Consider the following 57,671-nt stretch of genomic DNA (forward strand, 5'->3'; position numbering starts at 1 on the left):
ACGCGATCCTCGAAACCCTCGCCAGCTACTGCAAACGAATCAACGACTCACGACACTAGAGGTTTCCTGGCCGCCGTAACTCTTTTCGCGTCAGCGGTGGCGCCGGTGGTGAATGCTCCCGCAGCACAAGCAGCACCCTCTGGTGTGTCACCAGCATCAGCTTTGGCGCGACAGTCTGGAATGACATTAGCTACAGCTTATGTCTCACCTAGTGTTTGCGATGGACGCGCCTACACGTACGTTGCAAAAAACTACTACCGGGGAGTTCAGGTCCTACCGCTTCGATGTGGGACTTCGACTTGGGGTCTTCGCCACCTCGTGGAACGGGGGCGTTGGGATTCAACCTTTGATTCAAAGGTGGCTGAAGCCGTATCTAGGGGTGATGACGGCGGCGTGTATGGATACCGCCTATGGAAAAATCAGTGCCCCAGGACTGTTGACTTCCGGGTCATTTACAACTGGGGGGCCTATAACGGTGATGGTGTTAGACCGCAAGGGGTCGTGACTGCCTACTGGGTGTCCACAGCGGCGACACAGTCCGCCCCAGCTGACGACTCACGGGCCGAGGTCCAGACCTGCTGATTGCCGGGTAGGTTGCTGAGGGGTTGTGACTTGTCGCCACCCTCAGTCGGGAAGGGCCCTTCCGCTATGGCTAGAGGAAAAGCCCTCTCACTATATGAGACTCGCCTTGAAAAGAGGAGTCGTAGTAGATCGGGTAGTGGTGTGGATTATTTCGAGGAGAAGGCTCAGCTTGTCACGGATTCCCTATCGCGCTTTGTGCTTCCACGGGGTCCCCGAGGAGGCGGGGGGAGGATTGAGGTAGTTGCAGTTCGTCAGGATTCCCCCGAAGATGATCTTGGAAACAATGCGATAGTTCTATTTAAAATTGTGGACCCAAAGGGGGTCTTGGGTGGCATGGGATGGGAAAAAGGGTTTAGAATGCCAGGGGGTGAAATTGATGAGGGTAAAATGTCGGCAGTGTCGCAGGGGCTGTTCTGGAGTCTACTGGAATGGTGGGAAGTGACGTACGAAAATATTGATTTCGAGGAGGGGCGACCCCCACTCGTCAAGATTCCGTATAAGAATCGTTGACTCATCACCTGCTTCTAGGTCGGCGCCTCGTGTTCTCGGGTCCGGGGCGGGGCCTGAGGGCCCGCACCGTCGCCGATGTCGCCGCCATGCTGCAGTCCCCGGGGCGGGTACGACCGACTCGACCCCGCGACCTGCGACGTTCCTGTTCCCGACTACTCCGCGCACCTGGGCGCCTCGCCGACGCCGGAGCCGAGATCGTCGACGTCACCATCCCTCGACCGGAGGTCTACATGCCGGTCGAGTACGCGTACTTCCTCGCGGAGGCCAGCGCCTATCACCAGCAGCGCATCCGGGAGCAGGCCGAGGACTTCGAGGAGGACGTGCGGGTTCTGCTCGAGGTCGGGGAGCTGCTGCCGGCGACCGACTACATCCGGGCGATGCGGGTACGCACGCTTCTCCAACAGGATTGGCGCGACATGTTCGCCACCGGCCTCGATGTCGTGCTGGCCTCGACCGTTCCGAACGTCGCCGCGCGGGTCGGTCAGACCACCTTCGACGAGCACGGCGTCTCCGAGGGGATCATCGACTCCTACGTGCGCACCAGCGCCCCCGGCAACCTCACCGGCCTGCCTGCCCTGTCCGTGCCCTGCGGTTTCAAGGGCGGACTGCCCATCGGTGCCCAGATCATCGGGCGGCCGTTCGACGAGATCACCGTCCTGCGCGCCGGGGCCGTCGCCGAGGCGACATACGAGCACGCGGGAGCGATGCCTGAGCTGTCCTCGGCGTGAGCCCCGGTCAGGGTCATCGCCCGCCCACCGCGCCACCGCGGCAGGGGAGTGCGACCCTTGACCCGCATCTCTGCCGTGTGAACAGCTCACCGACCATCCCCCTTCCAGGGTCACCGAACGAACACCCGCTCCGTATCCGGGTCCTGGCCGGAATCGTTGTCGCGTGTCGGAGGTCCTCACCGGCAGCCCGGCCGCTTTTCGCACCTGAGATATGACGCCCGTGCAGTCGTCATCCGCCGCCCAGACGGAAAGGTTGTCGGGGCGTATCCGCCCCGCTACGGCGAACCGCATCGTCGTGTCACCAGCGGGGTGGTCACGAGCCCCGACCCGGGCCCGCGGGCGACGGGCGCAGGATGGCACCCCGTCCCCCGGGTCGAGGGGGGATTTACTCGCAGCCTTCACCACCGCGGGCGCCGAGGCCGGGGCTGTCTTCGACGACCCGCCTTGTCCCTCGGACGCCTCGTCGAGGGTGGCCTGGCGGACGGCGCGGCGACGTCGATATGTCGTCGAGGGGGTGTCAGGCCCTGAAGGAGGGCTGAGTACCTACCCAGGGGTAGTGGGCGGCGAGGTCTTGACGTGATGCGGGATGGTCCCTTTACTCGGCTGATCCGCTGGACCGATCGCAAAGGAGCGAACCATGAGCGGGAACCGCGTCGTCGTCTACAAGGGCCCGGGCCGCGTGGCCGTCGAGACCATCGACTATCCCACGTTGGAGATCCCGGAGGAGGTCGCCAGCGCCTTCGGCATCAAGCGGGCGGCCCCGCACGCGGCGATCCTCAAGCTCGTCACCACCAACATCTGTGCTCCGACCAGCACATGGTCCGCGGTCGCACCACCGCCCCGGAGGGGCAGACCCTCGGACACGAGATCACCGGTGAGGTCGTCGAGGTCGGCGAGGACGTCCTCTTCGTCAAGGAGGGCGACATCTGCTCGGTGCCGTTCGACATCGCCTGCGGGCGGTGCCGCATCTGCAACGAGGGCAAGACGGGAATCTGCCTCAACGTCAACCCGGCCCGCGCCGGCGCTGCGTACGGGTACGTCGACATGGGCGGGTGGATCGGCGGTCAGGCGGAGTACGTGATGATCCCGTTCGCCGACTTCAACCTGCTCCCGTTCCCCGACCGCGACCAGGCCCTGGACAAGATCCTCGATCTCACGATGCTCTCGGACATCTTCCCCACCGGTTATCACGGGGCCTACACCGCCGGCGTGCGCACCGGCTCGACCGTCTACGTCGCAGGGGCCGGACCGGTCGGGCTGGCCGCCGCGTACTCCGCGCAGCTGCTCGGGGCGGCCACGGTCATCGTCGGTGACATGGTGGCCGACCGGTTGGCGCAGGCCCGCAGCTTCGGCTGCGAGACCGTCGACCTCTCGACCGACGGGTCGCTCGAGGAGAAGATCGAGCAGATCCTCGGGGAGCCGCTCGTCGACGCCGCCGTCGACGCGGTGGGCTTTGAGGCACGCGGCCACGGCAAGGACGCCGGCGAGGCCCCGGCCACGGTGCTCAACGACATCATGACGATCGCGCGCGCCGGCGCCGGCCTCGGCATCCCAGGCCTGTACGTCACCGGCGACCCGGGGCCGTCGACGAGGCCGCCAAGCATGGTCGACTCGGGGTCGACCTCGGCCTGGGCTGGGCCAAGTCGCATCGCTTCGCCACCGGCCAGTGCCCGGTTAAGCAGTACAACCGCCGGTTGATGAACATGATCCTCGCCGACAAGGCGCACATCGCGAAGGCCGTCAACGCGGTCACCATCTCCCTCGATGACGCCCCTCGCGGGTATGAGGAGTTCGACGGCGGCGCGGCGAAGAAGGACGTCATCGACCCGCACGGCATGGTGGCCGCGTGAGTGGCTGAGGTTCGGTCGGTCGAACCCGACCTGGCCCGGATGACGTGGGCCGGGTCGGGTCGGGTCGGTCCGGACGGGCGTCGAGCCGGGTCGACCGCGTGATTCGGGGCGCCCGAGCGCGCCGCCGCACCCGCCTGGAGTGCGCTCCACATGTCGGTGGATCTGTTTCTGATCGGGCAACATCCTTTACTCAGGGGCAAACAGGGCGAAGTACACGGGGGAGTCTGGGGTCCACGAACCACGGGGCTCAGGACTCTCCTTCACGACTTCGACCACGACCCGGAGGTCTTCGTTGCCACAGCACCGTCCTCGCCTGTCCATTCGTCACCGGCTGTTCGTCCTCGGGTTGGTGCCCCTCCTCGCCCTGCTCACCATCGGGGGGATGAACCTGGGTGAGCGACTGACGGATCGACAGTCCGCCCGGCAACTCGTCGGACTCGTGGACCTCGCGACACGCGTCACCGACGTCGCCCACGCCCTGCAGATCGAACGAGGCATGACCGGCACGTAGGTCACGTCCAAGGGCGCCAAGATGGCCGACACGCTCCCGAAGGCCCGCGCCGACACCGACACCGCGGTGACGGCGTTGCAGGCCCACCTCGCGGGTGATCGGCAGTTCCCATCGGAGGTCCAGGCGGCGATCGGCGAGGCGACGACGGCCGCGCGGGCCCTGCCCGACCAGCGCGGCAGCGTCGACCGTCTGGAGAAGCCCGCCCCCGAGTACGTGACGGCGTACACGACCATCGTCCGCGAACTGCTCGAGGTCCTCGTGCCGACCGCGGCCGCCGCCACGGACGCCGAGACGACCCGTGAACTGGCCGCGGTGTCCGCGTTGGCACAGGCCAAGGAGGCCTCGGGCATCATCCGGGCACGGCTCGCGACGGCCTTCACCACGGACACCTTCGCGCCGGGGCAGAAGGAGCTCGTCGTCGGCTCGATCAATTGTCGTCAGGCCTTCTTCGACGTCTACCGAGGCCTGGCGAGGAGCGAGAACACGGCCGCGCTCGAGACCCTCCTCGCCGACGATGTCGCCACCAAGGTCACCGACATCGAAACGAAGGCGGTCGCCACGACGGGCAGGTTCGGCCAGGAGCCTGCCGCCTGGTTCGCGACGGCGACCGCGTTCATGACGCCGAGCGCGACCTGGAACGGCAGGGGCTGGCCGCGGTCCAGCAGGACGCGCGCGACCTCGCCGCCGCGTCGACGCGGGCCGTGATCCTCACCCTCGCGCTCGTCCTCTTCGTCGGCGCCCTCACCATCGGTCTGCTCGTGTGGACCGTCCGGACGATCATGGGGTCACTGGCGCGCATCGAGGTCGTGCTCCACGGGCTGCACGACGGACACCTCGACGAGCGCGTCGAACTGCACGGCGACGATGAGATCACCGCGATGGGTGCCTCCCTCAACACGGCCCTGGATGCGGTGGAACCCGCGATGACGCAGGTCAGGGTGGTGGCGCTGCGCCTGGAGGAGTCCTCGGCCGAACTCGATCGGGTCGCCTCGTCACTGCGCGACGCCGCCGGTGACTCCTCGACGCGGGCGCAGGACCCGTCGACCTCGGCCGACGACGTCTCGCATGGCGTCGACTCGCTGGCCACGGCCGGCAACGAGCTGAGGGTGGCGATCCGCGAGATCTCCACCTTGGCGACCAGCGCCCAGAGCATCGTGCAGGACGCCGTCGACAGCGCCCACGCCGCGGCGGGGACGGTATCCGAGCTGGAACGCTCCAATGAGCGCATCGGTGAGGTGTTGAAGTCCGTGGCGGCCATCTCGGAGCAGACCAACCTCCTCGCCCTCAACGCCACCATCGAGGCGGCACGGGCGGGGGAGGCCGGCAAGGGGTTCGCCGTCGTCGCCGGCGAGGTCAAGGAGCTTGCGCGGGAGACGACGCAGGCCACCGAGGACATCGCCCACCGCATCGACCGACTCCGCGAGGACACTCGCACGGCCACCGCCCGCGTCGACGACATCGCCGTTCGAGTGGCCGAGATGAGCGCGGTGCAGAGCGCCATCGCGTCGGCCGTCGAGGAGCAGACCGCCACGACGGCGGAGATCGGGGATCACGTGAGCCGGGCTGCGAGCAGCACCCACACGATCGCCGAACGGATCTCCGGGGTGGCGTCCTCCGCCCAGCGCACCGACGAGGCCGCGACCCGGACCCAGGCCTTCGCCCACGACCTGGCCGAGGTCTCCCGGGAGCTCACGGCCACCGTCGGACGGTTCCGCGTTCGCGCCTGAGGGCGGAGGCGCCCCCGAGCATGACAGTGGGCCGCACACCATCGGGTGCGCGGCCCACTGTGGGGTCAGGCCTCAGAGCCTGACGAGATGGCGATCGATCAGCCGATGACGGTGATGTTCGACGCCTGCGGGCCCTTCTGGCCCTGCGTGGTCTCGAACTCGACCTTGGCGCCCTCGTCGAGGGAGCGGTAGCCGGAGGAGTTGATCGCGGAGAAGTGCGCGAAGACGTCGGCGGAGCCGTCGTCGGGGGCGATGAAGCCGAAGCCCTTTTCGGCGTTGAACCACTTCACGGTGCCAGTAGCCATGGGAATCTCACTTTCTGAAGGTGATGGCCGCCCGGTCGGACGGCCACGAAATGCTGAAGATGCGTGCACGGCTCAGAAGAGGAGATCAACCAATACAGGTCACTACCGACAAGCTTTGCGCTACCACGTTCAACAACGTGACCCACACTACGTGAGATCCGCACCACCGCACACCACGGGGGTGCCCCAGACGAGAGGAGACGACGGTCTCCCTCTACTCGCAGGCCTCTGACCTGCGGACATGGTGCACACGGAATCGTCTGCCGGAGTCGTCTCGGTCCCCGGACGCCGGGGCGTGCGGACGGCCTGGACCCCACCCGCCCCGGACGGAGGCCGGTCGTCAGGCGATCTCGTACGTCAGGGCGGCAGGGTTGACGAGGGTGTCGTGCACGGGGCACGTGCGCTCGATGAACTCGACGAACGCCGCGATCTCCTCGGGGGTGTTGTCGGCGTCGATGTGATAGCGGGTCGAGATGCGGGAGAAGCCGATCTTGGCGTCGGGATTGCGGCCGAGGAAGCCGTCGGGGTCGAGGACGCCGTCGATCTCGACGCGGATCCCCTTGAGGTCGATGTTCTTCACCCGCGCGAACGCCGACGCGACGATGCACTGACAGGCGCCGAGGGAGGACAGGATGCCCTCGACCGGGTTCATCCCCGTGTTCGTGCCACCGAGCTCCGGGGGCTCGTCGAAGGTGACGCTCATCCCCCGCACCGTCGCCTGCATCTGCAACCCCGTCACCCGCGTCACCGTCGCCGAGAACGTCGTGTCGGCCATCTTCGCTGCTCCTCTCACCGCGGGAGTCCTGTCGACGGACTCCTCGTCTCGACCGTGGTCCGCACGTCGGCGTCGGTGAGGAGGTTCCGGGCAGGCGCGACGCAGAGCACAGCGAAGCGCCTGCGGACGGCACGCCGTCGTCGGCGACCGCCGAGACGTGAGGGCGGGGCCGGGCCCCGGGTCCCGCCGCGAAACCCGGTGGCGCGATGGTGCGCCACGCGGGCGGCGGTCGACCGGGACTCGTCAGAGGCGGACGAGGCGCACGGGGGTGGACTCGGGGCGCTGGACGGAGAACACGAAGACCGACCCGGGCTCGGCGGCGGCCGTGGAGATCTCGCGCTCGTTCTCCGTGGGCCCGCCGTAGCGGCGGAACGTCGAGGTGAAGACGTTGTTGCCGGCGATCGCGAACGCCGAGAGCGCCTCTGCCTGGCTGGTCGCCGCGACGACGAGGCGGGCGCGGGTGGACTCGGACTCGCCGAGCGCGTCGGCGACGGACGGGTGCACCTTGGCGGTGACGGCGTAGACGGACGTGGCGGTCATGGCGATTCCTTCGATCGGGGGGTGCGGGGTCGAGCGCGGCCCGTTGCCGCCCCCACTCATCGACAGCACCACCGTGACAGGCAAGCCCTTCGCCGTGCAGGATTCGCGCAACGTGGGGGCGCCGGGCCCCGCCCGTCGACGACGCGGGCGAATCGAGGTCCGTCCGCGGTCGGCACCTTCGAGGCGCACCCCGGCCGACCGGCCGTCGCGGCACCCAGAACGCAACGCTCGGGGTGGCTAGCTCGATCTTGCTGATCTGCTAGAGAAGGCGAGAGGCGACGATCGACTCGGCGTGAGGGGGTGTCGGTGGGGCTCGATACCCTCGCCGGCATGCGCGTCGCGAGCTTCAACGTCAACGGGATTCGGGCCACCCGGAAACGGGGTTTCGAGCGGTGGCTCGCCGACCGCGACTGCGACGTCGTCGCTCTTCAGGAGGTGCGCTGTCCCGCGGCGATGCTGCCGGAGGGCGTGTTCGGTGACTACCACCTCGCCTACGACCAGGGGTCGGTCGCCGGTCGCAACGGTGTCGCGATCCTCACCCGGCGCGCGCCGGCGGCGGTCCGCGGGTGGGGTGCGGGGGTCCTCGTCCGGGCTCCGGGGGAGACGCATCTCGATCCCAGGGACAACGACGTCGCCTGGCCCCTGGCCCGCGACCTGCGGCACTACGCCAGCGAGGGTCGGTACGTCGAGGTCGACCTCGCGGAGGCGCCGGTGCGTGTCGCCTCCCTCTACCTGCCCAAGGGCGGCCTGCCGGCCGAGCTCCAGAAGCCGGGTGGCCGTGAGGAACCGGACGGCGGCGCCAAGTACGCCCGCAAGATGCGGTTCCTCGCCGGGCTGTCCCGGCATATCCGCACGGCCCGTCGGTCGGCCGCGGCGGCCGGGCGTGACTACCTGCTCCTCGGCGACCTCAACGTCGCCCACACCCGCCAGGACGTGCGCAACTGGCGCAGCAACCTGAACTCCGAGGGGTTCCTCCCCGAGGAGCGGGAGTGGTTCTCCTCGATCCTGTCGCCCCGCTCGTTCGTCGACGTCGTCAGGCAGCTGCACCCCGACGCCGACGGCCCGTACTCGTGGTGGAGCTGGCGCGGGCAGGCGTTCACCAAGGACACCGGATGGCGCATCGACTACCACCTCGCCACCCCGACCCTCGCCCGCGCCGCGGTCCACGCGAGCGTCGATCGGGAGGAGACCTACGAGGCGCGGCTCTCCGACCACGCCCCGGTCGTCGTCGACTACGACCTGCCCCCGGCGCCCGACGGCGCTCCGGAGCCCTGCGAGAGGATGACGCCATGACCGTCATCAAGATCAACGCCATCACCGTGCCGGCCGACTCCGGCGACGAACTCGCCCACCGCTTCGCCGCCCGCGCCGGAGCCGTCGACGGGCAGCCCGGCTTCGAGGGCTTCGAACTCCTCAAGCCCACCGACGCGGACAGGCACGTCTGGCTCGTCGTCACCCGGTGGAAGGACGAGGAGTCCTTCCAGGCGTGGGTGAACTCCGACAACTTCGCCGAGGGCCACGCCCGCACCGCCGGCGCCGCGCAGGGTGGCCAGGGCCAGGGCCAGGGCCAGGGCCAGGGCCAGGGCCAGGGCCAGGGCCAGGGCCACGGCCACAGCCACGACGCCGCGGGCGCTCAGGCCGACGCGCACGGTGGGGCCGGTGGCGAGGCACGCCGCAAGCCCGTGGGTCTCAGCGCCGAACTCTGGAACTACGAGGTCGCCGGGGGCAGCGCGGGCCGGGGCGCCTGAGGGTCCCGCGCGCCACGTCGGTCCCGCGGTGCAAGCGCGAGCGCCCGCGCACGGCCGCGACGGCGGACGCCCGTGAGAGTCGACGCAGCGACCTCGCGTCACCCGCCGTCACGGTCGGTGGTCACGCCGAGCCACCGGGACGCCACGGCGATCGGTCGGAGTCGGTCGCGTCCACCATGAGGACGGCGTGGTCGCGGGCGGCCTCGACCGCGGCGGCCCGACCCCGCCCAACAGACGTTGCCCGTGGTGCAGAGCATCTTCCAGACCCAGTTCAGCAACAATTACAACGTCGCCTTCGGGTCCTACCTCATGGCCATGGCGCCCGCGATCATCGTCTACCTCTTCACCCAACGCTGGGTCATGGAGGGCGTCACGCAGGGCGCCGTCAAGGGGTGAGTCCTCCCATCACAACGAAAGGTCTTGCGTGAGCTCCGTCGAACACGTCACGCCCGCAGTCACCGAGGACGCCCCCTGGTGGCGGCAGGCGGTGGTGTACCAGGTCTACCCGCGCGCGTTCGCCGACTCGAACGGGGACGGGATCGGTGACCTGCGCGGCGTCACCTCGAGGATCGAGCATCTCGCCCGTCTCGGGGTGGACGCCGTGTGGCTGAGCCCCTTCTATCCCTCGCCCTTGGAGGACGGCGGTTACGACGTCGCCGACTACCGGGACGTCGACCCGCGCCTCGGCACCCTCACCGACTTCGACGAGATGGTGGGTGCGCTGCACGCTCACGGGATCAAGGTCGTCGTCGACATCGTGCCGAACCACACGTCGGCCGCCCACCCGTGGTTCGTCGAGGCGCTCGCCGCCGGACGCGGCAGCGCCGCGCGCGAGCGGTACATCTTCCGCGAGGGGAGTGGGGTCGACGGGTCGCAACCACCGACCGACTGGGAGTCCCACTTCGGCGGCTCCGCGTGGGAGCGCGTCGCGGACGGCCAGTGGTACCTCCACAACTTCGCCGTCGGGCAGCCCGACCTCAACTGGCACAGCGAGGAGGTCCGCGCCGACTTCATCGAGACGATCCGGTTCTGGTCCGACCGGGGCGCCGACGGGTTCCGCGTCGACGTCGCCCACTACCTCACGAAGGACCTCGGTGAGGTCCTGCCGAGCAAGGCCGAGCTCGAGGCCCTGCCCTGGGACGGTACGCACCCGCTCGCCGACCGTGATGACGTCCATGAGGTCTACGCGACCTGGCGGGCCGTGTTCGACGAGTACGACCCGCCCCGCACGGCCGTCGCCGAGGCCTGGGTGGACGCCGATCGGCTGCCGCTCTACGCGAGCGCCGAGGGGCTCGGGCAGGCGTTCAACTTCGACCTCCTCGAGGCCGATTTCGACGCGACTCAGTTCCGGGACGTCGTCACCCACAACCTCGACCTCGCCGCCCGGTCCGGCTCGTCGAGCACGTGGGTGTTGTCCAACCACGACGTCGTCCGGCATCCCACGAGATACGGTCTCGCCGTCCCCGGCCGCACCGACGACGGTCGTCCCCTGGTCAAGCACGGGGCGACCTGGCTGCTCAGCGGCGGCACCGAGCCGCTGGACCGGGAGGGGGGTGCCCGTCGCGCCCGCGCCGCGACCCTCTTCGCGCTCGCCCTGCCGGGATCGATGTACCTCTACCAGGGCGAGGAGCTCGGGCTTCACGAGGTCGTCGAGATCCCCGACGACCGGCGCGAGGACCCCACCTTCTTCCGCAACCCCGGCGTGGACGTGGGTCGTGACGGCTGCCGGGTGCCGCTGCCGTGGACGCCGGACGGGTCCTCGTTGGGGTTCGGATCCGGGCCCGCCGGGCTGCCGCAGCCGGGCTGGATGGCCGACTACGCGGTGTCCCGACTCGAGGAGGACCCCACCTCGATCCTCCACCTGTACCAGGACGCGATCGCGCTGCGCCGCCGATTGCTCCGTGGGGAAGAGCTGACCTGGCGGGCCACCGGCCGCGACGACGTCGTGCGCTTCGCCCGGCACGAGGGATGGGAGGTCGTCACGACCTTCGGCCGTGAGGGGTACGACCTCGACGGCGCCGAGGTGCTCCTGTCCTCCATGCCGGTGCCCGACGGTGTGCTGCCCGGTGAGGCGACGGCCTGGGTGCGCCCGAGCTGACCTCACCCGAGGGTGTCCGAGGGGCCTCGGCGCCACGAGCATGCGGGGCGGTGACGCGGTGCGCCGGGAATCGCCCTCGGACACCCCGGACCCCGCCCGTGCTCCTCCTCTCGGGGGTGCACCGGGCGCCTTTGCGGTGCGCCATCGCAGAAGGGGGGCACCGGCACCGGCGTCGGTGCCCTCGCGCGACCCTCGACGACGAAGCTCGTAGCGTAGAGGGGAGCGCGATCGCCGATCGCCGCGACGACACCCGCACCGACCCAGGAGGAACGCATGCCGCTCGACATGACCGACCACGGCCCCCAGCCCTACGTCATCGACATCGAAGAGGCGACCCTGTCCAACGACACCTACCGCACGACGCTGTGGACGGGGAAGAACCTGCAGCTCACGGTCATGGCGATCGCGCCCGGTGACGACATCGGCCTCGAGGTCCACGAGGACCACGACCAGTTCCTCCGCGTCGAGGAGGGCCGCGGCAAGGTGCAGATGGGTCCCGCGGAGGACGACCTCAGCTTCGAGCAGATCGCCGAGGACGACGACGCGATCTTCATCCCCGCCGGCTCCTGGCACAACGTCACCAACGTGGGCGACGAGCCGCTCAAGCTCTACTCGATCTACGCACCGCCGGAGCACGAGCACGGCACCGTCCACCCCACCAAGGCCGACGACCCCGAGCACGGCGCCTGACCCCCTCGATCGACCTCTCTCGGCCCGTCTAGCCATTCGGCAAGACGGGCCGAGACGTCACGAGGGAAGCCTTTGCAGGCTCGACGCCGGCATTCTCTCAACGTCTCTAGCATCCTCACGAGACGGCGGGAGAAAGCTCACGACAGCAGGGCGCGAAGGTCGTCGGCGGTGAGGGCCGAGCCGAACGCCTCGCCCTCGTCGACGACCTTGGCGAAGAGGTCACGCTTGCGTTGCTGCAGGTCGCGCACCTTCTCCTCGATGGAGTCGGCGGCGACGAGGCGGTAGACCATGACGGGCTTGTCCTGCCCGATGCGGTGGGTGCGGTCGATGGCCTGGGCCTCCGCGGCAGGGTTCCACCACGGGTCGAGGACGTAGACGTAGTCCGCCTCGGTGAGGGTGATCCCGAAACCGCCCGCCTTGAGCGAGATGCAGAATGCCGTGGCGTCGCCGGAGCGGAAACGTTGCAGTCGTTCCTGCCGATCGCGGGTGCTGCCGTCGAGGTACTCGCTGGCGATGCCCGCCCGCTCGAGGGCCTCGCGCACCTGCTTGAGGTAGCGGGTGAACTGGCTGAAGATCAGCGCCCGGTGACCCTCGCTCGCGAGCTCGGTGAGGTGCTCGACGACGAGTTCGACCTTGCTCGGCTCGATGCGGGTGTACTCCTCGGAGAGCATCGCGGGGGAGAGGGCCATCTGCCGCAGGGTCGTCAGCGCGGAGAGCACCGCGACCTGGTTGTTGGGCAGATCCTCGAGCAGCCCCATCACGCGCAGGCGCTCGCGCTGCAGATGCCGGTCGTACACCCGCCGGTGCGCCGGGTTCATCGGGACGACGAGCGTCTGTTCCTGCTTGGGCGGCAGGTCGGAGGCCACGGCCTCCTTGGTGCGCCGCAGGACGAACGGGGTGATCGCGCGCCGCAGGCTCGCGAGCCGCACCCGGTCGCCGCCGACCTCGATGGGCGTGCGGTAGTCGACCGAGAAGTCCTGCGGCAGCGGGTAGAGCATCGGCGCGGTGAGCGAGAGCAGCGACCACAGGTCCATGAGCGAGTTCTCGAGCGGCGTGCCCGTCATCGCGAGGGTGAAGTCCCGGTCCATGCGCCGCACGACCTGGTACGTCTTCGCCCGGTGGTTCTTGACGAACTGTGCCTCGTCGAGGATGAGCGCCCGCCACGCGATGTCGGTGTAGGACTCCTCCCCGAGGCGTAGGAGGGTGTAACTCGTGAGCACGACGTCGGCGTCGCCGACGATCGAGCGCAGCGAGTCGCCGCCCGCGCGCAGACGTCGGGACTCCGTCTCGTTGATCGTCGTGACCCGCAGCTGCGGGGCGAACTGCTCGAGCTGCTCCGCCCACGCCCCGACGACGCTCGTCGGCGCGACGACGAGGACCGGCCCGGTGAGGTCGCCCTGCTGCCGCGCGCGTTCGAGGAGCGCGAGGACCTGCACCGTCTTGCCCAGACCCATGTCGTCGGCGAGGATCCCGCCGAGCCCGGCATCCCACAACGTCGCCGCCCACCGCAACCCTTCGGCCTGGTAGGGCCGCAGCTCGGCCCGGAGTCCGGAGGGCACGACCGCCGCGGCGGCGACCGCGTCGGGGGTGAGGGCTGCCCGCAGGGCGTCGACCCGTTCGGCGAACCGCGCGGCCTGGCGCTCGACGACGCCGAGCGCGGCGAGCTGGTCGAAGAGGCCGACGTGGTAGATCGAGACGCGCATCTTGCCGGTCTCGCGGTCGACGAGCGCGCGGGACTCCTCGACGAGTTCACGCAGCTGGTCCAGCGCCGGAGTCGTCAACGAGAAGTACGTGCCCGACGCAAGCAGCAGCCGCTCGTCACCGCGGGCGAGACCCCGCACGACCTCCGAGACCGGCACGTTCTCCCCGTCGACGGTGATCGTCACGTCGAGGTCGAACCAATCGCGTTCCTCGGCACGCTCGTCGACCGCGAGGTGGACGATGGGGTCCCCGATCGCGGGCCCGTACTCGGGGATCTCGCCGTGGACGACGACGTCGACGTCCTCGCAGTGCTCCAGCCAGGGCAGCGCATGTTCGGTGAAGGTCGCCGCGCCCATGCCGACGAGGGAGACGGGTGAGGCGAGCCGCGGCCGTCCCGCGATCGTCGGCAGGAGGCCCGGACGCTCCCCGAGCGGCCCGCGGGCGAGGCGGTCGAGGACGCGCTGCTCGGCCTCGAGCTGCCGGAACCCCGGGATGCCGTGATCGGCGAGCGGGACGACGCGCACCTGGTCGCCCGCGGGGTAGAGCCACGACCAGTCGATCCACGTCGTGTGACCCTCGCGGTAGGTCGCCACCATCCGCAGGCGCGGCGGCTCGACCTCTGGAACGACGACCGCCTCGGAGGTACGCACCGGCATCGTGCGGCGCAGCGCCGGCAGGTGGGTGGTGAAGAACCGGATGCGGTCCGCGTCGGGGATGCGCACCGGTCGTGGGTCGAGCAGCAGTTGCCGCGCTCCGGAAGACAGTTCGCTGACGAGTGGACCCATCGTCACGACGCCGGAATCGGAGATCGTCACGCCGTGCGCCGGGTCGCCGACCGGCCGCACGATGCCCGGAACGGCCACCTCGACGTCCTCGTCCGCGGCGCCGAGGCGGTACCCGGCCGGACGGAGCACGAGCGAGGAACCCTCGGCGAGGTCGAGGTGCATGGCCGCGACGAGCTCGTCGGCGAGGACGAGGTCGCGTCCGTCGGCCATGAGCAGCACGACGCCGCTCGCGACGAGGCGCCGCAGCAGCGACCACACCTCGACGCCCATGGACTCCAGCGGCAGGCTGGCCTGTGGCGTGTCGAACCGGGACAGGCGGATCGGGTTGGCCTTGTCGAGGGCGACGAGCGCCAGTCGTTGCGGCTCCGAGAGGCGGCGGTGCGGCTCGCGCAGGTCGGTCCACGTGGCGCCTTGACCGGTCCAGATGCCGTCGGGTGTCCGGCGCCGCGGGCGCATCGTCACCGGCGCGCCGGAGCGGGCGGTGAACTCCAGGGCCAGGGCGTCCTTGACGCCGTGGTGCTCGGTGACGGGGGCGGTGTCGCCCTCCCCCGCGTCCGACGGGGCGACCGCCGCCGTCACGGGAGCGAGACGTCGCTCCCACTCCGGTGAGCCGTCGTCGGGCTCCTCCTCGGGCAGACCCCGCAGCATCTCCCGGGCGCCGAGCAGGACGCCGACGGCGTGCGCGCAGTGGAGGCGTACCCGGCACGTGCACTCCGAGGCCCAGGACGGTTCCCCGGAGCCGTCCGCCGCGGGACTCACGGTCGTCGTGAACTCACGCACGTCGGAGGTCGTGTGGTCGACGATGCGGAGGTGGCCGCGCAGCGAGTCGTCGTCCAGCCATTCGATGCGATCCACGTGGCCGCGGCGGTGGTGCTGCATCCCACGGGTGAACGTCGGCCCCCCGGCGACGCGCTCGATCTGGTCCTCGGGTAGGCGACTCACCCAGTGCGATGTCCTCGGTCCACCCATCCGACCATCGTAGGACGGCCCTCGGGGGGCCCGTCACACCGCGGGGACACGGGCGCCGTGCGAGCGGGCTCGGCCCTGGCTCGCGGAGATCGCCGCGCACCGGGCCCGGTGGCCTCGATCGAGTCGTCTCAGCCTCTCTAGCGAATAGACGAGACTCATGGATACATTGCAGACGACCGCGCCGGGGAGGCCTGGGCGGATGGCGTGTGGGGGCGCACGGATGCCGTCACCGGGGCCAGGCCGCGCCGTCGAGGTCGGCGAGTTCGGCACGGATGTGCACGGCATCGATGACCTCGGCGTCGGCGTCGAGTGCCTGGATGAGGGCGCCGTTGAGCGGGGTGAGCAGGCCCTGCCGGATGTTCGTCGAGGGTGCGTAGTACTCGAAGAGCAGGTCGAGGGCCTCGTCGGTGAGGACCTGCCGGAGGTCGAGGCCCTCCTCGGCGACCTCGAGACCCATGGCGACACGCCTCGTGACGAGGCGACGGGCCGCGTCGACGTCGGGCAGCGTGGGCAGCTCGATGACGCGCTCGAGGAATCCGCGGGCGGACTGGAAGGCCTCGTCGTCGACGTAGCTCGGGTGGACGGCGAGGAGGATCGTCGCGTCGATCTGCTCGGCGAGCAGGCGCAGGATGCGCGTGAAGAACTGACCCCGCAGCTGAGCGTTCTGCGGCGCGAGGGGGGTGGGTACCCACTTGTCCGTGTCGTCGAGCACGATGACCGGGACGACGCCGTGGTCCTCGATGATCGCGAGGAGCTCACCGACCGCCTCCACGGCCCGCGTCTGAGTCGCGACCTGCTCCTCCAGCGCCTGCTTGACCGCGTACGACAGGCCGCCCTTGAGGCCGGCGAACCCGGCCTCGGCCGAATAGGTGCGCGTGGTCTCGCGCCCCGGGGAGGGGAGGGCCTTGTCGACGACGGGGCGGCTGTCCGGTCGCGCGTCGAGCACCTCCTCCCGGACGTGACGCAACAGGTGGGCGAGGAAGGCCTCGGGCTCGACGGCGACCTCGGGCTCCTCGAGGGACACCGGCACCCGCAACCCGAGGATCTCCTCGCCGGCCTCGGCGAGCACGTGACCGATGACCGAGGACTTGCCCGACCCCGTCGCCCCCATGAGCGCGACCCGGCGGTGGTGGGTGAGTGCGACGCGCGCGGCATGCTCGACGGTGCGCTCGCCGGTGAGGCTGTCGAAGGGGACGAAGACGGTGTGCAGCTCGTGCAGGCGCGGCGCCGGGTTGAAGGCGCGCCCCAGGTCGAGCCGTCGTAGCTGCGTGAAGCTCATCGGCGGTCCCCCTTCATGCCGGTCGTGGTCGCCTCGCCATCGTCGCCGTCGCCGACGACAGGCGTTGCCCACCGGTATCGGCGTCGCGGACGTCCGGGCCCCCCGCCGCGGACGTCCTCGTAGGTGACGAGGTTCTCATCGTACATCTGTGCGAGCACTTGCGACAGTCGGGCCGCACTGACCCCCAGGCGATCTCGCGCCTCAGCGTCGGCGGCGCTCACGCTGCCGACGTCGTCGAGGAGGCGCGCGACCTCGAGCGCCGAGGTCCCCAGGGCGGCGGCCTCGTCGAGGCGGCGTAGGCGTTCGGCATCGGCGGAGGCGGGGTCCTCGGGGTCGCGACGCGCGGCGTCGAGCAACGCCCGCGGCGTCGGCGGCGGGTCGGGCATCTCGACCTTCCGGCCGAGGCGACGTGCCAGGATCTCCTCCGCCTCGGAGCGCGTGGGCGGAGGCACGACGACGCGCGCCTCGAAGAACGCATCCGCGGGCGGGGCCAGCACGATCGGGAGGTCCTCGTCGAGCGCGGAGACGACGAAGGTCGCGGCGACCTCCCAGAGGTCGTCGCGACCGATCCCGAAGAGTCGATGCGCGAGGTGCGCGTCGAGGTTGTCGACGAGGAACGTGGCGCGGGCGGGCGCACATAGCTCGGCGAGGGCGGCCAGCTCGCTCGACACCGAACGCGGCGTGCCGGAGGGGAGCGCCTCGAGGGTCGGCCCGTCGGGCGAGTGGTCGGGGACCCGCGTGCCGAGCACGTCGAGCAGCGCCTCCCGGCACAGGCGGAGCGTCTCGCTCGGGGTGCGCGCGCGGGAGGCCTGGACGAACGCGGTGGGCGCCCCGTCGTGTCGGCGGCGATGCCGGAGCAGCGCGCGCAGGAGCGTGGTGCGGCCCGACCCACGCGCGCCGTGGACGAGCACCGTGTACCCCCGGTCCGTCGCCGAGGCGAGTTCGTCGAACGAGTGGCCGAGGGGCACGAACAGCGAGGCGTCGGTCTCGCTGTCGAGCAGCGGGCGAGCGGAGAGCCGGAAACGTGTCACCCTCTTACGATACTTTCAGAAAGTTTCGTAAGGAAGGCCTCGTGCCGCGGTGCCGCGGTGCCGCGGTTCGGTCAGCCGAAGCCGACGATGAGGTAGTCCTTGGGGTGGGTGACGGCGTCGGCGTCGGGGTCCGTCACGCCGTCCTGCGTGGGGTCGCCGGCCCGTGCGTCGCGCGCGGCGTCGTGGTGTCGCGGCAGGAACTGCGAGCCGTTCTCCCGGATGTAGGCGAGGTCGTCGGTCAGGTCGAGGTCTTCGAGCGTGAACATCTTCCCAGTGTGACCCAGCTCACTTCATGAGGGAACCCTTACCTCCCGGTAGTCCTGTCTCCCCCTGGCTCCCAGCGCCTCCCATCCATGCCCACCGGCGCCCGGCTGTCGACGGATCGAGGACGGGCGCCCACTCCCGCAGGAGCCGGGCCTTTCGGCGGACGCCTCGTCCGTCGTTCCGCATAGGGTGCCAGCAGCAGACGAAAGGAGTACGGGTGTCCAGTTCTGCAGGAGGACCTCCGTCGAGCGCGGGTCCGCACGAGACCGAGGGGCCCGTCACCGTCACGGGCCGGTACCGTCGGCGCCCCGGCGGGTGGCTCATCCCCGCCGCGCTTCTCATCCCGCTGCTCCTCGCCCTCGTCGGTCTCTATCTGGGTGGGTCGCGCGATTCCGCGCGCTCCCAGGCCCGGCCCGCGCCGACGGCGACCTCGACCCCGACCCCGGTGGGCTCGCCGATCGTCGTCACCACCGCCGACGGCCGCCGCACGGTCGAGGCCACCGTGCGTGACGACGCGAGCAAGCGCGCGCTGCTCGACGGCGTCCGCGCCGGCTCCGACGGTCTCAGGGTGGTCGACAAGGTCTCCGTGGACGAGAACGCCGACGCGCCCGCCGTCGCCGGGATCGGCACGATCCTCGCCGCCAGCCGTGGCATCACCGACCTCGGGGTCGTCGTCGACCGTGCCTCCCTCTCCCTCAGCGGCCAGGCCCCCGACCAGGGATCGGTCACCGAGGCCGTGTTCGCCGCCGGGCAGTCCTACCCGGGCGTGCAGCTCGTCGACCGTCTGTCGATGCCGGGTGGGCGACCGGCCGCGGGCGGTCCGCTCAGCCCCGAGTGCGAACAGGTGCGCCTCGAGGTGGCAGGCGAACTCAAGGCCACGCCCATCAAATTCTCGGTGGGTGGCGCCAAGGTCGACCCGAGCTCGGTGCAACAGCTCACGCCCATCGCCGAGAAGCTCGGGCGGTGTCCGTTCTCGCAGATCGAGGTCGCCGGGCACACCGACAACACGGGCACGGAGGCCGTCAACGTCCCGCTGTCGCAGCGCCGGGCCGACGTCGTCAAGACCCTGCTCGTGCAGGCGGGCCTCTCCGGCGACGTCGTCACGTCCAAGGGTTACGGGTCCGCCCAGCCGGTCGCCGACAACAGCACCCCCGAGGGGCGTGCCATCAACCGCCGCGTCGACATCAACGCCTCCTAAGGAGAACCTGACGTGGATTTCTTCGCGTTCCTCAGTACCTGGTTCTGGTACGTGATGGCCTTCGCCGCGGGCGCGCTCGTGGCCTGGCTGATCGCACGCCAGTTCATCCGCGCCGAGTCCCCGCAGGAGGCGATCGAGGACGCCGTCGACGAGCTTCTCGGCAACGGCAACGGCAACGGCGACGGCGACGGCGACGGCGACGGCGGCGAGGATGGCGTCCGCGGTGAGCGACACCGCCACCGACCGTCGCGTGTCGCTCGTGATGAGGACGAGCGCGTCGAGAGTGACGAGTGGGTCGACGAGGAGGAGCCTCGCGGGGCGCGTGTCGCGCCGTCGGTGGGCAGCCGGTTCGCCGCCTGGCGTCGCGGGGCCACGAGCCTGGGAGGACGGCGATGATCGGCTGGTTCATGGTGCTGTCGTTCGTGCTCGGCTTCGGCCTCACCTGGGTGTACGTGGTGAGATCGGTGAGCCGCACGGTCGATCCCGTCGACGCCCGCCGCGTCGCAGGCACGGCCGGACGTCCGCTCGTCCGTCAGCGCCGGGTGAGTGCGGCGCGCGACTCCGACCTCGACTCAGACCTCGACTCAGACAGCGACTCCGACATCGACCCCGACGACGAGGTCGTCGACGGTGAGGGCTCGCGCACCGCGGGTTCCGCCGTGCGCCGCCGTTCCCCGGTCGTCCCCAGGGTCGTGGAGTTCGAGGACGACACGGAGACGTTCTACGAGCGCGAGCGCTGACCGCGCCCGGGCCGATCGCGGCGCGTCGGGTGAGCGTCCGGTGAGCCCTCCTCGAGCAGAGGTCGAGTGCGGTAGGGGATGACCCGCCGAAGGTAGACGCTCGTGCGGGTGCGCACGATGCCCGGGCAGAGGCGGATCTCCTCGCTCACCCGGTACAGATCCTCGGGGTCTCGCGCGACGACACGGCACAGCAGGTCGGTCTCGCCCGCCGGGGCGAAGCACTCGAGCACCTCGGGGATCCGGGCCAGGGCGTCGCACGCCTCGTCGATGTGGTGCTGATCGAGTTCTGCCGCGACCATCGCACTGAGCGGTCGTCCGAGGGCGGCGGGGTCGATGCGCGTGCTGTGGGCCCGCAGCGTCCCGTCGTGCTGGTAGCGCTCGAGACGTGACTGCACCGTGCCGCGCGCCAGCCCCGCCCGATCCGCGAGGGCGAGCACCGTCGCCCGCGGATCGTCGTCGAGGGCCGCGAGCAGGCGTCGGTCGATCTCGTCGACGAGCGGCCCCGGCGTGGTGGTGTTCTCGGGCATCGCGCCCTCCGTTCGTCACATCGCTCGTCGCGGTCGTCGCTCCCGGCCAGGGAGTGGTCGATCTGACCATCGTATCGGGTGGCGTTTGCACACACGAGCAGACAGTGCTTGTCTGTTGATCAGAACGACGGGGAGGACGCTCACGAGGTGTTCGAACCGGTGCTCACCGTGGACGTCCCACGAGGACGGGGCGGGAGGAGGCGACGACACCCTCGGGCGCCGCGCACGACGACATGACACGGGCCCGTACGCACTGCGCGTACGGGCCCGAGTCGTCCGGCGACCGAGGCGACGTCACGTCGACCGGGATCGCCGAGATCACCCATGGAATACCCCAGGGGGGTACGGTGTTGAGTGGCAGCGGCGAGTCCGCGCGGCTCGTTCCCCCCACGACTTCACCCCAGCGCGACCCCTCAAGGAGTTCTCATGGCCACCACCACCTACACCGTCACCGGAATGACCTGCGGCCACTGCGTCGCCTCGGTCAAGGAGGAGGTCGGTGAGATCCCCGGCGTGACCGGTGTGGACGTCGACCTCGACTCCGGGCGCCTCGAGGTGACGAGTGAGGGGGCCCTCGACCGCGGCACCGTCGAGGCCGCCGTCACCGAAGCGGGCTACCAGCTCGCCTGATCGACAGGCGCCACGGCAAGCAGCTCGGACACCGAACCACGACGAGGACCGTTGCCATGACCACGGACAGCGCGCCGGCACCACGCACCGATGAGGTGCGCCCCGACCTGCAGGACATCGAGCTGGCGGTCACGGGCATGACGTGTGCCTCGTGTGCCAACCGCATCCAACGCAAACTCGGCAAGCTCGACGGCGTGACCGCGAGCGTCAACTACGCCACCGAGAAGGCCAGAGTGAGCTACCCGGCCGGAGCGGTGACGCCCGAGCAGCTCGTCGAGACCATCGAGGCGGCCGGCTACGGCGCGACCCTGCCCCCACCGCCCGCGGCCGAGAACAGCCCGGCGACCGGCGACCCGGCCACGGATTCGGCCGCCCCGGAGAACGCCCACCTCGCCTCCCTGCGGCAGCGCCTGATCGTCTCGGCGGTCCTCTCGGTCCCCGTCATCGTGCTCGCGATGGTGCCGCCGTGGCAGTTCACGTACTGGCAGTGGCTGTCGCTCACGCTCGCCGCGCCGGTGATCGTGTGGGGCGGATGGCCGTTCCACCGGGCCGCATGGACCAACCTGCGCCACGGGGCGACGACGATGGACACGCTCGTGTCCATCGGCACCCTCGCGGCGTTCGGCTGGTCGCTGTGGGCCCTGTTCCTCGGCGACGCCGGGGTGCCGGGGATGACCCACGGATTCGAGATGACCGTGCACCCCGGCCACGGCGGCGCCTCGAACATCTACCTCGAGGCCGGGGTCGGCGTCACGACGTTCCTGCTCGCCGGGCGGTACTTCGAGGCGAGGTCCCGACGCACGGCGGGAGCCGCACTGCGGGCCCTCTTCGACATGGGCGCGAAGGAGGCCGTCGTCCTCCGCGACGGGCGCGAGGACCGGATTCCCGTGAGCGCCCTGGTCGTCGGGGACCGGTTCGTCGTGCGGCCCGGCGAGACGATCGCGACCGACGGGGTCGTCGAGTCCGGTGTCTCGGCGGTCGACGCCTCGATGCTCACGGGGGAGTCGGTGCCCCTCGACGTCACCGAGGGTGACGCGGTGACCGGGGCGACGGTCAACGTCGGCGGCCGACTCGTCGTCGAGGCCACCCGCGTCGGCGCCGACACCCAGCTCGCGCGGATGGCGCGGATGGTCGAGGACGCCCAGTCCGGCAAGGCCGACGTCCAGCGCCTCGCCGACCGCATCTCCGGCGTGTTCGTGCCGATCGTCCTCGTCCTCGCGCTCGGCACGCTCCTCACCTGGCTCGCGATCGGCGGCGGTGCGACGGCGGCTTTCACGGCCGCGGTCGCCGTCCTCATCATCGCCTGCCCGTGCGCGCTCGGTCTCGCGACGCCGATGGCCCTGCTCATCGGCACCGGTCGCGGCGCCCAGCTCGGCATCCTCATCAAGGGGCCGGAGGTCCTCGAATCCACGCGGCGCGTCGACACCGTCGTCCTCGACAAGACCGGCACCGTGACGACCGGTCGGATGAGCCTCGCGAGGGTCTTCCCCGTCGCGAGCGAGGACGCCGACCATGTCCTGCGCGTCGCCGGCAGTCTCGAGCACGCCTCGGAACACCCCATCGCCCGTGCGATCGCCGAGGCCGCGCTCGAGGCGGGGTCCACCGGATCCGCCGGCCCCGGCACCGCGGAAGGCGACGGACTCCTTCCGGTCACGGCGTTCGAGAACGTCCCCGGCCAGGGCGTGCGCGGCACCGTCACGGTCGACGGTGAGCGCCTCGAGGTGCTCGCCGGCCGACCCGAGCTGCTCATGGAGGCGCGCTGCGTCCTCCCCGATGACGTCGACGCGGCCCTGCTGCGGGCCCGTCACGACGGGTCGACGGCGATCGCGGTCGGGTGGAAGGGCCGCGCCCGCGGGGTGCTGTGCGTGACCGACACGGTCAAGGACACGAGCGCCGAGGCGATCTCGATGATCCGCGACCTCGGTCTCACCCCCGTCCTCCTCACCGGCGACAACGCGACCGTCGCTCGCGCCGTCGCGGCCGAGGTCGGCATCGAGCAGGTGATCGCCGGAGTCCTGCCCGAGGGCAAGGTCGAAGCGGTCGCGGAGCTGCAGGGGCAGGGCAAGGTCGTCGCGATGGTCGGCGACGGCGTCAACGACGCCGCCGCCCTCGCGCAGTCCGACCTCGGCCTTGCGATGGGCACCGGCACCGACGCGGCGATCGAGGCCTCCGACCTCACCCTCGTCCGTGGCGACCTGCGGCTCGTCGCCGACGCGATCCGTCTGTCCCGCGCGACGCTGCGCACCATCAAGACCAATCTGTTCTGGGCGTTCGCCTACAACGTGCTCGCGTTGCCGCTGGCCGCGTTCGGGCTACTCAACCCGATGATCGCCGGCGGCGCCATGGCGCTCAGCTCGGTGTTCGTGGTCGCGAACAGCCTGCGGTTGCGGTCGTTCACGCCGCTCACGCCCTCGGCCGACGGCGGCCTCGGTGAACAGTCCACCGGCCACTCCACCGCCGGCCGCGAGCAGTCCAGGGAAGGGGTCTCTGCGTGACCGGTTCGACGGAGTCCATGGTGGGTCTCGACGTGGTGGGTCCCGACGTGGTGGGTGCCGACGTGGCCGAGGTGCTCGACGTCCCGCAGCCGCCGGCGGGACCGCGGGGGTACGACGACGACAAGGCCGCCCACCTCGCCCGGCTCAAGCGCATCGAGGGTCAGGTGCGGGGCATCGCCAAGATGATCGACGAGGACCGGTACTGCATTGACGTCCTCACCCAGGTGTCCGCCGCGACCAGTGCCCTGCAGTCCGTGGCGCTGGGCCTGCTCGACGATCACATGGCCCACTGCGTCGTCGCCGCTGCGCGCGAGGGCGGCGAGGAGCAGGAGACGAAGTTGCAGGAGGTCTCCGACGCGATCGCGCGCCTCGTGCGGTCGGGACGGTGACGTTCGGCGTGACGGACGGCTCCCGAGGGCGACGTTCCTGCGGGACGGCCCGGTGGTGACGTCCCGGGTGTGACGGGTCGGTGCGGGTCGGCGTGACGCGCGGTGGGCCTGAAGTCGAGTCGAGGGTCCGGCTGCCACAGTGGCCTTCATGTCGCAGCAGGTGAGCCCCAGCCGTCGCGAGAACTGGGAGCGCCGGGCGGGTCCGGCGCTCACCGCTCTCGCGTTGCTGTTCCTCCTCGCCTACGCCTGGCCCATCCTCGATCCGGCGTTACCCCCGGCCACACAGCGGGCCGCGGCGGCTGTCGGCACGGCCACCTGGGTGGCGTTCGCGGTGGACTACGTCGTCCGGGTGCTGCTCTCCCGGCACCGGCTGAGGTTCGTGCTCCGGCATCCGTTCGACCTCGTCGTCGTTCTCCTACCGATGCTGCGACCCCTTCGCCTGCTGCGGCTCGTCACGGCGCTCGCGGTCGTCCAGCGCACCTCGGCGAACATCCTGCGAGGTCAGGTCGTCGTCTACATCGTCGGGGGCGCAACGTTCAGCGCGCTCATCGGCGCGCTCGCCGTGCTGGACGCCGAACGCGCCTCCCCCGACGCCACCATCGCGACCATCGGCGACGCGCTGTGGTGGGCCCTCACGACGATGACCACCGTCGGATACGGCGACACCTACCCGGCGACGACCCAGGGTCGGCTCGTCGCCGCCGGACTCATGATCGCGGGGGTCACGCTCCTCGGCTCGGTCACCGCCTCCCTCGCGACCTGGCTCACCGACCGCATCCGCGAGGCCGACGAGGCGAGTCAGGCCGCCACGCGCCACGACCTCCGTGTCCTCGCCGCCGAGGTCGCCGCTCTCGGCGCCCACGTCGAGGAGCTCGCCCGACACCTCGACGCGCGCGACGCCCGTGACGTCGCCCCGGATGCACGCGACGACCCGTCCGGTCCGGCCGGCGGTCGCGACGACCGGGACACGGCGCCACGGTGAGTCGGGTGAACCGCGCGAGGTCCGCGGCCGTCAGTCCGGCAGGGCGCGGCGCAGGCGGCGGGCGGCGGCCTCGGGGTCGTCGGCCTCGGTGAGGTCGCGGACGACGACGACCCGGGTGGCGCCGGCGTCGAGCACCTCGCCGATGGTCGTGTGGGAGATCCCACCGATGGCGAACCACGGTGTCGTCGTGCCGGACTCCGCAGCGGCGCGGACGAGGTCGAGACCGACGCCAGGTCGGCCGGGCTTGGTCGGGGTCGCCCACACGGGTCCGACGCAGACGTAGTCGAGGTCGGGCTCGGCGAGCGCCCCGGCGAGCTGATCGCGGGAGTGCGTCGAGAGGCCGATCGCGACCTCGGGGGAGAACCGCCGCACCTGGGCAGGCGTGAGATCGTCCTGCCCGACGTGCAGGACGTCGACCTCGGCCAGCGCCGCGATGTCGGCCCGGTCGTTCGCGGCGACGAGCCCCCCTGCGGCGCGGGCCTCCTCGGCCACCACGGCCAGCGCCGCGAGCTCGTCGGAGGCCTCGATGCCCTTCTCGCGGATCTGGACGATGTCGACCCCGCCCGCGAACACGGCGCGGACGAACTCACGGAGGTCGCCACGCTCGGCGCGCGTGTCGGTGCACAGGTAGATGCGGGCGGTGGCCACGCGGTCACGGGTGGCCTGCGATGTCGTCGGCATGGCTGGTTACGCTAGTCGGGTTCCGCGGGAGCCTCACGCCGAGGCTGAGAGGACGAGACCTCGTCGACCGCTCGAACCTGATGCGGCTCACACCGTCGAAGGGAGGGACGATGCGCGCCATCGTCGCCGGCGCCGGCATGGTCGGGCTCGCCACCGCGTGGCGCCTCCATCGCGAGGGGCACGACGTCACGCTGCTCGATCCCGCCCCGGCCACCGGTGCGACGCGGGCCGCGGGCGGCATGCTCACCCCCGTCGGCGAGGCCTTCCACGGGGAGGACGACCTCACCGCCCTCCTCACCGAGTCCTCCCGGCGCTACCCCGCGTTCGTCGACGAGGTCGCCGCACACCTGCCGCCCGGCGCCCCCACGGGCTACGTGACCTCCGGAACCCTCATCGTCGGCGCCGACTCCGCCGATCGCGGTCACCTCGCCGACCTCCATGCGCTGAGCCTGCGGCTCGGGCTCGGGAGCGAGGCCGTCACCACCCGCGAGGCCCGCCGACTCGAACCCCTGCTCTCACCCCACCTCACCTGCGCGTTCCTCGCCCCCGAGGACCACCAGGTCGATCCCCGACTCCTCGCCGCCGCCCTGCTGGCCGCGCTGCGTGCCGAGGGGGTCGAGATCGTCGAGGAGCCCGTCGCCGGAATCCGCGCGGGGGAGCGGCCGCGGATCGAGCTCGCCCCGGGCTCGTCGAGGGATGCTCTCGAGGCGGACGTCGTCGTCGTGGCCGCCGGTCTCGGCGCCGCCGACCTCACCCGCGACCTCGGGGACGGGCACGGGCTCGACCTCGATCACGTCCTGCGGCCGGTGCACGGCGAGGTCGTCCGGCTCACCGCCCCACCGCACCTCGCACCGCTCATGACGCGCACGATCCGCGGGCTCGTCGAGGGCCGCCCCGTCTACCTCATCCCCCGCGGCGACGGGCGGGTCCTCCTCGGGGCGACGAGCCGGGAGGACGACGAGCGCGGCGTCCTCGCCGGGGGAGTGCACGACCTCCTCGTCGACGCCGTGCGTCTCGTGCCCGCGGTGCGGGAGTTCGCCGTCGAGGAGGTCCTCGCCCGAGCGCGCCCCGGCACCCCCGACAACGCACCCGTCATCGGGCCGGTCGCGCCCGGCGTCGTCGTCGCGACGGGCCTGTTCCGGCACGGCATCCTCCTCGCGCCGCTCACCGCCGACCTCGTGGCCGCGCACGTCCGTCGTCTCGGAGGCTCGGCGCACGAGGGCGACGACGACCTCCTCGCCCTCGCCGGCTGCGCCGACCCCCAGCGGTTCGCGCGTGCCGCCGGGCCCTCCGGCTCCTCCGAGCCCTCCCGCCCCACCGTCGACTCCACCGTCGCAAAGGACACACCATGACCGACATCGGCGAGGTCTCCCTCACCGTCAACGACACCCCGCGAACCCTCCCGGTCGGGGCCACGTGCCGCGACCTCGTCTCGCTCGAGACCGGCAGGGAGATCGGCGACGACGGCCGCGCCCCCACCGGTCAGGGGTTGGGCGTCGCGCTCGCCCGTGCCGGCGTCGTCGTGCCGCGCGGGGCCTGGGCGTACACCGAGATCCTCGACGGGGACACCTTCGAACTGGTCACGGCGGTGCAGGGGGGATGACGGACTCCGACGCCCGTGAGCCCCACGTCGCCCCGCTGGTCGTCGACGGGGTGAGCCTGCCCTCGCGGCTCATCATGGGCACCGGCGGGCTCTCCAGCCTGGAACGGCTCGAGGAGGCGCTCATCACCTCGTGCACCGCGCTCACCACCGTGGCGCTACGGCGGTACAGCCCCTCGACGCAGGGGTCGCTGTTCGAGATGCTCCGCCGCCTCGACATCGCGCTCCTGCCCAACACCGCGGGCTGCTACACCGCGCGGGAGGCGGTCCTCACCGCCGAACTGGGTCGCGAGGCGCTGGAGACGAACTGGGTGAAGGTCGAGGTCATCGCCGACGACCGCACCCTGCTGCCGGACGTCGTCGAACTTCTCGACGCCACCGAGCAACTCGTGGCCAAGGGCTTCACCGTGTTCGCGTACACCAACGACGACCCGGTCACGGCACGGCGGCTCGAGGAGGTCGGGGCGGCGGCGGTCATGCCGCTCGGCGCCCCCATCGGCACCGGTCTCGGCATCCTCAACCCGCACAACATCGAGCTCATCGTCGCCCGCGCCGGGGTGCCGATCGTCCTCGACGCCGGCATCGGGACCGCGTCCGAGGCTGCGCTCGCGATGGAGCTCGGATGCGATGCCGTGCTCCTCGCGAGTGCCGTGACGCGTGCGCAGGACCCCGCGATGATGGCGGCCGCGTTCGCCCGCTCCGTGGAGGCCGGGTACCTCGCCCGCCGGGCCGGGCGCATCCCCCGCCGGGAACACGCGCTCGCCTCGTCCCCGATGACCGATCGGGCCGACCTGTGAGCCCCTCCGCCGAGTCTGCCGCCACGCCTGGTGCCGGGTCCGCCGGGTCCACCGGGTCCGCCGATCAGCCCACCGTCATGCGCGATGCCGGGTCCGGTGCCGCGGCGTCGCGCCCGATCCCACCCCTCGTCGAGCCGGCCCCGGCGCTCACCACGGCGGAGAAGCGGCGGTACGCCCGTCACCTCCTCCTCCCGCAGATCGGCGAAGAGGGGCAGCGGAGACTCAAGAACGCTCGCGTGCTCGTGATCGGCGCGGGCGGCCTGGGGTCGCCGACGCTCCTGTACCTCGCGGCGGCCGGGGTCGGGACGATCGGGGTGATCGACGACGACGTCGTCGAGGAGTCCAACCTCCAACGGCAGGTCGTCCACGGGACGGGTGACGTCGGCCGCGCGAAGGTCGACTCGGCCAGGGACGCCGTCGAGCGGGTGAACCCGCTGGTCACGGTCGTTCCGCATCGGATGCGCCTCACGCCCGGGAACGCCCTGGCGATCTTCGCGGAGTACGACCTCGTCCTCGACGGCGCCGACAACTTCGCCACGCGCTACCTCGTCGCCGACGCGTGCGAGATCCTCCGGATGCCGTCCGTGTGGGGATCGATCCTGCGCTTCGACGGCCAGGTGTCGGTGTTCTGGGCCGGAGTCGGGCCCGTCTACCGCGACGTGTTCCCCGAGCCCCCGGACCCGCGTCTCGTGCCGTCGTGTGCCGAGGCCGGGGTCATGGGCGTGCTCTGCGCGGCGATCGGGTCGGCGATGGGGGCCGAGGCGATCAAGCTCATCACCGGCCGGGGCCGCACCCTCGTGGGGCGGCTGCTCGTCCACGACGCCCTCGCGGCGACGTGGCGCGAGCTGACGATCCGCCCCGACCCCGCACGCGTCCCCGTCACCGACCTGCAGATTCACGCGCGCGACTACTCCGCCTCGTGCGGACTCCCGACCACACCGGAGGACACCACCATGGAGCCCACCATCGCCGAGGTCAGCGCCCGCGACCTCGCCGGCCGCCTCGCCGCCCGCGCCGCTGGTGACGGGGAGGAGGACCTGCTCGTCGTCGATGTCCGGGAACCCGCCGAGCACGCGATCGTCGCCGTCGACGGCGCCGAACTCGTCCCGCTCGGGACGCTGCTCTCCGGCGAGGCCCACCTCCCGCGCGACCGCGACATCGTCCTGTTCTGCAAGGCGGGGGTCCGATCGCAGCGCGCCGCCCACGCCCTCCTCGGCGCGGGCTACGAACGTGTCGCCCACATCCCGGGAGGCATCCTCGAGTGGGTTCACGACGTCGACCCCGACGCCCCCACCTACTGACCCCCCGGCCGAGGGCCCCGACGGCCAATGAGGGCCCCCGACGGCGGATGACGTCATCGACGACGTCATCGGATCCAGGGCGATGACCCCCGAATCGATGACCTCACCGATGACGCCGTCGCGGGGTCCGGGTCAGCCGTCCCAGCGCTGGATGGTGGTGACGTCGCCCTTCTTCGTCGCCGCCCAGACCCTCGTGGTGCGGGGCTCGACGGTCATCGCGAGGGTCGCGTCCCCCGGGTCGCCGCCCACGTACTTCTCCACACCCGCCTTCGTGCGGATCCCGAACGTGCCCTCGACGGGGGCCTGACCCGCGCGCCGGACGTCGTCACCGCCGAGGACGATGTTGCCGTTCGGCAGCACGGCCGCTGCCCCGACGGCCCACGTGGTGCGGCACGGCTGCGTGGTGCCGTGGGCCTTCGTCCACCGGATGCAGGAGCCCGACGCGGCGGACGGATCGTCGGAGGAGTAACGCCACGTCGTGAAGACGAGCTGGTCGTCGCGGGTGGGGACGAGCCACGCGCCCAGCCGCACGTAGGAGCCGCTCCCGTACATGTAGGTCTGGTAGAGCGGCTTCCAGGTGCCGTTCTCGTAGGCGGCAGCCATCTCCCACCGGGCCGCGCTCTTGGGGCGGGCCAGCCACGTGGCGAACCACCGCCCGTCGGTGCGGGTGAGATCGGTGGGTGTGTACGACGGGCCGTACGGAGTGTCGGTGTCGCTGTCGGCCGGGCGTCCGAGGGAGGTCCACCGGCCACGCTCCAGTCGGTAGATGCCGGTCGTGCGCAGGTCACCGCTCAGCCCGACGTAGACGCTCGGGCCGGGCACGTCGTGGACCGTGGTGGCCCTGGCGCCGGCCGGGAGCCCGACCCGCGACCAGCGGCGTCCGTCGAACCGCCACAGCTGACCCCCCGCGGTGACCCACACGTCGTTCGCGGCCGACCCGTGGAGGTCCGGCTTCTGGTAGTCGGTGTGCGTCACCGGGAGACGCGTCGTCGACCAGCGCCCGTCGTCGTTGCGCTGCAGGATGATGCGGCCGCTCGCGTCGCGTTCGAGGAACCACACCTGCCCCCGGGCAGGAGAGTGCGTCGCGACGACCGGCGCCGCCGTGGTGCGCACCGCACGGAACCCGGCCGCCGGCCGCTTCGCCGCCGGGCGCTTGGCGGGAGGCTTGCGCTGACGTCCCTCCGTGCGGGTGGCCGCCTGGACCACGGCCGTGCCGGATGTCGACGGCTGCGCCGCGCTCCGTGCCGCCGTCGAGGTCTGCGCGGCGGCCACGGACGGTGCCGCGGCGCACATCGTGGCCGTGCAGGCGGTGGCGAGGGCGAGGCCCCCGGCACGACGGCGTGCTGTCGTTGTGGACATGTGAATCCCCGTTCCCCTTGTTCCCCGATGCCGCCGACCGACGGCGGCACCTCGCATTCTCGCGCAGCGAGGCCCCCGCGGGACCCGAACGGGACAGGCGTCCTGAACCGTCGTCCCGTCCATGGGGCTCGGCCGGGCGGGCCGGGCCGTCTCTCGCGCCGCGGCCTCCACCGCTTTTCGCCCAGCCATCGCCGACCGACGGCGGATGCCGAGGGCGGATGCCGACGGCGGATGACGTCATCGCGGGGTCCAGGGACGGCCGTTCCCGCGCTGGACGGTGGTGGCGGTGCGCTCCTCCGGGTGCGTGCGGCGGTCGTCGATGGAAGGGTGGCGAGCACGGCACCCACCGATGCGGAAGGCGAGACGATGACCGATCGGCCCACCCCCACCTCCCTGCCCCGCCAGTGGACGGCACCCGAGAGCCCGCTCACGCCCGCGGTCCTCGCGCTCGAGGACGCCACGGCCCTCGACGCCGCGACCCGTCTCGGTGACGGGATCTCCGGCACGATCACCGCGAACGACGGGGTCACGGGCCTGCTCACCGGACGGTGGCTCGGCCACGCGCTGCACCCCCTCGTCGTCGACCTGCCGATGGGCTCGTGGATGAGCGCGGTCGCCCTCGACGTCCTCGCCGGCGACGACTCCCGCGACGCGGCCCGGCTCCTCACCGGTCTCGGCGTGGTCACGGCCGTCCCCTCCGCGCTCAGCGGGTGGGCCGAGTACGCGGACCTCCCGCCGCGCGACAAGCGCGTCGGCGTCGTCCACGCCGCGGCGAACGGAGGCGCCGTCGTGTTCCAGATCGCCTCCTGGCTGGCCCGCCGGGCCGGGCGGGACGGTCTCGGGCGTGTCCTCGGCCTCGGCGGAGTCGCCCTCGTCGGCGCCGGCGGGTTCCTCGGCGGGCACCTCACCGTCGCCCGCAAGGTCGGCAGCCGCGACGCCGCGTTCACCGACACCCCGGCCTGAGACGGCACGACCCCCGGGGGCCGCTCGACGGCGGTCCCCGGGGGTCGTGCCCGTCGGTGGCTGTAGGGCTGCGCGCCTCGCGCGCCTCGCCTCATTCGGCGCCTGACGTCACCGAGCGCCTGCAGCCGTCCCGTCCGGGGAGGCGGAGGGGATCTCGCACCCGTCGGGCCCGCAGACGGCGCCCTCCGGCACGGCACCCTCGTGAGGCTCGTCGTGTGGCGCGGTGTCGGTCGACGTCTCGTCGCCGGTGACCATGCGGAACGGCGCGGGGCGCGACTCCTCCCACGCGGTGCTCAGCGCGCGCACGAACACCTCGACCGGCTGGGCACCGGAGACGGCGTACTTCTCGTCAAACACGAAGAAGGGCACGCCGGTGATGCCGAGGCGCCGGGCGGCCTCTTCGTCGGCGCGGACCTCCGCGGCGAACTCGTCGGACTCCAGCACCCGCCGGACGTCGGCCTCCGCGAGGCCGACCTCGACGGCGAGCTCACGGATGACGGCGGGGTCCTCGACGAGGAGGCCGTCGGTGAAGTAGGCCTTCATGAGCCGGAGCTCGTAGGCGTCGGCGATGTCCCGACCGGCCCGGGCGGCGAGGTGGCCGACACGGTGGGCGTCGAAGGTGTTGCCGTAGCGCGCCTGCTCCCAACGGAAGTCGAGGCCCACCGCGGCCGCCTGGGCGTGCATCGCCTCGTGCTGGCGTGCGGCCTGCTCCGGCGTCACCCCGTACTTCTTCGCGACGAGCTCGACGAGGGGCGTCGCGTTGCCCTTGGCGTAGGTCGGGTCGAGTTCGAAGGAGTGCCACACGATCTGCAGGTCGCGTCGCAGGTCCTCCCCGTGCTCGAACGCCTCGATCGCCTTCTCGAGGTGCGTGCGACCGATGTAGCAGAACGGGCAGACGATGTCGGACCAGATGTCGATCTTCATGTGGGGGTCAACCGAAGGGCCGTCACCGGTGTTCCGGCCGTCCTGCACCCCCGGTGGGGTCCGCGGGCGTGCCGGTCAGGGGCGCAGCGCGGGGGCGAGGTCGTAGGCGGCGACCATGCGCGCCTCGACGAGATCGGAGAGCCAGCTCTGCACGGCGGCGACGGCGTCGTCCTCGAGGCCGCCAATGGCGTCGAGGTACCGGGTCCCCGTGGACGCGGCGTCGGAGAAGACCTGCGACAGCGCCGGATCCGGCGCCGGCGCCTCGGCGCCGAAGGCCCCGACGAGGTCACTCATCACGGCGGCGAGGGCGGCGGGGGTCTCCTCGGTCGAGGGCAGCTTGGCGGCGAGTTTGAGGAGCCGGCCGCCGCGCTCACCCCGCGCCGAGGCGATCATCGCGACGGCGCCCTCGAGCATGAACGGGCCGAACTCCTGCGCCTCGAAGAACGGGCGCCGGGCGTGGCGGTACCACGCCTCGAGGGCGTCGAGCTGGGCCAGGTAGTGGAGGTTCTTGCGGACCATCGGGACGAGGGAGCGGTAGCTCTCGCCCTGGTAGGGGCGGCGCAGGGGGCGCGGGGCGCCGTCGAGGACGAGGTGTCCCTCCTCGGGCACGTCACCGCGCAGCACGGACCCGGCGCCGACGACGCTGCCGTAGCCGACCTGGACGGGGCCGACCGACCCGCCCTGACCGCCGAGGAAGACCGGCTTCTCCCGCAACGTCACGCCGCGGGGCACGTCGCCGAACATCGACGGGGTCGTCTTGTCACCGGTGGGGGTGAAGTTGAAATGGATGTAGGACGAGCCGATCTCGCTGTGGTGGGAGCGACTCGTGCCCCCCGCCATGAACGCGTCGCAGAAGTTGACGAGGCTCCCGATCGTCACGAAGGGGAAGAGGATCGTCTGCTTGAGGCCGACGGTGTGGGCGCCGCCCGACTGCTCCTCGAGCAGACACCCCTCGCGCACGTGGTGGCCGAGACCGAGGTTCGCGCCGTCGAGGAACACGGCCTTGCTCGCATACCCGCCCTTGAGGGCGACGCCCTCGCCGAGGCGGCAGTCCTCGATCGTCACCGGACCCTCCCGGCCGAGTTCGACCCCCGCCGAGATCACGGTGCGCGCGCCGCGGATCCGGCACCCGGGGTGGATCGTCACCCCGTCACCGCTGATGCGGTCCAGGGGGACGTCGTCGTCGATGGTCACCGTCCACGGGTTGGGGACGTCGACGCCCTTCTCCACGAGCGTCTCGACCTTGTCCAGGCCGCGGGGTGTGAGCGTCATGGCCTCCCTTTCGTCACCGTCATCGTCGCGCATCCGCGGCGCCGCGCACGACCCGGCGGGCCTCGCCGACCGGTCCGGCGACGTGCGCCCGCACCACGGCGGCCCCGCTGTCCTACCCTGGCCGAGGTGCCGCGGCGGCGCCACGGAAGGGGACACATGAGTGACGAGGACCGCACCACCTATCTCCTCATCGACGGGGAGAACCTCGACGCCACCCTCGGGGTCGGCATCCTCGAGCGCCGCCCCCGCCCCGAGGAGCGCCCTCGGTGGGAGCGCGTCCTGTCGTTCGCGCGGGCGGAATGGGACCAGCCGGTCAAGGGACTGTTCTTCCTCGCCGCCCGGCACGACCTGCCGATGTCGTTCGTCCAGGCCCTCATGAGCATCGGGTTCCGTCCCGTCCCCCTCACCGGCCGACCCGACGAGAAGATCGTCGACATCGCGATCTCCCGCACCCTGCAGGCCCTCAAGGACCGTCCCGCCGACGTCATGCTCGCGAGCCACGACGGCGACTTCCTCCCCGACCTCGCCGAGCTGTGCGACGGCCGCCGCACCGGCGTCATCGCCTTCCAGGAGTTCCGCAGCTCCGGCTACCGCGAACTCGTCGACCGCGGCCTGGAGTTCTTCGACCTCGAGTACGACGTCGAGGCCTTCGACACCCGCCTCCCCCGTATCCGGATCATCCCCATCGAGGAGTTCGACCCGCTCGAGTTCCTGTGAGCATGGAGGGGATCCCCACCGCGCTCGCGCTCTCGCTCGTCGCCGGTCTCGCCACGGCCATCGGCGGGGCGGTCGTGTTCGTCCGACGCCGCCCGTCGCCGATGTTCCTCGCATCGGCCCTCGGGTTCTCGGCGGGCGTGATGATCTACGTGTCGTTCGTCGAGCTCCTCGGGATCGCGCAGGACACCCTCACCGAGGAGGTCGGGGGAGCGGCCCCGTGGCTGACGATGGCGGGCTTCTTCGGGGGCATCGCCCTCATCGCGGTCATCGACCGGCTCGTGCCCGCCTCCATCAATCCCCATGAGCACGGGGAGGACGACGAGCGCGGCGAACGGGTCCGCGCCCGGATGATGCGGACCGGGATGCTCACCGCCGGCGCGATCGCCCTGCACAACTTCCCCGAGGGCTTCGCCGTGTTCCTCGCCGCGACGCAGGCGCCGGAGATCGCGGTGCCCGTCGTCGTTGCCGTCGCGGTCCACAACGTGCCCGAGGGCATCGCCGTCGCCGTGCCGGTGGCCTACGCGACGCGTTCGGCGTGGACGGGCTTCCGGTACTCCGTCCTCGCCGGACTCGCCGAACCCGTGGGCGCCCTCGTGGGTCTGCTCGTGCTCAGCGCGTTCCTCGGGCCCGTCACGATGGCGCTCGCGTTCGCCGCGGTCGCGGGGATCATGGTGTTCGTCTCCCTCGACGAACTCCTCCCCGCCGCGCACGACTTCGGTCACCACCACGCGACGGTCTACAGCCTCATCGGCGGCATGGGCGTGATGGCGGGGTCCCTCGCGCTGTTGTGAGGTCAGTCCTCCTGCACCCCGGGCACGCTCGACAACCCCAGCCCGGAGATGTCGGGCACCGTGCCCAGGCCGCGGCGGAGCTCGGGTGGCCGGCGCTGGGAGAGCCCGTAGGTGAGTCGCGGGCCCTGCCCGTCGAGCGGGACGACGAGAGGCTCCCCGGGGCGCGCGACGTGGGGGGTGCCGCGGACCTCGAGTTCGCGTTCCGGCCCGTCGAGCACCTCGAAGGTGATCGATTCCTGTTGCACCGTGACCCGCAGGTGGGTGCCGCGCACGGTGAGCCGGAACCGCAGCTGTGGCCAGCTGTCGGGCAGGCGGGGGTCGAAGGTGAGCCGACCGCCGAAGTCGCGCATGCCCGCGAAACCGTCGACGAGGGCGTTCCACACCCCGCCGGCCGAGGCGATGTGGATGCCGTCACGGGTGTTGCCGTGCAGGTCGGCGAGGTCGACGTACAGGCCCTCGCGGAAGTACTTGAGCGCCGCCTGCTTGTGCCCGACCTCGGCGGCGATGATCGACTGGACGACCGCCGACAGCGAGGAGTCCCCGGTGGTGATCGGGTCGTAGTACTCGAAGTTCGCGAGTTTCTCCTCCGCGGTGAAGCGGTCGCCCTGGAGGAACAGCGCGAGCACGACGTCGGCCTGTTTGAGCACCTGGAACCGGTAGATGACGAGCGGGTGGTAGTGCAGCAGGAGGGGGAAGTTCTCGGGCGGGGTGTTCTCGAGGTCCCACATCTCGCGCTCGAGGAAGTGCTCGTCCTGGGGGTGGATGCCGAGCTCGGTGTCGAACGGGATGGCCATGCCCGCGGCGCACCGCTCCCACTCCTCGACCTCCCCCTCCTCGAGATGCAGTCGCGAGCGCAGGCGCGCATAGGTCTCGGGGTCGCTCTCGGCGAACCCCCGCACCACCGAGGCCGCCCGTTCGAGGTTGAACCGGGCCATGACGTTGGTGAAGAGGTTGTTGTTGACGACGGTCGTGTACTCGTCGGGGCCGGTGACGCCGTGGATGTTGAACTTCTCGCGACCGTTGACGTGCCAGAACCCGAGGTCGGCCCACAGGCGGGCGGTCTCGACGAGGATCTCGACGCCGTCGCGGGCGAGGAAGGGCTCGTCACCGGTGGCGTCGACGTACTTGGCGACGGCGAAGGCCACGTCGGCGTCGATGTGGTACTGCGCGGTGCCCGCCGCGTAGTAGGCCGAGGCCTCCTCGCCGTTGATCGTGCGCCAGGGGAACAGGGCGCCCTTCTGGGCGAGGACGCGGGCGCGCTCCCGGGCGGCCTCGAGAAGATTGACGCGGAAGCGCAGCACGTTGCGGGCCGTGACCGGCGAGGTGTAGGCGAGGAACGGGACGATGTAGACCTCGGAGTCCCAGAAGTAGTGGCCCTCGTAGCCGGCGCCGGTGACGCCCTTGGCGGGCACGCCGAGCTGGTCGGTGCGCGCGGTGGCCTGGGCCAGCTGGAAGAGGTTCCAGCGCACCGCCTGCTGTATGTCGCCGTGTCCCTCGATCTCGACGTCGCACCGATCCCAGTACTCGGCGAGCCAGCGCGCCTGCTCCTCGTGGTAGTGCTGCACACCGTCCTGGCGGACGCGGTCGAGCGTGCGCCGCACCCGGTCGAAGAGTTCGCGGACGGCCACCCCGCGGGAGGTGTGGTAGGCGACGGCCTTGGTGATGAAGATCGGCTTGCCCTGCTTGGCGTCGATGCGGAACACCTTCTTGCCCAGGTCGGGCTGGGTGTCGATCAACGTCTCGTAGTCGTTGTCGGTGAAGATCGCGTGGTCGGCGCCGACGGCGAGGGTCATCCCGGAGGACGCGCACCGGTACCCGAGGATCATGCGTCGCTCGGAGTTCCAGTGCCCCTGGGGGTCGAGGACGCGGTCGGTGAACGTCATCGTGCGCCGCGGGTCGAAGCCCTCCCCCATCGCCTCGCCCGGGGAGTTGTACTCGTCGAAGCCGTCCTGTCGGTTGAGGATCTGGCTGGAGATGACGACGGGCGCGTCGCCGTCGAGCATCGTCACGTTGATCGTGAAGACCGCGAGGTGGCGCTGGGTGAACGAGACCATCCGGGAGGTCTGCACGCGGACGCGCTTGCCCGCGGGGGTGCGCCAGATCACGTCGCGGCGGAGGACGCCCTCACGGAAGTCGAGGGAGCGTTCGTACTCCTCGAGGTCGTCGATCGCGAGCAGCAGCGGCTCGTCGTCGACGTAGAGCTTCATCACCTTGCTGTCGGGGACGTTGACGATCGTCTGGCCTGTGGTGGCGAACCCGTACGCCTGCTCCGCGTGGTGGATGGGCCACGTCTCGTGGAACCCGTTGACGTACGTGCCGTGGGTGTGGGCCTCGCGGCCCTCGGGCGGGTTGGAACGCATCCCGAGGTAGCCGTTGCCGACGGCGAAGAGGGTCTCGGTCGTCCCGAGGTCGGAGGTCTTGGGGAAGCGCTCGACGAGACGCCAGGGGTCGATGGGGAAACGGTTGCGGTCGAGGGGATCGACGCCGCCGTAGGTCGTCTTCACGGGAGGAGGTCCTGCAGGTCCCCGACGACGACGTCGGCACCCGCCGCGGTGAGGGCGTCGACCCCGGCGCCGCGGTCGACGCCGACGACGAGGCCGAAGTCCCCGGCCCGGCCCGCGGCGACGCCGGAGGTCGCGTCCTCGAGGACGACGGCGCGTTCACGGGAGGCACCGACACGCTCGGCGGCGGCGAGGAAGGTGTCGGGGGCGGGCTTGCCGGGCAGGCCCTCCTGCGTGGCGACCCGGCCGTCGACGACGACGGGGAAGAACCGGTCGATGCCCGCCGCGGCGAGGACCGCGGGGGCGTTCTTGCTGGAGGACACGACCGCCATGCGCACGCCGCGCTCGGCGAGTGCCTCGATCAGCGCGAGCGACCCCGGGTAGGGCTCCACGCCGTCACGGTCGAGGACGGCGTTGAAGGCGTCGTTCTTGCGGTTGCCGAGTCCGCAGACGGTGTCGGCGTCGCTCGGGTCCTCCGGTGTGCCCTCGGGGAGGGTGAGTCCGCGTGAGGCGAGGAGGTCGCGCACGCCGTCGTAGCGGGGCTTGCCGTCGACGTGGTCGAAGTAGTCCTGGGAGGTGTAGGCGGCCGCCCCCCGGGTCGCGAGGAACGCGGTGAACATCTCCTCCCACGCCGCCATGTGCACGGTGGCGGTGGGCGTGAGGACACCGTCGAGGTCGAAGAGCGCTGCGTCGTACTGGGTCCAGTCCACCCGCCCATGCTAGGGGGCGGAGCGCGTGGGCCGAACCCCCGCTCCGCCCGCCGGAGACGAGGATCGCCCACCGGTGGGGTGGGCGATCCTCGTGACGCGCTGCCGCGCGGGGCGTGGGGGCGCGGTGCCCGATCGGGGCACTCTCACACCGTCATCGTCGGTCGCGGTCGACGGAGTGGGACCCGCCGGTCTGTGCGTCCTTCGTCTCGGAGGTCGTCCGGGGGCTCGTCTCGGAGTCCGCCGCGGTGGGGAGGTCGTTCTCGACGGGCTGGGGGTCGGCCCCGGGCATGGGTCCGTCACCGAGTTGGGGGAAGGGGTCGTCGCCGGTGAGGTACCGCATCGTCGAGTTGACGACCGCGAGCACCGGCACGGCGAACAGGGCGCCCACGATGCCGAGCAGGAACGAACCGACCGCGACGGCGAGGATGACGGCGAGCGGGTGCAGCGCGACCGCCTTGCCCATGAGGAACGGTTGGAGGACGTGCGACTCGAGCTGCTGGACGAGCAGCACGATGCCGAGCATGGCGAGCGCGATCATCGGGCCCTTGACGACGAACGCGATGAGCACGGCGACGATGCCCGACACGATCGCGCCGACGACGGGCACGAACGAGGCGATGAACACGAGCAGGAACAGCGGGACGACGAACGGGAGCCCGAGCAGGAGCGCACCGAGCGCGATGCCGAGCGCGTCGACGGCCGCGACGATGACCTGGGTGCGGGCGTAGGCGCCGAGGCTCATCCAGCCGCGACGCAGCCCCTGGTAGGTGGGGCCCTGTGCGGCCTTGGGCAGCAGGGAGAGGACGAAGCGGTAGATCTTCTCGCCCTGGTAGAGGAAGAAGAACGTCGCGAACAGGGCGATGAGCATCCCGGCGAAGAAGTCGACGGCCGACGAACTCGCCGCGAGCGCGCCGGAGGTGAGCGCCGAGGAGTTGTTCTGGAGGGCGTCACGGGCCTGGTCGACGTAGTTCTCCAGCTGTGTCGTGGTGAGCTGCAGCGGCCCGTCGGAGAGCCAGGCGAGCAGGCTGTCGATGCCCTGCGAGACGCTGTCGCGCATGTCGGCCGCGCCGGTCGCGATCTGCGTGCCGGCGAGGCTCACCGATCCCGTGACGAGCACGATGAGGAGGATGAGCGACAGTCCGGCGGAGAGGCCGGCGGGGACGCGCGCGCGCCGCTGCAGGAACCGGTGGAGGGGGTGCAGCAGCACAGCGAGCAGCGTCGCCACCGCGAGGGGGATGACGATGAAGCTCACCTTGCCGAGGGCGTAGACGAGCAGGGCCGCCGCGACGGCGATGAGCACGAGCCGACCGGACCACGCCCCCGCGACGACGAGCGGGTAGGGCAGGTGCTGGGGGTCGACCCACGATGAGGTGGGACGTTGTCGGGGAGGGCGGGGAACGCTCATGGGGGCGTGACCTCCGGGTTCTCGGGACGCGTGCCGACCGACGTCAGGGCTGGGCGATCCGAGCCCGCAGACCGACGACGCGTGAGGGGTTCCGCTCGCGGCGAGGGAGACGCACGAGCGCCGCTGCTCCGCACAGCCCGGTGACGGCGCCGAGCACCCCGGCGAGCGAGAGCAACGCGGCCAGGGAGGCGGCGGTGATCCACGCATCGGCAGGGGCGAGCAGCGCACCGCCGAGAACCGCGAGGACGGCGAGCACGGTGAGGATACCGCCGGCGCCCGAGAGTTCCTGCGTCCGTGCCAGTTCCCGGAGACCGTGGGCGAGGGCGGCGACGCCGGCGAGCACGAGGACGACCCCGACCTCCCCGACCCGTGAGGCGGTGCCCGAGAGGCTGCCGGCGGCGACGGCACCGGCGGCCGCGACGAGAGTGAGCGTGAGGCCGCCGACGACGAACGCGATGCCTCGTGCCGTCTGCGCCGAGATCCGCGTGCGCAGCCGGGAGGCGAGGTCGACGACGCAGCCGACGAGCGTCGCCGTCCCGCCGAAGAGGAGCGCGGGCCCGAGGAGCGGGCTGAGGGCCCCGAGGACCTCGGCGACGTTCGCCGCGCCGCCCGCGGCGGCCGTGCCCGTCACGCCGACGGGGACGAGCGCCAGCAGGTCCTCCAGGCCGAGCCCGGAGCCGGCCAGCATCGGGACCGCCGCACCCACGAGGAGCACCGGGACGGCGAACAGCGCGAGACCGACGACGCGGTGACCCCGCAGGTGCGGGGTGAGCAGCATCGCGGGCGCGACGGCGAACAGCGTGAGGACGAGGACGAGGAGGACGGCCGTCGAGGTCGCCGCGATCCCGCCGACGAGGACCGCCGAGGACGACATGAGGGCCGCGAGTGCGACGAGCCGACTGCGGGAGGAGTGCGCGCTCCACGAGCCGAGTGGCACGAGGAAGGAGAGGAGCCCGACGAGGGACCACCAGGGCCAGAGGGCATGACCGCCGTCGGCGACCGCGGCGAACGCGGCGAGGAGGCCGAGGACGACGGCGACGAGAGCGAATGTCACGGCACGGTGAGGGGATCGGAACACGACGTCAAGTCTCGATCGGTTGCGAGTCACGGCCGTGACGACGCGGTCACGATGCGGACTCGAGTCCGTACGGATTCGGTCAAAGCGCTCAGGCTGCCGCGAAGCGGTCCGCCGGACGTGGGACGAGACCGATCCCGCCGAGGGCGTTGGGGCTCGGGGCATGCTTTCGGATAACGTGGGGTTCCGGTGTGCCGGGAAGTCTGGTCGGCGAAGCAACACGGGTGCGGTTCTCCCGAGGTCTCGGTGGCCTCCGGCGGCCGAGACGGCCCGCCCCCTGCCCCCTCTCCCCGGAGTGCGTGAATGACCGCGACGACATCGATGCCCCTGTCCATGGTGCTGCTGCTCCTCGGCGTCGTCGCCACCCCGCTGCTGTGCCGGATCCTGCGACGCAACGCCGGCTTCATCCTGGCCGCGCTCTACGTGCTCGCCGCCGTCGTGCTCATGCCCGCGGCGCGGGAGGTCATGGCGGGCGGACATCCCACCTGGTCCATGCCCTGGCTACCCAGCCTCGGCGTCTCGGTGTCGCTGCGTGCCGACGGCCTGGGCATCGTGTTCACGGCGATCGCCCTGCTCGTCGGCGCCGTCGTCCTCGTCTACGCCACCCGCTACCTCGACCCCACGGACGTCGAGGGTCGGCCGCTGCGGCACACGGGCTTCTACACGGTCATGGCGATGTTCACGCTCGCGATGACCGGTCTCGTCCTCGCCGACGACCTCGTGTGGTTCTTCGTCTGCTGGGAGGTGACGAGCATCGCCTCGTTCCTCCTCGTCGGCCAGGCCGGGCGCGGCGGCCAGCTCGCGTCGCTGCGCACGATGTTCCTCACCTTCGTCGGCGGGCTCACCCTGCTCGTCGCCGTCGGACTCATCGCCGCACGCACCGGCACGCTCACGATGAGCGAGGCCCTCGGTCACTCGGTCTGGGTGACCGACCCCGCCTTCACCGCGGCGGTCGCCGTCCTCGTGCTCACCGCGGGGTTCACCAAGTCGGCCCAGTTCCCGTTCCACGTCTGGTTGCCGGACGCGATGGCCGCCTCGACGCCGGTGAGCGCCTACCTGCACGCCGCGGCCGTGGTCAAGGCCGGCATCTTCCTGCTCCTGCGCTTCTCGGCCGCGTTCCACGCCACCCCCATCTGGAACGCGCTCCTCATCTGCGTCGGACTGTTCACCGCCGCGCTCGGGGCGTTCTTCGCCCTCCAGCAGACCGATCTCAAGAAGCTCATGGCGTACTCGACGGTGAGTCAGCTCGGTCTCGTCGTCTCCGCGATCGGGGTGGGCACCAAGGTCGCCGTCGCCGCGGCCGTGCTCCACGTCGTCGCCCACGCGATGTTCAAGTCGGGACTGTTCATGATGGTCGGCGTCGTCGACCACGCGACCGGCACCCGCGACATCCGGCGCCTGCCCTCGCTGTGGCGCCTCATGCCGGTGAGCTTCACCGTCACGCTCATCGGCGCCGCGTCGATGGCGGGCATCCCGCCACTGCTCGGCTTCGTGAGCAAGGAGAACCTCCTCACCGCCCTGCACGAGGCCCCCGGAGGCGAGGTCGCCGGCTGGGCCGCCCTCGTCGCGGGCGCGGCGGCGAGCGTCCTCACCTTCGCCTACTGCGTCAAGATCGTCTTCGGCGGCTTCGTCGACGGCACCCGCGAGATCGTCCACCCCGACCGCGCGTCCACTCACGTCGACGACCAGGCGTGCCACGTGCACCGTCCCGGTGTCGTCTTCCTCGGCGCCGCCGCGCTACCGATCCTCCTCGGCGTGCCGCTCGGTCTCCTCGTCTCCGTGTTCGACACCCCGGTGAGCCGCGCGATGCAGGCCTCCATCCCCGGCCTCGCGGGCGCGGCGGGTGGGGTGCCGCCCGCGGACGAGGTGCATCTGTCGCTCTGGCACGGCCTCACCCCTGCGCTCGTCGCGACGCTCGTGATCTTCGCGCTGGGTGCCGTCGTCATCGTCGTCCGGCAGCGGCTGTGGGGGCTCGTCGAGCGTCCGCTGTTCCCGCGGGACGGGGCCGGTGTCATCGCCGCGATCACCGCGGGCCTGCGCCGTGTCGGGCTCGCCGCGTCCGGCACGGTGGCCGGCCACCACCCGACTCTTCACCTGACCCCGATCCTCGCCGCGTTCGCCCTCGTCGTCCTCGGCGGTGCGCCGTTCCTGCCGTCGTTGCCCCCCGCGACGCCGAACCTCACCCGGACCTACGACGTCGTCGCGCTCGTCCTCATCACCGCGAGCGTCGTCCTCGTCATCCGCACGCGGGCGCGTCTCGGCGCGGTGGTCGGACTGTCGGCCGTCGGCATCGTCCTCACGGTCCTCATGGTCCGGCTCGGGGCCCCCGACGTCGCGCTCACCCAGCTCCTCGTCGAGGCCCTCACGGTCGTCGTCATCATGCTCGTCCTGCAGAAGCTGCCGATCACCTTCACGACCACCTCGGTGGCGGCGCGGGTGCGCAAGCTCCTCTTCGCCGGCACCGTCGGTCTCGCGGCCGGCGTCGCGACCTGGGTGTTCTCCGGGCGGCGGGGGCGCTCCGACATCGCGGAGTACTACCTCGGCCACACGACGGAGATCAGCGGCGGACACAACGTCGTCAACGTCATCCTCGTCGAGTTCCGCGCCCTCGACACCCTCGGCGAGCTCTCCGTCCTCGCGATGACCGGTGTCGCGCTCGTCGCCGTGCTCTCGACCGTCCGCGACCGGGCCCTGGACCCCCACCCCGTCGCCGACTCACGGGCCATCGGCGCCCCCGAGGACGTCCCTGCCGCCTACGACACCCGCCACGTGCCGTTGCCCGAGCTCGACCTGCGCGAGAAGGGCACCACGGCGCACCGCGCGATCAGCGAGGCCTGGCCCAACACGATCGGGCTGCAGCTCATGCTCCGGATCATGGTGCCGATCCTCGTGGTCGCATCCCTCGCCCTCTTCTGGCGTGGCCACGGTTCGCCGGGCGGTGGCTTCATCGCCGCGCTCGTCGGGTCCTCGATCGTCGGGCTCATCTACCTGTCGACCTCGCAGGACCGGCAGATCGGCCCGCCCAAGCTCCCGCTCCTCCTCATCGGCGGCGGCATCGCGACCGCCGTCGGCATCGGCCTCGTCGACCTGTTCGTCGGTGGCAGCTTCCTCCAGCCTCAGCACGGCTACGTCGGCAGCCTCCACCTCACGACGTCGATGGTGTTCGACGCCGGCGTCTACATGGCCGTCCTCGGTCTCGTCATGGCGGCCTTCAACCTCCTCGGCACCGGCGAGGCCACCGACACGGAGCGCACCCGCGAACGTGCCGACGAGATGACCGAGGGCGAGATCCTCGGCGAGTCCGAGTCCGCCGAGCGTGCCCGTCACGCCGAGGAGGCCGGGTGCGAGGGTGTGACGCCGCGGTCCGCCGCGCAGGGGGAATCCCGGGCCCGGTTCGGCACGACGTTCATCCTCGACGGCGCCCGCCCCGCCGACGCCGGCCGACCCGCCCCGGAGATCCCGCTGCGGGCCGGTCGAGGCTCCTCCGCCGTCCGCGCCGGCTCGACCCAGGCCGCCGGGCCGGTCGAACCGCCCGAGTCCACCCACCCCGGGAGCACCTCGTGATCATCGCCGCGACCGTCGCCGTCCTCGTCACCGGAGGGGTGTACCTCCTGCTCTCGCGCAGCATGGTGCGTGCCGTCTTCGGCATGACCCTGCTCAGCCACGCCGCCAACCTCATGATCCTCAGCGGCGGCGTCACCGCCTGGCGCGGCGAGCCCCTCACCGACCGCGTGGATCCGGCGATGGCCGCCGACCCCCTGCCCCAGGCGTTCGTGCTCACCGCGATCGTCATCTCGATGGCGGTGACGGTGTTCATGCTCATGCTCGCCGTGCTCGGCCACAACGACGACACCCACCGCATGCCCGCGACCGGGGAGAACCACGACCGATGACCCCGATGCTCGCGTCCCTCGGCGGGGTCCTGCCCACGGCCGCCCCCACGCCCTCGGCCGGTTTCGAACCCGGCCCCTCGCTCCTGCCGCTCTTCGTCGCCGTCCCGCTGATCGCCTCGGGGCTCCTCGTCATCCTGCGGCACCCCGTCGTGGCCCGGGTCGTCATGATCGGCGTCCCGGTGCTCTCCGCGATCGGTGGCGTCGTGCTCCTCGACGTCCACACGCGCATCCCCGTCGTCGCCGAACAGGTCGGTGGCTACGTGCCCGGGGTCGCCATCCCCATCGTGTCGGACTCGCTCTCGGCGCTCATGATCACCGTGACCTCGTCGACGACCGCGGTGTGCGCCGCCTTCCTCACCGCGACCGGGGTCGACCGGCGCCGCCTCCTCGCGCCACTCGTGCTGCTCCTCCTCACGGGCGTCAACGGCGCGCTGCTCACCGGAGACCTCTTCAACCTGTTCGTGTGGGTCGAGGTCATGCTCCTGCCCTCCTACGCCCTGCTCGCGGGAGCCGGCTCGTGGCGCCGCCTCGGTGTCGGCCGCACGTTCGTGCTGGTCAACCTCGTGACGAGCACGATCCTGCTCATCGGCGTCGGCTTCGTGTACGCGACGGTGGGCACGGTGAACCTCGCGGCGCTCGCCGGGTCCGGTGCCGCCGACCCCCGCGCCGGACTCGCGATCTCGATCGTCCTGCTCGCCCTCTCGGTGAAGGCCGGTCTCGCGCCCCTGCACGGGTGGTTGCCGCAGACCTATCCCGAGACCTCGGCCGGTGTCATGGCCCTGTTCTCGGCACTGCACACCAAGGTCGGCCTGTACGCGCTCTACCGCGTGTACGGCACGACCTTCGGCGTGCACGAGGCGCCGTGGCTGCCGATCGCCGCCGCCCTCGTCGTGCTCACGATCCTCCTCGGCGCGTTCGCGACCTTCGGGGAGTCGCACGTGCGCAGCGTCCTCGCCTGGCAGATGGTGAGCGGCGTCGGGCAGATCCTCGTCGGACTCGTCCTGTTCACCGCGGTCTCGCTCGCGGCCGGGCTCTTCTACCTGGTCCACCACATCATCACGATGGGGGCGCTGCTCCTCCTCGCCGGGGCGATCGAGCACACCTACGGCACCGGCCGCCTCGACCGACTCCACGGCCTCGCGCGCCGCGACCCGCTCGTGGCCACCGCGTTCGCCCTCGGTCTGTTCTCCCTCGTCGGTCTTCCCCCGACCTCAGGGCTCTGGGGCAAGGTGGGTCTGCTCGGCGCCGCCTCGTCCGCCGCGTCGACCGTCAGCCGGCCGTGGACGGCGTGGGCCTTCCTCGTCGCGATCGTCCTCGCCTCGGTGATCTCGCTCCTCGCGCTCCAGCGACTGTGGAACGACGTCTTCTGGGGTCGGCCGCTCGAGCGGTACCGGCCACCGGACCCCGAGACCGGCCGCGGCGACCTCGTCCCCGTCGGTGACGTGAGCATCCGCACCGCCGTCGCGATGCCCGGGGTCACCCTCATCGGGGTGTCCGTCGCGATGTTCCTCTTCGCCGAGCCGATCCTCCAGGTGACGGCCCGGGCCGCGGTCGCCCTCACCGACGTCGCCCCCTACGTCCAGGCGGTGCTCCGATGATCGGCCACCTCGTCGCCGTGGTCTCCTACGTCGTCTACGTCCTGCACGCCGTCGCGGTCGGCACGTGGCACGTGTGCGTCGCCGCGTTCCGACCCGGGGACACCTCTCACCCCGCCATCGTCGAGTTCCCGCTGCGCTGTGCCACCGACGGCGAGATCGCCATGATGGCCAGCTCGATCACGATCACCCCCGGCACCCTCGTCGTCGGCACGGCCGCCGGAACGGCCGACGCCCCGCCGACCCTGTTCGTCCACACGCTCTTCGGCGGCAGCCGCGAGGAGGTCGTGGGTGGTCTGCGAGAGATGGAGACCAAGCTGCTGCGCGCGACCCGTGGTCCCCGCGCGGCGCGCGACGTGCCCGACGCTCCCGACCCCGGTGCGCGGCGCGGCCACCACCGACACGCGTCGCAGCCCCGTCACCCGCAGGACGATGCGACGACGCCCGACCGTCGGACGCACGACGACGCGAACGCCCGCACGGAGGACGACCGATGATCATCGAGACCGTTCTCGGCGTCTGTGTCGCGATCCTGTCGCTCGCCGTCCTCGTCGGCATCGTCGGCGTCTTCCGGGCGCGTGATGACGCGAGCCGCGCGGTCGTCAGCGACCTCATCTACTTCTCCGTCGTCGCGCTCCTCGCCGTCTTCGGCGTGCTGCTCGGGTCCGCCGTCGTCGAGGACGCGATCATGACCGCCTCACTGCTCGGGGTCCTCGCGACCGTCTCCCTGGCCCGCATCATCACGAGAGGACGCCGCTGATGACCCCCCTCCAGCTCGCCGACGCCGTCGCCGGGACGCTCATCGTCGTCGGGTCGGTCTCCGTCCTGCTCGCGGCCGTCGCGATGATCCGGGTGCGGGACGCGATCATGCGGGTCAACGTCCTCTCCCCGGTGACGGCGTTCGGCGTGCCGCTCATCGTCCTCGGCGAGTACGTGAGCACCAGCGCGCACAACGGCGCCACCCTCTGGGGGCTGATGCGCCTGTTCATCACCCTCGTCGCGCTGCTCGTCGTGTCCTCGCTCGCGAGCAACGCGCTCGCACGGGCGGCGGTCCTCTCCGGCGCGCGGATCGACCCTGCCACCAGCCCCAACGACCTCGCCGAGGAGCCCCGACACACCCGTTGACCTGTGGTGAGCACCACGTTCTCGTGAGATGCATGAGACAATCGTGGTGCGGGTAAAGGGCCCTGTGACCGCGGGCTGTGGCCGGGCACCCCGGCTCCCCGTCTCGTTCGACGAAGGAGAATCACATGGACTTTTCGAGCCTCGGCTGGATCGGCTGGATCATCATCGGTGGCCTTGCCGGCTGGATCGCAAGCAAGATGATGGGCACGGACGCGCAGATGGGGGTGCCCGCCAACATCATCGTCGGCATCGTCGGCGCCTTCATCGGTGGGTTCCTCCTCCAGCTCCTCGCCCCCGGTGTCGCCGGCGCCGGCATGATCCTGAGCTTCCTCACCGCCCTCGTCGGCGCGTGTGTGCTGCTCTTCATCCTCAAGCTCATCTTCGGTCGTCGCGGCGCTGCCGTCTGACCGACGAAGCTCCGCAACGCCCCGTCCGCCCCGGGTCCTCCGGTGGTGTGGCGGGGCGTCGTGGTTCCCGCGCGAGTGTCTCGACGGACGGGCCCCTCATACCCGAGCACTCGGGTATGAGGGGCCCGGCTGGGGGTCGACGTCCACGATGTCGGGGCCCGGACTTGGTAGGAAACGCTACTTCTGCGTACCGGACACCCGCTCATAGGGTCGGGCGCATGACCCAGACGCCCCCTGCCACCGCTCCGTTCCGGCTCGCCGTGCTCGACGTCGGAGAGCCCGCGGCGCGGGTGCTCGCAGCTCTGGCCGACGTGATCCGGGAGGAGGCCAGGCACGCGCGGTCGGAACGCGGGGGTCGGCGGGTCACCACCGTCCTCGTCCACACCGGTCCGGCGCCCTGGTTCCGGCGCGACGCCGAGGACACCCTCATGCTCGCCACCCCCGACGCGGGGGAGTCGGGAAGCGTCCTGGACGCCGAGACCCTCGTGCAGAGCCTGCGAGAGGCGCGCATCGACGGCGTGTGGATCGGTGAGGTGCCGGGAGGCGTGTCGGCCCTCGATCTCACCCGTGCGTGCGAGGAGGCCGGAATCGCCGTCGCGGGCCCGTCCTCCCGCGCCAGGGAGGCGATCGGCGAACTCGCGACGGCACGGGTCGATCGAGGGGCGACGGCCCAGGTCCCCGTGGATCCCGAGCACCACCGGCCCACCCGCCACCTGCAGGTCGGGTTCGCCGCCCTCGACGGGCACGTGCGGGCCCTGCCGCCGGTCGACGTGGTCGTCGTCGACGACACGGCCACCCACGGAGGGACCGAGACGGTCGTCGACCCGGGCCGCCTGCCCCGCGCCCTGCTCACCGAGTTCCCCGCCGCCGGGGTGGCGGAGAGCACCGCCGCCGAACTCGTCCACCTCACCCGCGCGCTCGCCGACCGGGTCGGCTACCGCGGGGTCGGCACCGCGCGGTACCGCCTCGACGAGGACGGTCGGATCGAGCTCGTCGGTGTCGACACGCTCGGCCGCCCCGACCCCGCGCTGTTCGGAGAGGACATCGCGCAGGCCGTCGCCCGCTTCCGCGTCGCCCTCGTCGTCGGCGAGGCGGCGGCGGCCCTGCCCGACCGTCTCCCGCCCCCGGAGGGGCACGCGGTCTCCGTCACCCTCCTCGCCCGTGCCGACGACGAGGGCACCCCCGCGGTCGGGAGCCACCGCGTCCGCCTCGCCGATCTCGCCACCGGTGCCGGGGTGCGCGGCGGCGTGGCTCCGCACGTGGGCGACGTCGTCGGCGCGCAGGGCGTCGCCGCCGGGTCGGACGTTGACATCCTCACCTCGCTCGGGACGCGGGGCACCGACCGCCCGCAGGCGCTCGCGCGGCTCCGCCGGGCGCTGGAGCGCACGGTCGTGGTCCTCGACGGAGCGGTGACGAACCGGTCCGCGATGCTCTCCCTCCTGCGTCACCCCGACCTCGAGGCCGGGCCCGTCGACGCAGGCTGGGCCGCCCGACGGTCCGGTGAGGTGGCGCCGGCGGACCCCGTCGCCCTCGTCGCGGCGGCCGTCGAGGCCTACGAGGCCGATCTCGCCTCGGTGCGTGCCGAGTTCCTCGCGAGCGCCGCCCGCGGCCGCCCGAGCAACCCCGAGGAGGTCGGCACGCGGCTCACCCTCGACCACCGCGGTCACGACGTCGCCGTGGTCGTCGAACGCCGCAGCCCCACCCGCTACCACGTGGCCCTCACCCCGGCGGGCGGGCCCACGCTCGAGGTCGACGCCGACGTCGACGTCCTCGGGCGGTACGAGCGCCGACTCAGGTGTGCCGGGCGCACGCACCGCATCGTCGCGACCGAACGGGGTGCGGCGATCCACCTCGACGTCGACGGCGTCGCCCACACCGTCACCCGCGAGGACGGGATGGCCGTCCGCACTCCTCGCCCCGCCCTCGTCGCCGAGATCCACGTCGCCGTCGGTGACCGCGTCCGCGCCGGTCAGCAGGTGGCGATGCTCGAGTCGATGAAGATGCTCTCGAGCATCACCTCCCCCTACGACGGGATCGTCACGACCCTCTCGGTCCTGCCGAACGGCCAGGTCGAACGGGGTGCGACGTTGCTGCGGGTCCGGGCCGACGAGGGATCCGCGCGCCCCGTCGGGGAGCCCCTCGACCTCGCGGCGTTGACCCCCTCCGCCGATGCCGATGCCGACGCCGCAGACTTCGCGGCGCACGGGCGGAGTGAGGCGAAGCGGGGCGACGACCGTCGGGACGACGGGACGGGCGATGTGGCGTGCCCGGCCACCACGCCGTCAGGCGCCGACCCCACCGACGTATACGGCCGCCTGCGGGACTATCTGCTCGGCTACGACCTCTCGTCCGGGGCACGCGCCGCGCTCCTCGCCGAGCAGAAGGCGCTGAGCGACCTCGACCCCGGCGACCCACGACTGGCGGCGGCCGAGGACGAACTCATCGACCTCTACACCGACCTCGCCTCCCTCTACCGTCCCCACACCGAGGGCGAGGCGTCGGCCGATCTCGACGCCCCGGGCGAGGGGCTCGTCGAGGCGGCCGACACCCGCGAGTACGTCCTCGCGTTCCTCCAGTGGCTCGACGCCGACCGTGCCGGGCTGCCGCGGCGATTCCGTGAGCGCCTCGCCTACGCGCTGTCGCGCTACGGCGTCGACGGCCTCACTCCCGGCGTCGATCTCGACGCGGCGACGCTGTGGATGTTCCGGTCCTTCTCACGGGTGCCGACGCTCTCGGGGGCCATCACGGCGATCCTCGACCGCCGGATGCGGTACGCCTCCGAGGTGCTGCCCGTCCTCTCCGCCGACGCCCGGGATCGGCTCGACCGGCTCGCCCGGGCCGCCGAGGGCCGCGCTCCGGCCGTCGCCTCGCTCGCCCGCGACACCGCGTTCGCCCTGTTCGAGGAGCCGACCCTCGAGGCCATGGTCGAGGAGGCCCTGCGCCCCGTCGAGGACGCGCTCACGCGCCTGCGTGGGCCCGAGGTGAGCGCGGAGACCCGCGCCGAGGCGCTCGCCGTCATCACCGCCTACCCCCACCCGCTGCGCGGCCGGCTCCTCGACGCCTGGAGCGAGTCGGAGCCCGGCGACGACGCGCTGCGCGACGTGCTCCTCGAGGCCTCCCTGCGCCGGTTCTACCGCCAGCATGACCTCGAGGACCTCACGATCGGCGAGTTCGACGGGGTGCGCCTCGCGGCCGCCGACTACCGGCACGACGGACGTCGCGTCCACGTCGTCACGACGTACTCGGCCCTCCTCGACGTCGCCGACCTCGGCGGCCCCGTCCGCGCCCACCTCACCCGGGCCGGTCTGCTCGAGGGTCCGGAGGCCGAGGACGTCGACGTCGTCGTCGGCGTGCTGTCGTGGCGGCGTAGCCCCATCCCGGACTTCACCGAGCTCGTCGAGACGATCGGCGCCGGGCTCGAGTCGGTCGACGTCGGCCGCCCGATCGCGCGGTTCGACCTCACCGTCACGAGCCGCGCGGGGCTCGGCAAGGAGCACACCCGCACCCAGCACGTCTCGTTCATGCAGGACGGCACCGGGGCGTGGATCGAGCTCGGCGTCTACCGCAACCTCCACCCGAGCATGGCCGAGCGTCTCGAGGTCTGGCGGTTCTCGAACTTCGACCTCACCCGTCTGCCCTCACCGGAGGACGTCTACCTCTTCCTCGGCGTCGCCCGCGAGAACCCTGCCGACCGGCGGCTCTTCGCGCTCGTCGAGGCCCGCGACCTCACCCGGGTCGAGGAGGGGGGCCGGGCCTCCTACCCGCGGTTGCAGCGACTCGGGCTCGAAGCGCTCGCGGCGATGCGCACCGCGCTCACGACGTTCCCGCCCCGGCAGCGCCCGGCGTTCAACCGGCTCGTCATGGTCGTCCAGCCCCCGTGGACCGTGCCCGAGCAGGAGTGGATCGACCTCGCCCGCGACTACGAACCCCTCGCCCGCGGCGTCGGTCTGGAGAAGGCCGTCGTCCACGTCCGGGTACCGGGCGGGGACGGCCGGCTGCGGGACAAGGTCGTCTACCTCGAAGGCCTGGGCCGTCGGGGGATGACCGCGCGACTCGGGGATCCCGGACCCGACCCCGTGCGGACCCTCACCCGCTACGGGCAGAAGGTGCTCACCGCGATGCGGTTCGGGGCGCCCTACCCCTACGAGATCGTCCGGATGCTCACCCCCTCCGCCGAGGAGTCCAGCCCCTTCCCCCGGGGCGCGTTCACCGAGCTCGACCTCGACGAGAGCGGTGAGCGTCTCGTCCCCGTCGACCGCGAACCCGGCGGCAACATCGCCCACCTCGTCGTCGGGGAGCTCACCTCCTACACCGACGAGGTCCCCGAGGGGATGACGCGCGTCGCGATCCTGTCCGACCCCACGCAGGGTCTCGGCAACCTCGCCGAACCCGAGTGCCGTCGCATCAACGCCGCCCTCACGCTCGCTTCGGAGCGGCGGCTGCCGGTCGAGTGGTACGCGGTGTCCTCCGGGGCGCTCATCGCGCTGGACTCCGGCACCGAGAACATGGACTGGATCAGCAACACCCTGCGTCGCATCATCGAGTTCACCCAGGACGGCGGCGAGATCAACATCATCGTCACCGGCATCAACGTCGGTGGGCAGCCGTACTGGAACGCCGAGGCGACGATGCTCATGCACACCAAGGGCATCCTCGTCATGACCCCGGCCAGCCAGATGGTCCTCACCGGCAAGCAGGCCCTCGACTTCTCCGGGGCGGTGTCGGCCGACGACAACTCCGGCATCGGCGGGTACGACCGCATCATGGGCCCCAACGGGCAGGCGCAGTACTGGGCGCCGAGCTTCGAGGAGGCCTGTCAGGTCCTCCTCCATCACTACGACTACACCTACGTCGTGCCCGGGGAGCGGTTCCCGCGGCGGCACCGCACGATGGACGTCCCGGGTCGCGACGTGCGCGACTCCCCGCACGCGCTCATCGCGACCTCGCCCTTCACGACCGTGCGCGAGGTGTTCGACGAGAACCCCGACCGCAAGATGCCCTTCGACATGCGCTCGGTCATGCGGGCCGTCGCCGACGTCGACGACGAGCCCCTCGAGCGGTGGCGGCACTGGCGCGACTCCGACACCTCGATCGTGTGGGACGCGACGATCGGTGGCATCCCGTGCTGCCTGCTCGGCATCGAGTCCCACGCCATGCCCCGCAGCGGCTTCGTCCCCAGCGACGGGCCGCCCGCCTGGACCTCCGGCACGCTCTTCCCGCAGTCGAGCCGCAAGACCGCGCGGGCGATCAACGCCGTCTCGGGCAACCGCCCGCTCGTCGTCCTCGCCAACCTCTCCGGCTTCGACGGCTCCCCGGAGTCGATGCGGGGTTGGCAGCTCGAGTACGGCGCCGAGATCGGTCGGGCCGTGACGAACTTCGACGGACCCATCGTCTTCGTCGTCGTCTCCCGCTACCACGGCGGCGCGTTCGTCGTGTTCTCCGGGCAGCTCAACGACCACATGCGGATCGCCGCGATCGAGGGCTCCCGCGCCTCGGTCATCGGCGGTGCGCCGGCGGCCGCGACGGTCTTCGCGCGCGAGGTCAAGAAGCGCACGATGGCCGATCCGCGCGTCGTCGAGGCGGGGGAGGCGGCGAAGACGGCCGGTCGCGGCGCGGTCTCCTCCGAGGCCCGGGCCCACCTCGCCGACGTCACCGCCCGCGTCCGCAGCGAGAAGCTCGGGGAGATGGCCGACGAGTTCGACGCCATCCACTCCGTCGAGCGTGCCCAGCGCGTCGGCTCGGTCGAGGAGATCATCGCCCCCGCCGAACTCCGGCCCTGGATCATCGCCGCGCTCGAGGAGGGCATGGCGCGATTCGAGGAGGCCGCCGCCCGCCACGAGTGAGGTCGCAGGTGAGGATGCGGTGACGTGGTCGTCATGGCGACCGTCTCACCGCATCCTCTGCTGCGATGCTGCGATGCTGCGATGCTGCGATGGGTGCGGGGTGGCGCCCGAACGGCGGGGGTCGACGGGCGCCGGTCTCGGCTGACGTGGGGCGCGTCGTCGGCGCCCGATATCGTCGTGGGCATGAATCTTGCCCTCGTGACCGACGGACTCCCGGCCGGGTGGAGTTCCCGCGACCCCGACGAGCGTGACATCGCCCCGCTCGCGATGCTGCGGGCGGCGGTCACCCGGGCCGCCACGGGTTCGGGTTCGCCCGACGTCGACGCCGTGCAGTCCGAGATCACCGGAGTCGGGTCGTGGTCCCGGCGCCAGGTCGTCCTCGTCGACGAACGCGGCGTCGTGCGCGCCTGGGCGGCGGCACACGACCGGGCCGCGGGCCACACGCTGCTCCAGGTGACGATCGACCCCGACCTCGCCGATGACGTCGCCGACTCCCTCGCCGCCCAGTTGTTCCGGTGGTGTGAGGACGCCGCGCGGACGTTCAACGCACTGCGTCGGGCGACCACCACGCAGCTCGACACGGGCGCCTACGAAGGCGATCCGCGTCAGCAGCGGTGGCTGGAGGCGGCCGGGTTCGCCTGCGCGAGGCGGTGGCTCCAGATGTCGCGGCCCGTCACTCCTGGGGAGACGGCGCACCCCGAACTCCAGGAGGGCGTGACGATCCGCCGCGTTCGTCGCCGCGTCAACGGCAACCCCCTCGCGGTGGACGTCCAGGCCGTCCACTGGGTGCTCGAGACCTCCTTCGAAGACCACTTCAACGCCTATCGCGAGACGTTCGCCGAGTTCGTCAACCGTCTCCAGGAGGACCCCGGCCACGCCTGGGACCAGTGGTGGCTCGCGACGGTCCGCGACGAGCTCGGCAACGACATGCCCGCCGGCGCGGTCGTCTGCACGATGCTCAACCCCGACGGCGACGACACCTACGGCAGCTACATCGACTACATCGGTGTCCACCGCGACGCGCGCGGCCGCGGCATCGCGAAGGGGCTCCTGCGCACCGTCATCGCCGACACGGCGAGGCGCGAGCGCAACCGGGTCGGCCTCGAGGTCGACGCCGACTCCCCGACCGGCGCCGACGGCCTCTACCGGGCCATGGGGTGGGAGACCGCCTACATCACCCAGTCCTGGCATCGTGACGTGAGTTTCTGACGCCTCACCCGGGTCCGGTCGACACGGATGAGACGGGTCGTCGGTGGGGTGGGGCAGGATGTGCGGCATGTCGGAGATGACGTCGCATCCGCACACCTCACGGGTCTCCTCGCCGGCGACGGCGCGGCCGCGGTTGTCGCGGCGTGGGGCGGTCGAGCCGTTCCACGTCATGGAGATCCTCAAGGCGGCGGGTCGGCGGCAGGTCACACACGGCGACGTCATCCCGCTGTGCGTCGGGCAGCCCTCCACGCCGGCCCCACGGGCGGTGCGGGAGGCCGCGACGCGCGCGATCGAGGGTGAGGTCCTCGGGTACAGCGACGCCCTCGGGCTCCTCGCGCTACGGGAGGCGATCGCCGAGCATTGCGCGACGGCGTACGGCGTCGCGGTCGACCCGGGCCGCGTCGCGGTGACGACCGGATCCTCGGGCGCGTTCACCGCGGTGTTCCTCGCCGCGTTCGAGGTCGGTGACGTCGTCCTCATGGCCCGTCCGGGGTACCCGGCCTACCGCAACACGCTCGGCGCTCTGGGCGCTCGCGTGGTGGAACTCGACTGCGGTGAGGCGACCGGGTTCCAGCCCACCGTGGAGATGCTGGAGGAGTACGCCCGCGAGCACGGCGCACCGGCGGGGCTCGTCCTCGCCTCCCCGGCCAACCCCACCGGGTCCCTCGTGCCGGCCGAGTCGCTGGCCGCGATGACCCGGTGGTGCGCCGAGCACGGCACCCTGCTCGTCAGCGACGAGATCTACCACGGCATCACCTTCGACGAGCCCGCGCACAGTGCCCTCGAGTTCGGCGGCGACGCCGTCGTCGTCGGCTCATTCAGCAAGTACTTCTCGATGACGGGGTGGCGCGTGGGCTGGGCCGTGCTGCCGGAGGCGTACGTACGCCCCGTCGAGCTGTTGCTGGGCAACCTCAACATCTGCGCTCCGGTCGTCGGCCAGGCCGCCGCCGTCGCCGCGTTCTCGCCCGAAGCCGTCACCGAACTCGATTCGCACGTCGAGCGGTACGCCCGCAACCGCGACCTCCTCGTGCGGCGGCTCCCCGAATGGGGTGTCGAGCATCTCGCCCCGGTCGACGGGGCGTTCTACGCCTACCTCGACGTCGCCCACCTCACCCGGGACTCCCAAGCCTGGTGCGAGGCGCTTCTCGACGCCACGGGCGTCGCCCTCACCCCCGGTATCGACTTCGCCCCGGCCGACCCCGCCAGGCCGCGACCCACCGACGGCACGCGGTTCGTCCGGCTCAGCTTCGCCGGCGACACCGACACCCTCGCCGAGGGCCTCGACCGCCTCGTCGCCCACGTGCGGTCCACGGCATGATCGCGCGGCGCCACCGTCCCGTCCGCTCCCGTCCGCTCCCGCTCGACCCCGCCCACCCCGACCGAGGAGACGATTCGATGGCCACCCCCGCATCCCCGGCCGAGGGCGCCGAGGCCCGCGCAGCCCTCCGCGCCCGCCGCAGCGCCCTGCTGGGCGCGATGTTCCTCATGGCGACGAGCGCGATCGGGCCGGGGTTCATCACCCAGACGACGACGTTCACCGCCAAACTCGGCGCCGCGTTCGCCTTCGCGATCATCGTGTCGATCGTCGTCGACATCGCCGTCCAGATGAACGTGTGGCGGGTCGTCGGGGTCTCCGGACTCCGCGCGCACGAACTCGCCAACAGTGTCGTGCCGGGAGCGGGATGGCTCCTCACGATCCTCGTCGTCGTCGGCGGGCTCGTCTTCAACATCGGCAACGTCGCCGGGACCGGGCTCGGCCTGGACGCGATGATCGGCCTCGACCCGCGGTGGGGTGGCGCGCTCTCCGCGCTCGTCGCGATCGGGATCTTCCTCTCCCACCGGGCGGGCGCCGCGCTCGACCGGATCGTCGTCGCCCTCGGGCTCGTGATGATCGTCCTCACGGCGTTCGTCGCGGTCACGTCCCACCCGCCGGTGGGGGAGGCGCTGCGCAACGTCGTCATGCCGAGCAACACCGGTCCGGCGATGCTCGGGGCGATCACGACGCTCGTCGGGGGCACCGTCGGCGGCTACATCACCTATGCCGGGGCCCACCGCCTGCTCGACTCCGGCACCACCGGCCCCGAGAACGTCGGTCGGATCTCCCGCAGCTCGATCACCGGCATCGTCATCACCGGCATCATGCGGATCCTGCTGTTCCTCGCGATCCTCGGAGTCACCACGGCCGGGGTCGCCCTCGACCCGGCGAACCCCGCCGCGTCGGCGTTCGAGCACGCCGCGGGGGTCGTCGGTCTCCGGGTCTTCGGCGTCATCCTGTGGGCGGCGGCGATCACCTCGGTCATCGGCGCGTCGTACACGTCGGTGTCGTTCCTCACGACCCGGTCGACCTCCCAGCGCACCCGCACGATCCTCACCGTCGCCTTCATCGCCGTGTGCACGCTCGCGTTCGTCCTGCTCGGCCAGGCGCCGGTGACGCTGCTCGTCTTCGCGG

The 57,671-nt window shown here is 71.6% G+C and carries 49 protein-coding genes, 3 pseudogenes and 1 riboswitch (1 of these 53 running past the window's edge); of the genes and pseudogenes, 36 read left to right on the forward strand and 16 right to left on the reverse strand.

The window, feature by feature from the left end; genetic code table 11:
- The first annotated feature begins 723 nt into the window (after positions 1-723).
- From RT054_RS14070 to RT054_RS14095, 6 genes and pseudogenes are all read left to right on the forward strand, one after another.
- Positions 724-1,092, forward strand: coding sequence for a hypothetical protein (locus tag RT054_RS14070; protein ID WP_313024736.1), 369 nt, complete (start codon positions 724-726; stop codon positions 1,090-1,092).
- An 86-nt stretch (positions 1,093-1,178) separates the two neighbouring features.
- On the forward strand, positions 1,179-1,820 hold the full coding sequence (locus RT054_RS14075; protein ID WP_312717435.1) for an amidase family protein: 642 nt from the start codon (positions 1,179-1,181) through the stop codon (positions 1,818-1,820).
- A gap of 637 nt (positions 1,821-2,457) precedes the next feature.
- Positions 2,458-3,670 (forward strand): annotated as a pseudogene (fdhA, locus tag RT054_RS14080) (formaldehyde dehydrogenase, glutathione-independent).
- Between the two features lie 292 nt (positions 3,671-3,962).
- Complete coding sequence (locus RT054_RS14085; protein ID WP_313024737.1) at positions 3,963-4,181, forward strand: hypothetical protein; 219 nt, start codon at positions 3,963-3,965, stop codon at positions 4,179-4,181.
- 18 nt (positions 4,182-4,199) lie between these two features.
- Positions 4,200-4,886, forward strand: a pseudogene (locus tag RT054_RS14090) (nitrate- and nitrite sensing domain-containing protein); the annotation flags it as partial.
- Positions 4,883-5,908 carry a methyl-accepting chemotaxis protein gene (locus RT054_RS14095; protein ID WP_313024743.1) on the forward strand — a complete coding sequence of 342 codons (1,026 nt, stop codon included), beginning with the start codon at positions 4,883-4,885 and terminating at the stop codon, positions 5,906-5,908. The pseudogene RT054_RS14090 and the gene RT054_RS14095, both read left to right, overlap by 4 nt.
- A 98-nt stretch (positions 5,909-6,006) precedes the next feature.
- Here RT054_RS14095 and RT054_RS14100 read toward each other — a convergent pair whose 3' ends face one another.
- The 3 genes from RT054_RS14100 to RT054_RS14110 all read right to left on the reverse strand — a co-directional run bounded on the left by RT054_RS14100 (position 6,007) and on the right by RT054_RS14110 (position 7,528).
- Positions 6,007-6,213 (reverse strand): cold-shock protein, encoded by a 207-nt coding sequence (locus RT054_RS14100; protein WP_312717437.1) that lies wholly within the window; start codon positions 6,211-6,213, stop codon positions 6,007-6,009.
- A gap of 340 nt (positions 6,214-6,553) precedes the next feature.
- Positions 6,554-6,988, reverse strand: a complete 435-nt coding sequence (locus RT054_RS14105) for an OsmC family protein (protein WP_313024748.1) — start codon at positions 6,986-6,988, stop codon at positions 6,554-6,556.
- Positions 6,989-7,231: 243 nt separating this feature from the next.
- Positions 7,232-7,528 carry a hypothetical protein gene (locus tag RT054_RS14110; RefSeq protein ID WP_312717440.1) on the reverse strand — a complete coding sequence of 99 codons (297 nt, stop codon included), beginning with the start codon at positions 7,526-7,528 and terminating at the stop codon, positions 7,232-7,234.
- A 330-nt stretch (positions 7,529-7,858) separates the two neighbouring features.
- Between RT054_RS14110 and RT054_RS14115 the strand changes: the two genes are divergently transcribed.
- From RT054_RS14115 to RT054_RS14135, 5 genes and pseudogenes are all read left to right on the forward strand, one after another.
- Positions 7,859-8,821, forward strand: coding sequence for an exodeoxyribonuclease III (locus RT054_RS14115; protein ID WP_312717441.1), 963 nt, complete (start codon positions 7,859-7,861; stop codon positions 8,819-8,821).
- Complete coding sequence (locus RT054_RS14120; protein WP_313024752.1) at positions 8,818-9,276, forward strand: antibiotic biosynthesis monooxygenase; 459 nt, start codon at positions 8,818-8,820, stop codon at positions 9,274-9,276. The genes RT054_RS14115 and RT054_RS14120 overlap by 4 nt, the downstream gene beginning before the upstream one ends.
- A gap of 219 nt (positions 9,277-9,495) precedes the next feature.
- Positions 9,496-9,672: pseudogene (locus RT054_RS14125) on the forward strand (carbohydrate ABC transporter permease); the annotation flags it as partial.
- A 28-nt stretch (positions 9,673-9,700) separates the two neighbouring features.
- Entirely contained in the window at positions 9,701-11,374 is a 1,674-nt protein-coding gene (locus RT054_RS14130) for a glycoside hydrolase family 13 protein (RefSeq protein ID WP_313024754.1), read from the forward strand.
- 273 nt (positions 11,375-11,647) lie between these two features.
- Positions 11,648-12,064: a cupin domain-containing protein gene (locus RT054_RS14135; RefSeq protein ID WP_313024756.1), complete on the forward strand. Its 417-nt coding sequence runs from the start codon at positions 11,648-11,650 to the stop codon at positions 12,062-12,064.
- Between the two features lie 137 nt (positions 12,065-12,201).
- On the opposite strand, the gene RT054_RS14140 is transcribed toward RT054_RS14135, so the two are convergent.
- The 4 genes from RT054_RS14140 to RT054_RS14155 form a co-directional block, all read right to left on the reverse strand.
- Positions 12,202-15,492, reverse strand: coding sequence for a DEAD/DEAH box helicase (locus tag RT054_RS14140; RefSeq protein WP_313024758.1), 3,291 nt, complete (start codon positions 15,490-15,492; stop codon positions 12,202-12,204).
- A 253-nt stretch (positions 15,493-15,745) separates the two neighbouring features.
- Positions 15,746-16,798: a hypothetical protein gene (locus tag RT054_RS14145; RefSeq protein WP_313024760.1), complete on the reverse strand. Its 1,053-nt coding sequence runs from the start codon at positions 16,796-16,798 to the stop codon at positions 15,746-15,748.
- Positions 16,795-17,829, reverse strand: coding sequence for a hypothetical protein (locus RT054_RS14150; RefSeq protein WP_313024762.1), 1,035 nt, complete (start codon positions 17,827-17,829; stop codon positions 16,795-16,797). The genes RT054_RS14145 and RT054_RS14150 overlap by 4 nt, the downstream gene beginning before the upstream one ends.
- Before the next feature lie 71 nt (positions 17,830-17,900).
- On the reverse strand, positions 17,901-18,095 hold the full coding sequence (locus RT054_RS14155; protein ID WP_313024764.1) for a hypothetical protein: 195 nt from the start codon (positions 18,093-18,095) through the stop codon (positions 17,901-17,903).
- Between the two features lie 215 nt (positions 18,096-18,310).
- Here RT054_RS14155 and RT054_RS14160 point away from each other — a divergent pair, with 215 nt between their 5' ends.
- The 3 genes from RT054_RS14160 to RT054_RS14170 are packed head-to-tail and all read left to right on the forward strand — an operon-like array spanning position 18,311 to position 20,031.
- Positions 18,311-19,291, forward strand: a complete 981-nt coding sequence (locus RT054_RS14160) for an OmpA family protein (protein WP_313024766.1) — start codon at positions 18,311-18,313, stop codon at positions 19,289-19,291.
- Between the two features lie 12 nt (positions 19,292-19,303).
- Complete coding sequence (locus tag RT054_RS14165) at positions 19,304-19,687, forward strand: hypothetical protein (RefSeq protein WP_312717452.1); 384 nt, start codon at positions 19,304-19,306, stop codon at positions 19,685-19,687.
- A complete protein-coding gene (locus RT054_RS14170) occupies positions 19,684-20,031 on the forward strand; it encodes a hypothetical protein (RefSeq protein ID WP_313024769.1) in 348 nt (115 codons plus the stop codon). The genes RT054_RS14165 and RT054_RS14170 overlap by 4 nt, the downstream gene beginning before the upstream one ends.
- On the opposite strand, the gene RT054_RS14175 is transcribed toward RT054_RS14170, so the two are convergent.
- Positions 20,013-20,558, reverse strand: coding sequence for an Lrp/AsnC family transcriptional regulator (locus RT054_RS14175; RefSeq protein WP_313024772.1), 546 nt, complete (start codon positions 20,556-20,558; stop codon positions 20,013-20,015). The two genes, RT054_RS14170 and RT054_RS14175, sit on opposite strands and share 19 nt — an antisense overlap.
- A 426-nt stretch (positions 20,559-20,984) precedes the next feature.
- Here RT054_RS14175 and RT054_RS14180 point away from each other — a divergent pair, with 426 nt between their 5' ends.
- The 4 genes from RT054_RS14180 (at position 20,985) to RT054_RS14195 (ending at position 25,054) form a co-directional block, all read left to right on the forward strand.
- Positions 20,985-21,188: a heavy metal-associated domain-containing protein gene (locus RT054_RS14180; protein WP_312717458.1), complete on the forward strand. Its 204-nt coding sequence runs from the start codon at positions 20,985-20,987 to the stop codon at positions 21,186-21,188.
- A 56-nt stretch (positions 21,189-21,244) separates the two neighbouring features.
- Entirely contained in the window at positions 21,245-23,683 is a 2,439-nt protein-coding gene (locus tag RT054_RS14185; protein WP_313024776.1) for a heavy metal translocating P-type ATPase, read from the forward strand.
- Positions 23,680-24,072: a metal-sensitive transcriptional regulator gene (locus RT054_RS14190; protein ID WP_313024780.1), complete on the forward strand. Its 393-nt coding sequence runs from the start codon at positions 23,680-23,682 to the stop codon at positions 24,070-24,072. The genes RT054_RS14185 and RT054_RS14190 overlap by 4 nt, the downstream gene beginning before the upstream one ends.
- 148 nt (positions 24,073-24,220) lie before the next feature.
- Positions 24,221-25,054: a potassium channel family protein gene (locus tag RT054_RS14195; RefSeq protein WP_313024783.1), complete on the forward strand. Its 834-nt coding sequence runs from the start codon at positions 24,221-24,223 to the stop codon at positions 25,052-25,054.
- A gap of 30 nt (positions 25,055-25,084) precedes the next feature.
- On the opposite strand, the gene thiE is transcribed toward RT054_RS14195, so the two are convergent.
- Positions 25,085-25,735 carry a thiamine phosphate synthase gene (gene thiE / locus RT054_RS14200; protein ID WP_313024786.1) on the reverse strand — a complete coding sequence of 217 codons (651 nt, stop codon included), beginning with the start codon at positions 25,733-25,735 and terminating at the stop codon, positions 25,085-25,087.
- A gap of 14 nt (positions 25,736-25,749) precedes the next feature.
- A riboswitch (TPP riboswitch) is annotated at positions 25,750-25,856 on the forward strand.
- On the opposite strand from thiE, the gene thiO reads away from it, so the two are divergent.
- The 4 genes from thiO (at position 25,846) to moeB (ending at position 29,433) form a co-directional block, all read left to right on the forward strand.
- A complete protein-coding gene (thiO, locus tag RT054_RS14205) occupies positions 25,846-27,087 on the forward strand; it encodes a glycine oxidase ThiO (protein WP_312717469.1) in 1,242 nt (413 codons plus the stop codon). Its footprint overlaps the riboswitch before it by 11 nt.
- On the forward strand, positions 27,084-27,338 hold the full coding sequence (locus RT054_RS14210; protein WP_312717472.1) for a sulfur carrier protein ThiS: 255 nt from the start codon (positions 27,084-27,086) through the stop codon (positions 27,336-27,338). Before thiO ends, RT054_RS14210 begins: the two co-directional genes overlap by 4 nt.
- Positions 27,335-28,132, forward strand: a complete 798-nt coding sequence (locus RT054_RS14215) for a thiazole synthase (protein WP_312717473.1) — start codon at positions 27,335-27,337, stop codon at positions 28,130-28,132. Before RT054_RS14210 ends, RT054_RS14215 begins: the two co-directional genes overlap by 4 nt.
- Before the next feature lie 77 nt (positions 28,133-28,209).
- Complete coding sequence (moeB, locus tag RT054_RS14220) at positions 28,210-29,433, forward strand: molybdopterin-synthase adenylyltransferase MoeB (protein WP_313024791.1); 1,224 nt, start codon at positions 28,210-28,212, stop codon at positions 29,431-29,433.
- A gap of 132 nt (positions 29,434-29,565) precedes the next feature.
- Here the strand turns inward: moeB and RT054_RS14225 are convergent, their stop codons facing one another.
- A complete protein-coding gene (locus RT054_RS14225) occupies positions 29,566-30,792 on the reverse strand; it encodes a hypothetical protein (RefSeq protein ID WP_313024794.1) in 1,227 nt (408 codons plus the stop codon).
- 366 nt (positions 30,793-31,158) lie between these two features.
- Between RT054_RS14225 and RT054_RS14230 the strand changes: the two genes are divergently transcribed.
- Positions 31,159-31,755 (forward strand): DUF2231 domain-containing protein, encoded by a 597-nt coding sequence (locus RT054_RS14230; protein WP_313024796.1) that lies wholly within the window; start codon positions 31,159-31,161, stop codon positions 31,753-31,755.
- A 108-nt stretch (positions 31,756-31,863) separates the two neighbouring features.
- Here the strand turns inward: RT054_RS14230 and RT054_RS14235 are convergent, their stop codons facing one another.
- Entirely contained in the window at positions 31,864-32,679 is an 816-nt protein-coding gene (locus RT054_RS14235; protein WP_313024800.1) for a DsbA family oxidoreductase, read from the reverse strand.
- Between the two features lie 75 nt (positions 32,680-32,754).
- Positions 32,755-33,951 carry a UDP-N-acetylglucosamine pyrophosphorylase gene (locus RT054_RS14240; protein WP_313024804.1) on the reverse strand — a complete coding sequence of 399 codons (1,197 nt, stop codon included), beginning with the start codon at positions 33,949-33,951 and terminating at the stop codon, positions 32,755-32,757.
- Between the two features lie 156 nt (positions 33,952-34,107).
- Here RT054_RS14240 and RT054_RS14245 point away from each other — a divergent pair, with 156 nt between their 5' ends.
- Together RT054_RS14245 and zupT are read left to right on the forward strand one after the other, a co-directional pair.
- Positions 34,108-34,668, forward strand: a complete 561-nt coding sequence (locus tag RT054_RS14245; protein ID WP_313024807.1) for an NYN domain-containing protein — start codon at positions 34,108-34,110, stop codon at positions 34,666-34,668.
- A 2-nt stretch (positions 34,669-34,670) separates the two neighbouring features.
- Positions 34,671-35,459: a zinc transporter ZupT gene (zupT, locus tag RT054_RS14250; protein WP_312717484.1), complete on the forward strand. Its 789-nt coding sequence runs from the start codon at positions 34,671-34,673 to the stop codon at positions 35,457-35,459.
- 2 nt (positions 35,460-35,461) lie between these two features.
- On the opposite strand, the gene RT054_RS14255 is transcribed toward zupT, so the two are convergent.
- The 4 genes from RT054_RS14255 to RT054_RS14270 all read right to left on the reverse strand — a co-directional run bounded on the left by RT054_RS14255 (position 35,462) and on the right by RT054_RS14270 (position 41,153).
- Positions 35,462-37,963 (reverse strand): glycosyl hydrolase family 65 protein, encoded by a 2,502-nt coding sequence (locus tag RT054_RS14255; RefSeq protein WP_313024811.1) that lies wholly within the window; start codon positions 37,961-37,963, stop codon positions 35,462-35,464.
- Positions 37,960-38,670: a beta-phosphoglucomutase family hydrolase gene (locus RT054_RS14260; protein ID WP_312717487.1), complete on the reverse strand. Its 711-nt coding sequence runs from the start codon at positions 38,668-38,670 to the stop codon at positions 37,960-37,962. The genes RT054_RS14255 and RT054_RS14260 overlap by 4 nt, the downstream gene beginning before the upstream one ends.
- Positions 38,671-38,821: 151 nt before the next feature.
- On the reverse strand, positions 38,822-40,075 hold the full coding sequence (locus RT054_RS14265) for an AI-2E family transporter (protein WP_313024815.1): 1,254 nt from the start codon (positions 40,073-40,075) through the stop codon (positions 38,822-38,824).
- A 43-nt stretch (positions 40,076-40,118) separates the two neighbouring features.
- Positions 40,119-41,153, reverse strand: a complete 1,035-nt coding sequence (locus tag RT054_RS14270; protein ID WP_313024818.1) for a hypothetical protein — start codon at positions 41,151-41,153, stop codon at positions 40,119-40,121.
- A 300-nt stretch (positions 41,154-41,453) separates the two neighbouring features.
- Here RT054_RS14270 and RT054_RS14275 point away from each other — a divergent pair, with 300 nt between their 5' ends.
- From RT054_RS14275 to RT054_RS14325, 11 genes are all read left to right on the forward strand, one after another.
- Positions 41,454-44,714 (forward strand): DUF4040 family protein, encoded by a 3,261-nt coding sequence (locus RT054_RS14275; RefSeq protein ID WP_312717490.1) that lies wholly within the window; start codon positions 41,454-41,456, stop codon positions 44,712-44,714.
- Positions 44,711-45,043, forward strand: a complete 333-nt coding sequence (locus tag RT054_RS14280; protein WP_312717491.1) for a cation:proton antiporter subunit C — start codon at positions 44,711-44,713, stop codon at positions 45,041-45,043. The genes RT054_RS14275 and RT054_RS14280 overlap by 4 nt, the downstream gene beginning before the upstream one ends.
- Entirely contained in the window at positions 45,040-46,641 is a 1,602-nt protein-coding gene (locus RT054_RS14285; protein ID WP_313024824.1) for a monovalent cation/H+ antiporter subunit D family protein, read from the forward strand. Before RT054_RS14280 ends, RT054_RS14285 begins: the two co-directional genes overlap by 4 nt.
- Positions 46,638-47,135, forward strand: a complete 498-nt coding sequence (locus tag RT054_RS14290) for a Na+/H+ antiporter subunit E (RefSeq protein WP_313024827.1) — start codon at positions 46,638-46,640, stop codon at positions 47,133-47,135. The genes RT054_RS14285 and RT054_RS14290 overlap by 4 nt, the downstream gene beginning before the upstream one ends.
- Positions 47,132-47,398 (forward strand): monovalent cation/H+ antiporter complex subunit F, encoded by a 267-nt coding sequence (locus RT054_RS14295; protein WP_312717494.1) that lies wholly within the window; start codon positions 47,132-47,134, stop codon positions 47,396-47,398. Before RT054_RS14290 ends, RT054_RS14295 begins: the two co-directional genes overlap by 4 nt.
- A complete protein-coding gene (locus RT054_RS14300; protein WP_312717496.1) occupies positions 47,398-47,763 on the forward strand; it encodes a monovalent cation/H(+) antiporter subunit G in 366 nt (121 codons plus the stop codon). Before RT054_RS14295 ends, RT054_RS14300 begins: the two co-directional genes overlap by 1 nt.
- Before the next feature lie 125 nt (positions 47,764-47,888).
- Positions 47,889-48,170: a GlsB/YeaQ/YmgE family stress response membrane protein gene (locus RT054_RS14305; RefSeq protein WP_312717498.1), complete on the forward strand. Its 282-nt coding sequence runs from the start codon at positions 47,889-47,891 to the stop codon at positions 48,168-48,170.
- A 218-nt stretch (positions 48,171-48,388) separates the two neighbouring features.
- On the forward strand, positions 48,389-54,013 hold the full coding sequence (locus RT054_RS14310; protein WP_313024829.1) for a carboxyl transferase domain-containing protein: 5,625 nt from the start codon (positions 48,389-48,391) through the stop codon (positions 54,011-54,013).
- A 183-nt stretch (positions 54,014-54,196) separates the two neighbouring features.
- Positions 54,197-55,222: a GNAT family N-acetyltransferase gene (locus RT054_RS14315; protein WP_313024832.1), complete on the forward strand. Its 1,026-nt coding sequence runs from the start codon at positions 54,197-54,199 to the stop codon at positions 55,220-55,222.
- Positions 55,223-55,298: 76 nt separating this feature from the next.
- Positions 55,299-56,540 (forward strand): aminotransferase class I/II-fold pyridoxal phosphate-dependent enzyme, encoded by a 1,242-nt coding sequence (locus RT054_RS14320; RefSeq protein ID WP_313024930.1) that lies wholly within the window; start codon positions 55,299-55,301, stop codon positions 56,538-56,540.
- Between the two features lie 77 nt (positions 56,541-56,617).
- Positions 56,618-57,671, forward strand: partial view of a divalent metal cation transporter gene (locus tag RT054_RS14325; RefSeq protein WP_313024835.1) — the 5' portion only. The gene runs 194 nt beyond the window's last position; 1,054 of the gene's 1,248 nt are visible here — the first part of the coding sequence; the start codon lies at positions 56,618-56,620; the stop codon falls past the right edge of the window.

It is taken from the genome of Mobilicoccus sp. (genome assembly GCF_032060985.1).
In the GTDB taxonomy this organism is placed as follows: Bacteria; Actinomycetota; Actinomycetes; order Actinomycetales; family Dermatophilaceae; genus Mobilicoccus.

Coding starts and splice junctions, on each gene's coding strand:
- RT054_RS14310 (WP_313024829.1), top strand. CDS start 48,389: ATGACCCAGACGCCCCCTGCCACCGCTCCGTTCCGGCTCGCCGTGCTC.
- RT054_RS14290 (WP_313024827.1), top strand. CDS start 46,638: ATGATCGGCCACCTCGTCGCCGTGGTCTCCTACGTCGTCTACGTCCTG.
- RT054_RS14170 (WP_313024769.1), top strand. CDS start 19,684: ATGATCGGCTGGTTCATGGTGCTGTCGTTCGTGCTCGGCTTCGGCCTC.
- RT054_RS14105 (WP_313024748.1), bottom strand. CDS start 6,988: ATGGCCGACACGACGTTCTCGGCGACGGTGACGCGGGTGACGGGGTTG.
- RT054_RS14075 (WP_312717435.1), top strand. CDS start 1,179: ATGCTGCAGTCCCCGGGGCGGGTACGACCGACTCGACCCCGCGACCTG.
- thiO (WP_312717469.1), top strand. CDS start 25,846: ATGCGCGCCATCGTCGCCGGCGCCGGCATGGTCGGGCTCGCCACCGCG.
- RT054_RS14230 (WP_313024796.1), top strand. CDS start 31,159: ATGACCGATCGGCCCACCCCCACCTCCCTGCCCCGCCAGTGGACGGCA.
- RT054_RS14285 (WP_313024824.1), top strand. CDS start 45,040: ATGACCCCGATGCTCGCGTCCCTCGGCGGGGTCCTGCCCACGGCCGCC.
- RT054_RS14215 (WP_312717473.1), top strand. CDS start 27,335: ATGACGGACTCCGACGCCCGTGAGCCCCACGTCGCCCCGCTGGTCGTC.
- RT054_RS14175 (WP_313024772.1), bottom strand. CDS start 20,558: ATGCCCGAGAACACCACCACGCCGGGGCCGCTCGTCGACGAGATCGAC.
- RT054_RS14315 (WP_313024832.1), top strand. CDS start 54,197: ATGAATCTTGCCCTCGTGACCGACGGACTCCCGGCCGGGTGGAGTTCC.
- RT054_RS14275 (WP_312717490.1), top strand. CDS start 41,454: ATGACCGCGACGACATCGATGCCCCTGTCCATGGTGCTGCTGCTCCTC.
- RT054_RS14180 (WP_312717458.1), top strand. CDS start 20,985: ATGGCCACCACCACCTACACCGTCACCGGAATGACCTGCGGCCACTGC.
- RT054_RS14145 (WP_313024760.1), bottom strand. CDS start 16,798: ATGAGCTTCACGCAGCTACGACGGCTCGACCTGGGGCGCGCCTTCAAC.
- RT054_RS14320 (WP_313024930.1), top strand. CDS start 55,299: ATGACGTCGCATCCGCACACCTCACGGGTCTCCTCGCCGGCGACGGCG.
- RT054_RS14240 (WP_313024804.1), bottom strand. CDS start 33,951: ATGACGCTCACACCCCGCGGCCTGGACAAGGTCGAGACGCTCGTGGAG.
- RT054_RS14100 (WP_312717437.1), bottom strand. CDS start 6,213: ATGGCTACTGGCACCGTGAAGTGGTTCAACGCCGAAAAGGGCTTCGGC.
- RT054_RS14195 (WP_313024783.1), top strand. CDS start 24,221: ATGTCGCAGCAGGTGAGCCCCAGCCGTCGCGAGAACTGGGAGCGCCGG.
- RT054_RS14245 (WP_313024807.1), top strand. CDS start 34,108: ATGAGTGACGAGGACCGCACCACCTATCTCCTCATCGACGGGGAGAAC.
- RT054_RS14110 (WP_312717440.1), bottom strand. CDS start 7,528: ATGACCGCCACGTCCGTCTACGCCGTCACCGCCAAGGTGCACCCGTCC.
- RT054_RS14305 (WP_312717498.1), top strand. CDS start 47,889: ATGGACTTTTCGAGCCTCGGCTGGATCGGCTGGATCATCATCGGTGGC.
- RT054_RS14115 (WP_312717441.1), top strand. CDS start 7,859: ATGCGCGTCGCGAGCTTCAACGTCAACGGGATTCGGGCCACCCGGAAA.
- zupT (WP_312717484.1), top strand. CDS start 34,671: ATGGAGGGGATCCCCACCGCGCTCGCGCTCTCGCTCGTCGCCGGTCTC.
- RT054_RS14135 (WP_313024756.1), top strand. CDS start 11,648: ATGCCGCTCGACATGACCGACCACGGCCCCCAGCCCTACGTCATCGAC.
- RT054_RS14295 (WP_312717494.1), top strand. CDS start 47,132: ATGATCATCGAGACCGTTCTCGGCGTCTGTGTCGCGATCCTGTCGCTC.
- RT054_RS14155 (WP_313024764.1), bottom strand. CDS start 18,095: ATGTTCACGCTCGAAGACCTCGACCTGACCGACGACCTCGCCTACATC.
- thiE (WP_313024786.1), bottom strand. CDS start 25,735: ATGCCGACGACATCGCAGGCCACCCGTGACCGCGTGGCCACCGCCCGC.
- RT054_RS14265 (WP_313024815.1), bottom strand. CDS start 40,075: ATGAGCGTTCCCCGCCCTCCCCGACAACGTCCCACCTCATCGTGGGTC.
- RT054_RS14120 (WP_313024752.1), top strand. CDS start 8,818: ATGACCGTCATCAAGATCAACGCCATCACCGTGCCGGCCGACTCCGGC.
- RT054_RS14185 (WP_313024776.1), top strand. CDS start 21,245: ATGACCACGGACAGCGCGCCGGCACCACGCACCGATGAGGTGCGCCCC.
- RT054_RS14210 (WP_312717472.1), top strand. CDS start 27,084: ATGACCGACATCGGCGAGGTCTCCCTCACCGTCAACGACACCCCGCGA.
- RT054_RS14235 (WP_313024800.1), bottom strand. CDS start 32,679: ATGAAGATCGACATCTGGTCCGACATCGTCTGCCCGTTCTGCTACATC.
- RT054_RS14225 (WP_313024794.1), bottom strand. CDS start 30,792: ATGTCCACAACGACAGCACGCCGTCGTGCCGGGGGCCTCGCCCTCGCC.
- moeB (WP_313024791.1), top strand. CDS start 28,210: ATGCGCGATGCCGGGTCCGGTGCCGCGGCGTCGCGCCCGATCCCACCC.
- RT054_RS14300 (WP_312717496.1), top strand. CDS start 47,398: ATGACCCCCCTCCAGCTCGCCGACGCCGTCGCCGGGACGCTCATCGTC.